The sequence below is a fragment of the Pseudomonas sp. NUPR-001 genome (genome assembly GCF_052147955.1).
In the GTDB taxonomy this organism is placed as follows: domain Bacteria; phylum Pseudomonadota; class Gammaproteobacteria; order Pseudomonadales; family Pseudomonadaceae; genus Aquipseudomonas.
The window spans coordinates 3074243-3130815 of record NZ_CP197353.1; the positions used below are offsets into that span (position 1 = coordinate 3074243).

Annotated in this window: 54 protein-coding genes and 2 riboswitches (1 of these 56 cut by a window edge); of the genes, 21 read left to right on the forward strand and 33 right to left on the reverse strand. The window is 62.1% G+C overall.

Features of this window, described 5'->3' with window-relative positions; all coding sequences use genetic code 11:
• The 7 genes from ACP6KB_RS13840 to ACP6KB_RS13870 all read left to right on the forward strand — a co-directional run.
• Positions 1-536 carry the 3' portion of an AzlC family ABC transporter permease gene (locus ACP6KB_RS13840; protein ID WP_442107309.1) on the forward strand. Its footprint begins 184 nt before the window's first position, so the window shows 536 of its 720 coding nt (coding positions 185-720); the start codon falls outside the window, past its left edge; its stop codon occupies positions 534-536.
• Positions 523-864: a hypothetical protein gene (locus ACP6KB_RS13845; RefSeq protein ID WP_442107311.1), complete on the forward strand. Its 342-nt coding sequence runs from the start codon at positions 523-525 to the stop codon at positions 862-864. The genes ACP6KB_RS13840 and ACP6KB_RS13845 overlap by 14 nt, the downstream gene beginning before the upstream one ends.
• Before the next feature lie 34 nt (positions 865-898).
• A riboswitch (cobalamin riboswitch) is annotated at positions 899-1116 on the forward strand.
• A 118-nt stretch (positions 1117-1234) separates the two neighbouring features.
• Positions 1235-1432 (forward strand): CbtB domain-containing protein, encoded by a 198-nt coding sequence (locus ACP6KB_RS13850; protein WP_442107313.1) that lies wholly within the window; start codon positions 1235-1237, stop codon positions 1430-1432.
• 10 nt (positions 1433-1442) lie between these two features.
• On the forward strand, positions 1443-2135 hold the full coding sequence (locus tag ACP6KB_RS13855) for a CbtA family protein (protein ID WP_442107315.1): 693 nt from the start codon (positions 1443-1445) through the stop codon (positions 2133-2135).
• A gap of 5 nt (positions 2136-2140) precedes the next feature.
• Positions 2141-2542, forward strand: a complete 402-nt coding sequence (locus ACP6KB_RS13860) for a cobalamin biosynthesis protein (protein ID WP_442107317.1) — start codon at positions 2141-2143, stop codon at positions 2540-2542.
• Between the two features lie 28 nt (positions 2543-2570).
• Positions 2571-3317 carry a precorrin-4 C(11)-methyltransferase gene (gene cobM / locus ACP6KB_RS13865; RefSeq protein WP_442107319.1) on the forward strand — a complete coding sequence of 249 codons (747 nt, stop codon included), beginning with the start codon at positions 2571-2573 and terminating at the stop codon, positions 3315-3317.
• A gap of 14 nt (positions 3318-3331) precedes the next feature.
• A complete protein-coding gene (locus tag ACP6KB_RS13870) occupies positions 3332-3565 on the forward strand; it encodes a DUF1272 domain-containing protein (protein WP_442107321.1) in 234 nt (77 codons plus the stop codon).
• 85 nt (positions 3566-3650) lie between these two features.
• Here ACP6KB_RS13870 and ACP6KB_RS13875 read toward each other — a convergent pair whose 3' ends face one another.
• From ACP6KB_RS13875 to ACP6KB_RS13970, 20 genes are all read right to left on the reverse strand, one after another.
• Complete coding sequence (locus ACP6KB_RS13875; RefSeq protein ID WP_442107323.1) at positions 3651-4493, reverse strand: CsgG/HfaB family protein; 843 nt, start codon at positions 4491-4493, stop codon at positions 3651-3653.
• A 27-nt stretch (positions 4494-4520) separates the two neighbouring features.
• Positions 4521-4940: a curli assembly protein CsgF gene (locus ACP6KB_RS13880; protein WP_442107325.1), complete on the reverse strand. Its 420-nt coding sequence runs from the start codon at positions 4938-4940 to the stop codon at positions 4521-4523.
• A complete protein-coding gene (csgE, locus tag ACP6KB_RS13885; RefSeq protein WP_442107327.1) occupies positions 4937-5332 on the reverse strand; it encodes a curli production assembly/transport protein CsgE in 396 nt (131 codons plus the stop codon). Before csgE ends, ACP6KB_RS13880 begins: the two co-directional genes overlap by 4 nt.
• Positions 5329-5859 carry a type II secretion system protein gene (locus tag ACP6KB_RS13890; RefSeq protein WP_442107329.1) on the reverse strand — a complete coding sequence of 177 codons (531 nt, stop codon included), beginning with the start codon at positions 5857-5859 and terminating at the stop codon, positions 5329-5331. Before ACP6KB_RS13890 ends, csgE begins: the two co-directional genes overlap by 4 nt.
• Positions 5834-6208 carry a type II secretion system protein gene (locus ACP6KB_RS13895; protein ID WP_442107331.1) on the reverse strand — a complete coding sequence of 125 codons (375 nt, stop codon included), beginning with the start codon at positions 6206-6208 and terminating at the stop codon, positions 5834-5836. The genes ACP6KB_RS13890 and ACP6KB_RS13895 overlap by 26 nt, the downstream gene beginning before the upstream one ends.
• 5 nt (positions 6209-6213) lie before the next feature.
• Positions 6214-6687 (reverse strand): prepilin-type N-terminal cleavage/methylation domain-containing protein, encoded by a 474-nt coding sequence (locus tag ACP6KB_RS13900; protein ID WP_442107333.1) that lies wholly within the window; start codon positions 6685-6687, stop codon positions 6214-6216.
• Positions 6688-6690: 3 nt separating this feature from the next.
• The gene (locus ACP6KB_RS13905; RefSeq protein ID WP_442107335.1) at positions 6691-8514 is read right to left on the reverse strand and encodes a secretin N-terminal domain-containing protein; all 1824 of its coding nucleotides are present in this window, start codon (positions 8512-8514) and stop codon (positions 6691-6693) included.
• Complete coding sequence (locus ACP6KB_RS13910; RefSeq protein ID WP_442107337.1) at positions 8511-9011, reverse strand: hypothetical protein; 501 nt, start codon at positions 9009-9011, stop codon at positions 8511-8513. The genes ACP6KB_RS13905 and ACP6KB_RS13910 overlap by 4 nt, the downstream gene beginning before the upstream one ends.
• The gene (gene pilO / locus ACP6KB_RS13915; RefSeq protein ID WP_442107339.1) at positions 9011-9559 is read right to left on the reverse strand and encodes a type 4a pilus biogenesis protein PilO; all 549 of its coding nucleotides are present in this window, start codon (positions 9557-9559) and stop codon (positions 9011-9013) included. Before pilO ends, ACP6KB_RS13910 begins: the two co-directional genes overlap by 1 nt.
• Entirely contained in the window at positions 9546-10088 is a 543-nt protein-coding gene (locus ACP6KB_RS13920) for a PilN domain-containing protein (protein WP_442107341.1), read from the reverse strand. The genes pilO and ACP6KB_RS13920 overlap by 14 nt, the downstream gene beginning before the upstream one ends.
• A 1-nt stretch (position 10089) precedes the next feature.
• On the reverse strand, positions 10090-10878 hold the full coding sequence (locus tag ACP6KB_RS13925) for a hypothetical protein (RefSeq protein WP_442107343.1): 789 nt from the start codon (positions 10876-10878) through the stop codon (positions 10090-10092).
• Positions 10859-12562: a GspE/PulE family protein gene (locus tag ACP6KB_RS13930; RefSeq protein ID WP_442107345.1), complete on the reverse strand. Its 1704-nt coding sequence runs from the start codon at positions 12560-12562 to the stop codon at positions 10859-10861. Before ACP6KB_RS13930 ends, ACP6KB_RS13925 begins: the two co-directional genes overlap by 20 nt.
• A 53-nt stretch (positions 12563-12615) precedes the next feature.
• Entirely contained in the window at positions 12616-13146 is a 531-nt protein-coding gene (locus tag ACP6KB_RS13935) for a response regulator (RefSeq protein ID WP_442107346.1), read from the reverse strand.
• Positions 13147-13375: 229 nt separating this feature from the next.
• Positions 13376-14020: a SurA N-terminal domain-containing protein gene (locus ACP6KB_RS13940; protein ID WP_442107348.1), complete on the reverse strand. Its 645-nt coding sequence runs from the start codon at positions 14018-14020 to the stop codon at positions 13376-13378.
• Positions 14017-15549 (reverse strand): ABC transporter substrate-binding protein, encoded by a 1533-nt coding sequence (locus ACP6KB_RS13945; RefSeq protein ID WP_442114308.1) that lies wholly within the window; start codon positions 15547-15549, stop codon positions 14017-14019. The genes ACP6KB_RS13940 and ACP6KB_RS13945 overlap by 4 nt, the downstream gene beginning before the upstream one ends.
• Positions 15550-15557: 8 nt before the next feature.
• Entirely contained in the window at positions 15558-16226 is a 669-nt protein-coding gene (locus ACP6KB_RS13950; RefSeq protein WP_442107350.1) for an SCO family protein, read from the reverse strand.
• Positions 16223-16888, reverse strand: coding sequence for an SCO family protein (locus ACP6KB_RS13955; RefSeq protein ID WP_442107352.1), 666 nt, complete (start codon positions 16886-16888; stop codon positions 16223-16225). The genes ACP6KB_RS13950 and ACP6KB_RS13955 overlap by 4 nt, the downstream gene beginning before the upstream one ends.
• The gene (locus tag ACP6KB_RS13960) at positions 16885-18864 is read right to left on the reverse strand and encodes a cytochrome D1 domain-containing protein (RefSeq protein ID WP_442107354.1); all 1980 of its coding nucleotides are present in this window, start codon (positions 18862-18864) and stop codon (positions 16885-16887) included. The genes ACP6KB_RS13955 and ACP6KB_RS13960 overlap by 4 nt, the downstream gene beginning before the upstream one ends.
• An 18-nt stretch (positions 18865-18882) precedes the next feature.
• A complete protein-coding gene (mnxG, locus tag ACP6KB_RS13965) occupies positions 18883-24753 on the reverse strand; it encodes a manganese-oxidizing multicopper oxidase MnxG (protein WP_442107356.1) in 5871 nt (1956 codons plus the stop codon).
• A 218-nt stretch (positions 24754-24971) separates the two neighbouring features.
• Positions 24972-25577, reverse strand: coding sequence for a lytic transglycosylase domain-containing protein (locus ACP6KB_RS13970; protein WP_442107358.1), 606 nt, complete (start codon positions 25575-25577; stop codon positions 24972-24974).
• A 177-nt stretch (positions 25578-25754) separates the two neighbouring features.
• On the opposite strand from ACP6KB_RS13970, the gene gspG reads away from it, so the two are divergent.
• The 4 genes from gspG (at position 25755) to tenA (ending at position 28946) form a co-directional block, all read left to right on the forward strand.
• A complete protein-coding gene (gene gspG, locus ACP6KB_RS13975; RefSeq protein WP_442107360.1) occupies positions 25755-26177 on the forward strand; it encodes a type II secretion system major pseudopilin GspG in 423 nt (140 codons plus the stop codon).
• A 15-nt stretch (positions 26178-26192) separates the two neighbouring features.
• Positions 26193-27380, forward strand: a complete 1188-nt coding sequence (locus ACP6KB_RS13980; RefSeq protein ID WP_442107362.1) for a type II secretion system F family protein — start codon at positions 26193-26195, stop codon at positions 27378-27380.
• Between the two features lie 61 nt (positions 27381-27441).
• Positions 27442-27556, forward strand: a riboswitch (TPP riboswitch).
• Positions 27557-27635: 79 nt separating this feature from the next.
• A complete protein-coding gene (locus ACP6KB_RS13985; protein ID WP_442107364.1) occupies positions 27636-28283 on the forward strand; it encodes a TenA family protein in 648 nt (215 codons plus the stop codon).
• 3 nt (positions 28284-28286) lie between these two features.
• On the forward strand, positions 28287-28946 hold the full coding sequence (gene tenA / locus ACP6KB_RS13990; protein ID WP_442107366.1) for a thiaminase II: 660 nt from the start codon (positions 28287-28289) through the stop codon (positions 28944-28946).
• A 93-nt stretch (positions 28947-29039) separates the two neighbouring features.
• Here the strand turns inward: tenA and ACP6KB_RS13995 are convergent, their stop codons facing one another.
• The gene (locus ACP6KB_RS13995; RefSeq protein ID WP_442107368.1) at positions 29040-30002 is read right to left on the reverse strand and encodes a site-specific integrase; all 963 of its coding nucleotides are present in this window, start codon (positions 30000-30002) and stop codon (positions 29040-29042) included.
• A gap of 175 nt (positions 30003-30177) precedes the next feature.
• Here ACP6KB_RS13995 and ACP6KB_RS14000 point away from each other — a divergent pair, with 175 nt between their 5' ends.
• Complete coding sequence (locus ACP6KB_RS14000; protein WP_442107370.1) at positions 30178-30825, forward strand: DUF1345 domain-containing protein; 648 nt, start codon at positions 30178-30180, stop codon at positions 30823-30825.
• Here the strand turns inward: ACP6KB_RS14000 and ACP6KB_RS14005 are convergent.
• Positions 30797-32008, reverse strand: a complete 1212-nt coding sequence (locus ACP6KB_RS14005; protein ID WP_442107372.1) for a pyridoxal phosphate-dependent aminotransferase — start codon at positions 32006-32008, stop codon at positions 30797-30799. The genes ACP6KB_RS14000 and ACP6KB_RS14005 overlap by 29 nt on opposite strands.
• Positions 32009-32328: 320 nt before the next feature.
• Between ACP6KB_RS14005 and ACP6KB_RS14010 the strand changes: the two genes are divergently transcribed.
• Entirely contained in the window at positions 32329-32589 is a 261-nt protein-coding gene (locus ACP6KB_RS14010; protein WP_442107374.1) for a DUF1652 domain-containing protein, read from the forward strand.
• 2 nt (positions 32590-32591) lie between these two features.
• Here the strand turns inward: ACP6KB_RS14010 and ACP6KB_RS14015 are convergent, their stop codons facing one another.
• From ACP6KB_RS14015 to ACP6KB_RS14060, 10 genes are all read right to left on the reverse strand, one after another.
• Positions 32592-34676 carry a putative bifunctional diguanylate cyclase/phosphodiesterase gene (locus ACP6KB_RS14015; protein ID WP_442107376.1) on the reverse strand — a complete coding sequence of 695 codons (2085 nt, stop codon included), beginning with the start codon at positions 34674-34676 and terminating at the stop codon, positions 32592-32594.
• A 283-nt stretch (positions 34677-34959) separates the two neighbouring features.
• A complete protein-coding gene (locus ACP6KB_RS14020; RefSeq protein WP_442107378.1) occupies positions 34960-36459 on the reverse strand; it encodes an efflux transporter outer membrane subunit in 1500 nt (499 codons plus the stop codon).
• Positions 36456-39563: an efflux RND transporter permease subunit gene (locus ACP6KB_RS14025; RefSeq protein WP_442107380.1), complete on the reverse strand. Its 3108-nt coding sequence runs from the start codon at positions 39561-39563 to the stop codon at positions 36456-36458. The genes ACP6KB_RS14020 and ACP6KB_RS14025 overlap by 4 nt, the downstream gene beginning before the upstream one ends.
• Entirely contained in the window at positions 39560-42661 is a 3102-nt protein-coding gene (locus ACP6KB_RS14030) for an MdtB/MuxB family multidrug efflux RND transporter permease subunit (RefSeq protein WP_442107382.1), read from the reverse strand. The genes ACP6KB_RS14025 and ACP6KB_RS14030 overlap by 4 nt, the downstream gene beginning before the upstream one ends.
• The gene (locus ACP6KB_RS14035) at positions 42658-43941 is read right to left on the reverse strand and encodes an MdtA/MuxA family multidrug efflux RND transporter periplasmic adaptor subunit (protein WP_442107384.1); all 1284 of its coding nucleotides are present in this window, start codon (positions 43939-43941) and stop codon (positions 42658-42660) included. Before ACP6KB_RS14035 ends, ACP6KB_RS14030 begins: the two co-directional genes overlap by 4 nt.
• A gap of 234 nt (positions 43942-44175) precedes the next feature.
• The gene (tpx, locus tag ACP6KB_RS14040; protein ID WP_442107386.1) at positions 44176-44676 is read right to left on the reverse strand and encodes a thiol peroxidase; all 501 of its coding nucleotides are present in this window, start codon (positions 44674-44676) and stop codon (positions 44176-44178) included.
• Between the two features lie 168 nt (positions 44677-44844).
• Positions 44845-46122, reverse strand: coding sequence for a serine/threonine transporter (locus tag ACP6KB_RS14045; RefSeq protein WP_442107388.1), 1278 nt, complete (start codon positions 46120-46122; stop codon positions 44845-44847).
• Between the two features lie 219 nt (positions 46123-46341).
• The gene (locus ACP6KB_RS14050; protein WP_442107390.1) at positions 46342-47535 is read right to left on the reverse strand and encodes an amino acid aminotransferase; all 1194 of its coding nucleotides are present in this window, start codon (positions 47533-47535) and stop codon (positions 46342-46344) included.
• 90 nt (positions 47536-47625) lie between these two features.
• A complete protein-coding gene (locus ACP6KB_RS14055) occupies positions 47626-47808 on the reverse strand; it encodes a LuxR C-terminal-related transcriptional regulator (protein ID WP_442107392.1) in 183 nt (60 codons plus the stop codon).
• 31 nt (positions 47809-47839) lie between these two features.
• Positions 47840-48076, reverse strand: a complete 237-nt coding sequence (locus ACP6KB_RS14060; protein WP_442107394.1) for a response regulator transcription factor — start codon at positions 48074-48076, stop codon at positions 47840-47842.
• 256 nt (positions 48077-48332) lie between these two features.
• Here ACP6KB_RS14060 and ACP6KB_RS14065 point away from each other — a divergent pair, with 256 nt between their 5' ends.
• The gene (locus ACP6KB_RS14065; protein ID WP_442107396.1) at positions 48333-49394 is read left to right on the forward strand and encodes a hypothetical protein; all 1062 of its coding nucleotides are present in this window, start codon (positions 48333-48335) and stop codon (positions 49392-49394) included.
• Between the two features lie 62 nt (positions 49395-49456).
• The gene (locus ACP6KB_RS14070; protein WP_442107398.1) at positions 49457-49942 is read left to right on the forward strand and encodes a hypothetical protein; all 486 of its coding nucleotides are present in this window, start codon (positions 49457-49459) and stop codon (positions 49940-49942) included.
• Between the two features lie 86 nt (positions 49943-50028).
• Here ACP6KB_RS14070 and ACP6KB_RS14075 read toward each other — a convergent pair whose 3' ends face one another.
• The gene (locus ACP6KB_RS14075) at positions 50029-51057 is read right to left on the reverse strand and encodes an Ldh family oxidoreductase (RefSeq protein ID WP_442107400.1); all 1029 of its coding nucleotides are present in this window, start codon (positions 51055-51057) and stop codon (positions 50029-50031) included.
• A 149-nt stretch (positions 51058-51206) separates the two neighbouring features.
• Here ACP6KB_RS14075 and ACP6KB_RS14080 point away from each other — a divergent pair, with 149 nt between their 5' ends.
• The 6 genes from ACP6KB_RS14080 (at position 51207) to ACP6KB_RS14105 (ending at position 56473) form a co-directional block, all read left to right on the forward strand.
• Entirely contained in the window at positions 51207-52076 is an 870-nt protein-coding gene (locus ACP6KB_RS14080) for a MurR/RpiR family transcriptional regulator (RefSeq protein ID WP_442107402.1), read from the forward strand.
• A gap of 31 nt (positions 52077-52107) precedes the next feature.
• Positions 52108-52866, forward strand: coding sequence for a transporter substrate-binding domain-containing protein (locus ACP6KB_RS14085; RefSeq protein WP_442107404.1), 759 nt, complete (start codon positions 52108-52110; stop codon positions 52864-52866).
• A gap of 107 nt (positions 52867-52973) precedes the next feature.
• Complete coding sequence (locus tag ACP6KB_RS14090) at positions 52974-53693, forward strand: ABC transporter permease (RefSeq protein ID WP_442107406.1); 720 nt, start codon at positions 52974-52976, stop codon at positions 53691-53693.
• Positions 53690-54400, forward strand: a complete 711-nt coding sequence (locus ACP6KB_RS14095) for an ABC transporter permease (protein ID WP_442107408.1) — start codon at positions 53690-53692, stop codon at positions 54398-54400. The genes ACP6KB_RS14090 and ACP6KB_RS14095 overlap by 4 nt, the downstream gene beginning before the upstream one ends.
• A gap of 24 nt (positions 54401-54424) precedes the next feature.
• The gene (locus ACP6KB_RS14100; protein WP_442107410.1) at positions 54425-55666 is read left to right on the forward strand and encodes an FAD-dependent oxidoreductase; all 1242 of its coding nucleotides are present in this window, start codon (positions 54425-54427) and stop codon (positions 55664-55666) included.
• An 18-nt stretch (positions 55667-55684) separates the two neighbouring features.
• Positions 55685-56473, forward strand: a complete 789-nt coding sequence (locus ACP6KB_RS14105; protein WP_442107412.1) for an amino acid ABC transporter ATP-binding protein — start codon at positions 55685-55687, stop codon at positions 56471-56473.
• Positions 56474-56573: the final 100 nt, after the last annotated feature.

A 56573-nucleotide genomic window follows, 5' to 3' on the forward strand; every position in this document is an offset into this window, starting at 1 on the left:
GCGGTCTGGTCATGGCCTCGCCGCTGCAACTGACCTTGTTGGAGACACCGGCACATCTGTTGAACAGCGCCGCTGTTGTACTGGCGGCGCTGAGCATCAATCTGCGCTTTCTGGTGTTCACCCTGAGTCTGAAGCCCAGCCTTGAAGGTCCGGTAAAAGCGTTTGTCCCGGCGTTAGCGGTGATGGCCAATGCCGCCTTCACCCTGATGTGCATCCGCAAACAGCAGCAGCCGATCAGTCGCCCCTACGCCAACACCGTGTGCTTCGTGCTGTACGCCGCCGCCCTGCTCGGGACGGTAGCGGGCTATTGCTTCGCCGGCCTGGCCGCCGAAGCGCTGATGGAACATGTCAGTGTGGTGATTGCGATCTTCATCAGCGCTTCGCTCGGCCAGATGGCACGTGAGCGCCACATTTTTCACGCCCAATGGCTCGCCGCGCTAGCCACGGTGGCAAGCCTGCTGTGGCTGGGGCAGATCAGTTTGCTGCTGGTGCTCAGCGTCACCGTACTGACGAGTTATGCCTATGACCGAGACTGATACCTTCTGGCGTTATGTGCTGATCTGCGCACTGGTCTCGGTAGTCTGCCGCCTGCTGCCACTGCTGGTGGACGTGCAGCGGCTTTCCGGTGGCGCGCAGGCGTTTATCGAGCGACTGGGCAAGTACACCTCCGTGGCGATGCTGGTCAGCTTGCTGGCGGGCGCGTTGTATCCGTTGGCCAGCCAACAGGTATTGAGTGCGGTGTGGTTCGGGCCGGTGGTCCTGGCCTGGTTGCTGAGCCTGACCCGTCTGCCGTCCTACTATACCTTTCTCATCGCACTGGGGGCCTATGCGCTGGGCACCTATGCACTGGCAGTGCTGTATTAATCGTCAATTGACGCGGAACCAGCCCCCATGCTCTCCTACACACCTTGTTACGGGTGCCCTTCACAGGGTGAAACGGGAAACCGGTGCCCATGTGCTTGTTGTTCAAGCCATGTCAGTCCGGTGCTGCCCCCGCAACGGTAAGCGAGCGAAGCGTCAGATCCACTGTGCAGTTGCATGGGAAGGTGATGCTTGCCGGGAGGCCAACGCCACCCCCTCGCGAGCCCGGAGACCGGCCCGCAACAGTGTGCACACAAGCACCACAGAACATAACAAACCCGCGGTGGGCGGGCGCTGTTCGAACCTCTGCGTGCCCGGCCCGCAGGGGTTTCATGCGCTCTATCCACCCGCTGACACTTCAGAGGGAAGCGCCATGTCGATCATCAGCAGCACCGGCAGCAACACAGACAACATTTCCGTCAGCACCACCCTGGCCCAACGCCTGACGGCTGCGGTCTGCGCCTCGATCCTGGGCCTGTGCCTGGTCTACTTCGCCGGTTTCTCGCGCATCGAAGCGGTACACAACGCCGCCCACGATACCCGCCACAGCGCCGCTTTCCCCTGCCACTGAGTAGCCAGCAATGATCAAGCGTATTGCCCGTACCGCCGGGTTTACCGGACTGTTGGCCGCCCTGCTGCTGACCCTGCTGCAAAGTTTGTGGGTGACGCCGCTGATTCTCAAGGCGGAAACCTATGAAAGCGCCGCGCCCGCCGTTGAGGCGCATGAGCATGCCCCGCGCGTGGCTGCCGATCACCACCACGACAGTGAAGCCTGGGCGCCGGAAGACGGCTGGCAGCGTGTGCTGTCGACCACCGGCGGCAATCTGGTGGTTGCAGTGGGCTTTGCCCTGATCCTTGCCGCGCTGTACACCCTGCGCGCACCGAAAAGCGTGATCAGCGGTGCACTCTGGGGCCTGGGCGGCTTTGCCGTGTTCTGCCTGGCGCCGACCCTGGGCCTGCCAGCGGAGCTGCCGGGAACCGCCGCCGCTGACCTGGCCCTGCGCCAGGCCTGGTGGGTGGGTACCGCCGCTGCAACTGCAGTGGGGCTGGCGTTGATCGTGTTTGCCCGGCACTGGCTGTTCAAGGCACTGGGGGTTGTGCTGCTGGTGGTGCCGCATGTGATTGGCGCGCCACAGCCTGAGGTGCATGAAATGTTGGCACCCGAAGCGCTGGAAGCCGAGTTCAAGGTCGCTTCGCTGTTGACCAACGCCGCGTTCTGGTTGGCCCTGGGCCTGATCAGCGCCTGGTTGTTCCGTCGCCCACGCCAGGCCTGAACGACATGCAGGTGTTCGTCGGCCTGGGTTGCCGACGCGGTTGCTCGGTCAAGACCCTGAGCAACCTGTTGCATCACACCCTCAAGGCTCACGACCTGCCACTGGCCAGCGTCGTGGGCCTTGCCAGTATCGACCTCAAGCACAACGAGCCAGGGCTGCTGCAGTTGGCCCAACAGCTCAAGCTCCCCCTGGTGTTCTTCAGCGCCGCGCAACTTGCCGCCTATGAGCCCTGGCTGAGCCATCGTTCAGCGGTTGCCTACCAGCACAGCGGTTGCTACGGCGTTGCCGAAAGCGCCGCCCTGGCCCTGGCCGAGCAGCTCGCCGGCCCGGCGCAGTTGCGGGTGCCTCGCACTTTGAGCAGCGACGCCAGCCTGGCATTGGCCACGGCCCCAGGCTTTAGCGGATAATCCGCCCTTTGTTTCCCAAGGATTGTGCATGACTGTCTATTTCATCGGTGCCGGCCCGGGCGATCCCGAGCTGATTACCGTCAAGGCTCAGCGCTTGATCCATCGCTGCCCGGTGATCATCTATGCAGGCTCGCTGGTCCCCGCTGCCGTGCTGGAAGGGCATCGCGCGCACACCGTGATCAACAGCGCTGAATTGCATTTGGCGCAGATCATTGAAGCCATCAAGCAAGCGCACGACCAGGGGCAGGATGTCGCGCGGGTTCACAGCGGTGACCCGAGTCTGTACGGCGCCATTGGCGAGCAGATCCGCTACCTGCGCGAGCTGGGCATTCCTTACGAAATCGTGCCCGGGGTTACCGCCGTGGCGGCCAGCGCCGCCCTGCTCGGCTGCGAACTGACCCTGCCCGACATCGCCCAGACCGTGATCCTCACCCGCTACGGCGACAAATCGCCGATGCCGCCTGGCGAGCAACTGGCCGACCTGGCCCGCCACCGCAGCACCCTGGCGATTCATTTGGGGGTCAAGCACCTTGAGAAAATCGTCGTAGAACTGCGCCCGCACTATGGCGGTGATTGCCCGATCGCGGTGGTGCATCGTGCGACCTGGCCTGACCAGGACTGGGTGCTCGACACCCTGGATGGTATTGTCCAGCAGGTACAGGCCAAAGGCTTTCGGCGCACAGCACTGATTCTGGTTGGCCACGTACTGGCCAGCGACAGTTTTGCCGAATCGGCGCTGTACCGTGCCAGCCATGCTCATTTGTATCGTCCCTGACGGAGAACTGGATCATGCTTGAACTGCGCCCGTGCTGCGAATGCTGTGGCCGTGACTTACCCGGTGACAGTCCGGAGGCGTTGATTTGCTCGTTCGAATGCACCTTCTGCACCGACTGCAATGCGCGCACGCTCCAAGGCCAGTGCCCCAACTGTGGCGGTGAGCTGGTTAAACGGCCTGCCCGGGCGGCGGAGAAGCTGGTCAAGTACCCGGCCTCGACTACACGCATCGTCAAACCACACTGCTAAAGGCACTGTGTAGGAGCGGGCTTGCCCCGCGATAGCGATAGGTCAGTCACATCGCATCGCGGGGCAAGCCCGCTCCTACACGGGGTCATGGGGTTTGGTATTGGCTCAGGTATTTGTCCAGGGTCGCTTTGTCACCGCTGCCATCGTCGGCCACTTGCCACAAGCGCCGCTCGATGCCTTGTGCCAGCAGGTGCCCCACGGCCGCTTCGATGGCCGACAGCACGCACAGCTGGGCCGGTTCGTTGGTGGTGTAGCCCACTTCCGCTTCCAGCAGCTTCTTGAACTCGATGAATTTGAACACCCCGGCGCTGCGCCCAACCGAGTAGATGGTTTTGCTGGTCATGACGTTGGCCAGCACCTGCCCACTGCGCACGTCCACCGCCCGCAAGTTGACCGAGACCTGGTCGACCCGGTACTCACGGGAGATGTCGATCCCCAGGTAACGCGCGCCCTCACCCCCACTGCGTACGTTGGTGTCATAGGCAATGATGCCGCCCTCGAGCATCAGGTTGGCCGCCTGCAACGGTGGCAGTTCGCCTTGAATGTTCAGCGGCGCATCCGGTTTTTTCTGCGAGGCGCGGATGATTTTGCGTTCGGTCAGCAGGTTCTGCAGCCCTTCACGCTCCAGCACCACGAACCAGCCGCTGGCCTGCAAGGCATCCATCAGCATGCTCGCCGCGCCTTGGGTGACGCTGGTCGAGAATGAGCTGGCCGGGGTCGGTTTGTACTGCCCGGTCTGGTCACGGAAACCGTAAACCACCGCCATCAACCGGCCTTTAGGGCGCGGCATGTTAAGCAGGTCGTAGTAGGTCGAGGCCCGCGGGGTCAGCGTCGGACTTTCGCTGTCTTGCTCAGCCGGCATTGGCTCGCGCAGGCTGCAGCCTTGCAAGGTGGCCAGGATCAGCAGTGTGGTCAGAAATCGTTTCATGATTGTCACTCCCCATTTCCTGGCCTTTCAAGGGTTCAGGCCATTGACCAGAACTTCTGATATTTCACCGGTTGCGCGGTCGGTAATCTGGATGGTCAACGCGCCGGAATCATCCAGTACGTTGATGATGAAGGCATCAGTCTGCAGGCTGCCGGTGGTGCCGTTGTTGATGTTATTGAGCAGCTGCGACAGCAAACGCGACTCCAACTGGCTGGTGAAGCGCTCCAGGGCTGAAGTGCCGGCGAGTGCCGAAGCACGGTCCTTGATGGCCGGGTCTTCGTGGTCGTTCTGCGCCTGGGCGTTATTGAGCAGCCAGGTACCGTTGAGCGGGTTGCCGCCAAAGGCCGGGTTGACCGGGGTGTACACCAGTTCAGTGGCGTTGGCCTGGCTGCACAGGGCAGTGAGCAAGACCAGAGAGGCCAGGCGGGAGGTTTTGTTGTTGTTCATAGCTCGTCCCTCTCAAGATCGGTGGTGTCCTGCAGCAGCATCTGCAGCTTGCGCTGGATGATCTGCTCCTTGACCAGGTCAGCCGCCTCGTATGCGGCGTCCTTCAGTTCTGTGGTGTTGGGTGGCAGAAAGCGCCGGTAGATCACGCGTTGTTCAAACTCGACCGTTACCAGGCTGCCCCAGCGTGCATCCGGCCGCTCCCGTACCACCAGGTTGAAGTCCAGACGGCTGGTGGCACGCAGCCGCTCGGCGAAGCTGTAATAGAAGTCATGGCCGATGTGCGAGATGGTGTTGTCGACGATAAAGCCCATCATCTCGTCCTCGGCGCCGCCTCGCGCGGTGCCGGTCAACAGCACCAGGGCCAGGGCGCAGGTGGCCAGGCGGCGGTTCATTGCCCTGCTCCTTGTGCCGGGCTTTTAGTGCCACTGGCGGCAGATTCGGAAAAGGCTTTTTCCGCCACGAACTGCCAATCGGAGTAATGCTCCAGGCCATCAAAGTCCGACCACTGCGCGGCGAAACCGGTCTGCTTCATCGGTGTCAGGTCAGATTGGCTGTAGACCCCAGTGATACGGCCATCAATCGAGCGCAACAGCCCCCATTCATCGCTGCCGGTAATCGGGTCGGGGTACAGGCGCCGCAGATGACGCTTGATCCCGGGGTAGCGTGGGTCTTCGAGCAGCTCGTCGAGGGTCTGCGGGTATTGCGCCAGGCCCGGCGACTCGCGGTAATAGCTGCGCAGTGCCTGGGCATACTGGGTACCGACCCAGAGCAGGTCACGCTCACGATCGCGCAGGCCCTGGGTTGACCACAGGGTAACGGTCGAGCTCAGGGCGATGCCGGTCACGGCGATCAGCAACAGTACCCCCAGGTAGGTGAAACCTGCCTGATCGGCGCTACCACTCGGCATAGAGGCTGCCATCGCGCGCCCTCCCGGTTGCACCGCTCTTGATATCCGCCACCGCGCCACTCACGCCTTCTGGCGGTGCCACCACTTGCCAGCTGTCACGGCGCTCGGTGATCGGGTCCAATGGCGGATTGCGCAGGTAACGTTGCTCGACCAGTTGCTCCAACGACTCGGGATAATGCCCGGTGTCACCGTAGTAGTGGTCGAGCGCTTCGCGCATCACCGCCAGGCTCTGGCGCAACGTAGCCTCACGCGACGTTTCCAGGCTCTGGAAGTAGCGCGGCATGGCGATGGTCATTAAGGTGGCAATGATCGCCATCACCACCAGCAACTCGATCAGGGTAAAGCCTTGGTTGCGTCGCATGCTGATCACCACTGCCCGTAGGCGATGCCGTTGAGGCCCTTGCCCGGCGCTTTGGAGTAGACATCGAAGACGTCCTCCCCTTCGCGCGGGTTTTGCCCCGAACTGTCATAGGAACGCAGCCCCCAGCCCCCCTCGTCGTCGGCCTTGCGGCTAAGCAGCGGGTCGTGGGGAATGCGCCGCAGGAAGTAGAACTTGGCACCTTTGGCGCTGCGCACGTCACGCACACCGTCGACCAGCACCTTCAGGCTGGGCGGATAGCCAGTGGCGTTGAGCGACTTTTCGATGTAACCGGCGTCAAACGCCCGTTTGTACGCGTCGATAGCATCGCGGATCTGGTACAGCGCGGTTTTCAGCTCCTGCTCCTTGCCGCGGCGCACCAGGGTTTCGGTGAGCGGCGCAGCAATCGAGGCCAGCAACCCAAGCAGCGCCAGGGTCAGCATCACTTCGATCAGGCTGAAACCTGCTATCGCGCGTTTCATGGCTCAGGGCCTCACTGCAGTCGGTACGGCGGCCAGCGGCTGCTCATCGTCAACCTCGATCGGGCCTCGCTGGTTGCGAATCTGCATGCTGGTTTCGGTGCCCGACGGGAACTCCATGTCCGAAGGGCTCTGGTACGGCAGGTTGCGCACGATGCGTGGGGTGATCGACAACACCAGTTCCGACTGGCTACGGTCGTTGCGGTTGCTGCCGAACAGACGGCCCAGGCCGGGGATGTCGCCGAGAAACGGAATCTTGTTGCCGCTGGCGCCATCGTCATTGCGCACCAGACCCGCCAGCACCTGGGTTTCGCCGTCGTGCAGGCGCAGGCTGGTCTGCGCGTTGCGGGTGTCGACCTGTACCGGGATGGTGCCCTGGCGGGTGGGTTCCAGCGGCTTGGCGTTGCTGACCTCCAGCGAAACCTTGATCGCCACTTCGTTGTTCAGGTGCACCACCGGGGTGACTTCAAGTTTAAGACCGACATCCAGGTAAGTGATGCTTTCGGTGATCACCGGCCCTTGGGTCGAGGGCACCGACGTGGCACTGACGATCGGTACCCGCTGACCGATATGGATGCGCGCCTGCTCGCGGTTACTGACACGGATCACCGGGCTGGCCAGGGTATTGATGTCGTTGTCCTGGGCGTTGATCTTGGCTTGTGGCGAAGGCGAGATGGAAATGCGTGAGGAGTCGATGCCACGCAATTGATCGAGGGTCGTCACGCCCTTGCCGTCTTCGTTGAGTACCCCGAAGGTGTTGGGCCACTGCAGGCCGAGTTCGAGGATGCGCGAACGCGCCACTTCCATCACCTCTACTTCCAGTACCACTTCCGGGTTGGACTGGTCCTGCGACTGCAGCAGCTTCTCGGCCATGCGCACCGCGTCAGGGGTGTCACGCATGGTCAGGGTGTTGAGGCGTTCATCGACAAACACGTCACGGGTTTTGAGCATGGTCTTGACCATGTTCAGCGCGGTGTTCGAATCGATGCTGGTCAGGTAGAAGGTGCGCATGACCAGTTCCTGATAGTCCTTGGTCTTCTGCGGCGAGTCCGGGTAGATCAGCAAGGTGTTGTCGTTCACCACTTTCTGGTGCAACTGGTTCTGTTCCAGCAACAGCGCAACGGCGTCTTCGATGCGCACGTCGCGTACGAAGATGGTGGCCTTCATGTCCGGGCGCAGGTCTTTGTCGAAGATGAAGTTGAGCCCGGCGACCTGCGACAACACTTCAAAGATGGTTTTCAGGTTGGCATCGCGAAACTCCAGAGTGACCGGGCGTTCCATCTTGGTCCGCAGTTGCGGGTTAGGCTGAGCGGTGCGGCTCTGCACCAGCTCGATGTCTTTGCGCAGGGCCAGGCCATCCTGGTTCTGCGGGTCGAGCATCAGCACTTCGCGCATGTGCCGCTCGGCGCCGAACAGATCGCCCTGGCGCAACGCCGCCTGACCGAGGGCAACACGTTCGCCGATGTTGTCGATCTGCTCGATCTGACGCACCGCTTCCTGAGCCCGGCGGTTGTTCGGTTCCAGGGTCAGCACCCGGCCGTAACCCATGCGAGCCCCGGCAAAGTCGTGGCGGCTGCGGTCGCTGTCGGCCTGGGTCAGCAGCGCTTCAACGGACTGACGGCGGCCCTGGATCACGGCGATGTTCAGTTCGGTGTCGCGTGGGTTCTCCTTCAGCGCGTCTTCCAGCATGGTGATACCGGCTTCGTATTGCCCTTCGGCGATCAGCGCCTGGCCGTCCTTGCGTACGCCGCTGGTTCCACAACCAGCCAGCGCGACACAGAGTGCGAGCATCACAAAGGGCGCCTTGTTGCAGTGCCTGGACGAAATCATGGTGCGCTCCCTACAGACAAAGTCTGGGACAAGTGCAACGGCAGGTAGACCACGCTCAGCTCCGTGGCGGAGATGTGCTCGATCCGGTAGAGGTCATCAATCACGTCGCCGCGACGTACGACGTAGAGTTTTTCGCCGCTTTGCAGGAACACTTGTTGATCGTCACGGTCATCCAGACGGCCAACAAACTGAAACGGCAAGGCCGGGGCCGCGGGCGCCACGGCGACAGGCGCTACGGCTACCGGTTGTTCGGTCACCGTGGCCATCTGCACTGCCGGTTTCCAGCTTTTGCTGGGGAACAGGTCGCGCAGGGTCAGCGGTGCAACCTTGCCGGTCTGTTCAGCAGCGGCGCTGCTGGCCAGCGCTGCCTGCTTGGCAACGGTCACGCCAGCGTCGCTGTCCGCAGGCTGCGTATCGAAGAAGTAGCCTGGAGCCAGCGCCAGTGCGGCAGCAGATCCGAGGAAGGCCAGCCAGGCCAGGCGGCGTTGAGTGTTCATCATGACCTCGACAGGTAGAGGGTCATACGCAGGCGGCCGGTGAGTTCGCTGTCACCGATCTTCTTGCGCTGCAGGTCAACGTCTTCGAGCACCAGGGCCGGCAACTGGCCGAGCAGCGCGTGCACGAAGCGGCGGATCTGCGGGTAGCTGCCACGCACCGGCAACAGAATCTGGTAGCGCGCCAGCTGGGTCTTGGGATCAACCCCCAAGGCATATTCGCCACGGGCCAGGCTGATGCGCTCGGCCTTGGCCAGGGTGTAGATACGGTCGATGGCAACGGTCGCCTGGGGCTGGGCCGGCAGTTGTTTGTGGAAGTCCTCCAGCTCACGTTGCGGCACTTGCGGCAGCTTCAGGTCGCCCTTTTTCAGTTGCTGCACCTGCGCTTGTGCCTGTTCGCTGTGCAACTGTTGCTGTTGTACGTGCTGCCATTGCGGCAGTACCACGGCGACGCCGTACAGCACCGCCACCAGTACCAGAGCAGTCCCCGCGAGGCCCGCGATTCCCAGCTGCCGGGCGCGTTCATGCAGTATCAGGCTATGGATGCGCATTGCCGATCTCCCAGGTCGCGGACAGGTTGAACTGCACCGGGTGTTCAGGCTGCTTGGCCATGATTTCGTGGTTGAGCAGTGATACGTCGCGCAGTTCGCCGCTGGCCTCCAGACGCTTGTGAAAGCTGAGCATGGCTTCCAGGTCGCGGGCTTCGGCACTGATGCGCACCTGACCTTTGCGGGCATCGGGGGTCAGGGTCAGCAGCGCCACGTCGTCTTGTGGCAAGGCCTCGAGCATGTCGAACAAGCGCTCCCACGGGCGTTGCAATTGCTGCGACACGCTGCGCATCTGCGCCAGTTTCTCGGTTTGCTCGCGGCTCTGTGCCGGGGTCAGCGCCGCCGTGTGCTCAGGGCGCTTACCCAGTTGCCGTTCGAGTGTTTCGAGTTGCTGTTCAAGCGCCGCCTGTTGCTGGTTGAAATGCTGGCCAAGGACAACGGCACCGGCCAGCAGGCTGGCGCCGACCGCCAACAGCACCCAGGCCGACAGGGCCGTGCGCCGTGGCTGAAAATCCAGTTCCAGGCGGCGCATGTCAGGCCACCGCTCGGGTCATGTGGCACAACACATCGCCCGCATCGCCGTCCAGTTCGCACAGCTGCACGCCCGCCAGCGACGGCGGTTGCTCGTGACGGCCTGGCGCATGGAGGAACACCGGCAGCTCACCTTCATGGGCGTTGAGTTCGCACTGGCGGGCGATCAGCGCCTGCAGGGCGGCGTCGCTGTCAGTACCGCCCTGGGCGCTGATTTGCTGCCACACCCCGTTCTGCGCCAGCAGGCACACCGTGCGCTGCGGTTCGGCGAGTACGAAGAGAAAATCACGTTGCCCCAGTTGCTCGGCAAAGCGGTTGTAGGCAGCCATCAGGTACGGGCGCACCGAACGCAGGCGCAAGCCCAGGTCGCGGCAGTGGTCGTGCAGGCGTTGCAGCAAGGCTTCCGGCACCGCCGTAGCAATCCGCGCGGCACCGGCGGCCTCGGGTGACACCACCAGGCGCCAGCCCTCCAGGCTTTGCCCGTAGTGGGCCTCGAAGCAGGCCCGGGCATAGTGGTGCAGTTCATCGGGGCGGTTGATTGCCGCGCTCCAGGGCACCAGGCAGAAGCGGCAATACTGCGCCGACAGCAGCAACTGCAGTTCGGCGCCTTTGCAGCGCTGTTCCGCCAGCAGGCTGTGCAGGGTGTCCAGGGCCAGGTTGGCGGCCTGGCTGCGCTCGGCGATAAAGCCCAGGCTGCCCAGCCAGTGTTGATCTTTACCCTGGCGTTGGCACAGGCCTACACCCTGGGCGCCGAGCACGGCGATAAAGCGATCAGGCGACAAATGTGACACGATTGATCTCCTCCAGCGTGGTCCGGCCATCGCGCACCAGTTCCAGTGCCGAACTGCGTAGCAGACGCAGGCCGCGTTGACAGGCCAAAGCGCGGATCTGCGCCAGCGGCCGGCGTTCAACAATCATTTGCCGCAGTTCGTCGTCCAGGTGCAGCAACTCGGCGATGGCGGTACGCCCGCGATAGCCGCTGCCCCGGCACTGACCGCACCCACTGCCGTGCACAAAGCGGTAATCACCGACCTGCCAGGGTTCCAGCCCGGACAGGCTCAGTTCTTCATCAGTGGGCTGTTTGGGGCTGGCGCAGGACGGGCAGACCAGGCGGATCAAGCGCTGGGCCAGCACCGCGTTGAGCGCCGAGACAAAGCTGTAGGGGTCGACCTGCATCTGGCTGAAACGGCCGATCACATCGAAGACGTTGTTGGCGTGGATGGTGGTGAACACCAGGTGGCCGGTCAGCGCCGATTGCACGGCAATCTGGGCGGTGTCCGGATCACGGATTTCACCGACCATGATTTTGTCCGGGTCGTGGCGCAGGATCGAACGCAGGCCGCGGGCGAAGGTCAGGCCTTTCTTCTCGTTGACCGGGATCTGCAGCACCCCGGGCAGTTGGTATTCCACGGGGTCTTCAATGGTGATGATCTTGTCTACGCCATGGTTGATCTCGCTGATCATGGCGTAGAGGGTGGTGGTTTTACCGCTGCCGGTCGGGCCGGTCACCAGGATCATGCCGTAAGGTTCGTTGGCCAGGCGCCGCAGGCTGCGCAAGGTCTGCTCTTCAAAGCCCAGGGCTTGCAACTGCACGCCACTGACGCGGTCGGCCAGGTCTTGTTTGTCGAGCACCCGCAGCACCGCGTCTTCACCGAAAATGCTTGGCATGATCGACACCCGAAAGTCGATCTGGCGGGCGCTGATGCCGATTTTGAAGCGGCCATCCTGAGGCACGCGCTTCTCGCCGATGTCCAGCTCGGCCATCACCTTGATCCGCGAGATGACCTGGTCGGCAAACTCGCTACCGCTGACCTTGCTGATGCTGTTGAGCACGCCATCGATGCGGTATTTGATGACCAGGCCGTTGCCGGTCACCCCCAGGTGGATGTCACTGGCGTGCATTTTCAGCGCGTCGTACAGGGTCGAGTTGACCAGTTTCACCACCCGGCTCTGGTCTTCGCTGATGCTGGCCAGCGACAGGCTTTGCAGGGTGTCGAGTTCATTGACCGCTTCGCTTTCGGTCTCCAGCGAATCGACGGCATGAAAGTTTTCTTCGTGGCGGGCGAGAAAACCGGCCAGGTCCGCAGCGTCGACCAGGTACAGCGGCGCGCCTTGCAGGCAGTCGTCGATCCAGGCCAGGCGTGCGTGATCGAAGGGGTCGGCGAACACGCCCAGGGTCTGGCCATTGTGTTCGAGGAAGAGGAACTCGCGTTTCAGGCACTGCGCCAGGCTGACCCGCTCAAACAGCGGTGTGGCGGCAAACAGCGCGTGGCTGTCCAGGACCGGGTAATGCAGGGTGGCGCCCAAGCGTGCGACAAACTCGGCGGGGCTCAGGTTGCTGGCACGTTGCAGGGTATCGAGGAGGCGTTCGCCGCTTTGCTCAGCGCTGGCACGTGCTTGAGCAAGGAGATCACGGCCGAGGGGTACCGGGGCACTGATCGGGGTGGAGACTACAGCGAGCGACACGATTTCCATGACTTGCTCTCCAGCGCGGAGCGCGGCAAGCCATGTTCAGCTGTGCTCGCGCATTACTCCCCGGTGAGCAGTTGGTCTTCGTCTGGTTCTGGCTTGCGGACGCCTCGTCGGCGATCTGCCAAAACCCAACTACCGTCGAACAACTGCAGGGGGAAACTGTCATTCCTGCTCTGGCGCCGCTCGACAAACCCTGTGTCCGTGTTGCCCTCACTGCCGTCTTCGCGCTTGATGCCCATCAGGTCGTTGACTGCACGGGCCAGTTCCGCCAGCGGAAAAGGCTTGAACAGGATATGACTGACACCGAGCTGGGTGGCACGCTCACGGACCTCGGCGGTCGGGTGGGCGGTGATCAGCACGAAATGACAGTTCCTGCTCTTGCGTACGGTCTCCAGTACCTGAAACCCCTCCATGTCGGGCAAGCGGAAGTCGAGCACTATCACGTCAGGTTGGGTGCGTTCGGCTTCACCGATGGCACTGGCCCCGTCGTGGGCAACATGGACGTTCAGGCCTTGCGCTTCCAGGTAAGCCTGGATATTGCCCGCAAGGGTCTGTTCGTCATCGACTACCAATATTGTGTTAACCAAGGTCGACTCCTTGAAACATCACAGGTCCGGTTTCCCGGTCTGCCGAAGTGCGACCTTGTATAGGCTTACGCATGCTTCGTGCCAGACCGGTAACGGCGCTCATCAATGTGCTATGTCGTTGATTCTTTAAGCGTAGACGCAAATAGGCCATATCCTCTCCCCCAATCCTGGGGGCCGGATGGCGTTTTGCCTCTACTGGTATCCCCAACATTGGGGGTCAGAATAGTCGTCAGTCAAGTCGCTGCACCTGCCCGGCGTCACGTAGACGCTGCAGCAAGGCTAAACGCGCCTGCGACTGTTGTTGATCGACCAGCAAACGTTTGGCCAGTTCCATGCCCTGTTCATTTTCGACCGAGCCAGCAGCGGATTGGTTCTGCACCTGCGCTAACGCATCGGCATTGGCCAGATAGAACGCCCGCACCTCGGCCACGGCCGGCTCTGGTACCTGGGAGGCTTGCATGAACACCTGCTGGGCTGCCAGTTCATGACGGATGTAATCGGCAAAGCTGTCGCGGTCAAACCCGGCATCGGCCAGGCGCTGCTCGAACGGCTTGGCATTGCCCAGGGCCTGGCGCAGTTGCTCGATCTGCGCCTGAACCTGGTCGTCACCGACGCTGATGCCCTGACGCTGCGCTTCCTGCCACAACAGTTCCTTGTCGATCAGGTCGCTGAGTGCCTGCTCACGCAAACGCTTGTACACGCTGGGGTTGCGAATGCTGGTCAGCGCCCTGCCCTGTGCTTGCAGGTAGTCGGCAAAGTAGCGCTCCAGGCGCAGTTGGCTGATCGCCACGCCGTTGACTTGCGCGGCCGCCGGGCCGTCCTGAGCCTGCACGTGCAACGCCAGCAGGCACAGCAACAATGTCAGTAGTTTCATGGTGTACCCCCTTCACTGACAGGACGATAGGCCGCCACCGGATAAAACACCGGGCCAGGCATTTCCAGGGTCACGACATGCGCCCCGGCCAACCCCTGACGCCGCCCCGGGCCGAAATTCAACGGCGGGGTGAGCCCGGTGTGCACGTCGTGCAGGCTTTCCAGGGCCTGCATGAGCTTTTCCCGGCTGGCATCACGGCCCGCCTGTTTAAGCGCGTCCCCAAGCAACTGCACCGCGCACCAGGTGCTGACTTGCAACACGCCTTGGCGGCCGTCCAGGCCCTGGCGCGCGCGCATCTGGCTCAACGCCTCGCTACCGGCTGCGGTCCAGTCACCGGGCACAAAGGGATAGGCCAGAAACACCCGTCGCGACCAGGCCTCAGGTACCCGCGGCAACTGGCTGGAGACCTGATTGGCGGCGGCGAACAGATACGGTGTGCGCTGGCTCTGCTGCAGTTGATCGGTCAGACGGCTGAAATCGTCGGCCTGCCCCAGGAAGAACACCGCCTGCGCGTCTGGCGCCTGCTCACCCAGCGGCTGCGCTTTGACATTGCCCCAGCCCCGCTGCAGTAGCTGCTGCTCCAGGTGTTGCGCCAGGCCGGTCTGTGCCGGGTCGGCGTAAACAATCCGGGTAGCGGCCTGCTGCAGCGTCAGCGTGCGCTGGGCATAGTCCGCCAGGCTCAGCAATTGGTCATCCAGCCCCGGTAATGGGTCAAAAATCTGCGCGCTGCGCGAAAGCACCGGTGCCGCGCCAATCAAGGGCACCCGCGCCTGCTCCAGGCGCTGCGCCAACACTGGGTCAAGCGCTGGCGCCAAAGGTGAAATCAAGGCAAACACCTGTTCCTGTTCGAGCAGTTGCGTCAGCGCCTGTTCGGCGCTAACCAGGTCAGGCCCCGGATCGAGGTTAATCAGTTGCAATTGGCGGCCATGGATACCGCCCTGCTGATTGAGTTGTGCGATACGGTCTTCAAGCACCGCCGCCACTATGCGTGCCGAAGACGCCAGGCTGCCTTCAGCAGGCAGCAAGGTGCCCAGGCGCAAGGTACGCTCCTCCACGCCGGGGTCACGGTCATCGGCCAGACGCTTGAGGTAGGCATTGAGGTTGCGCTGGTCGGCCATGCTCAGCACGAAGCGCGGCATGGCAGGGTCCAACTGATTGCCTGCCGGGTCGCGGCCTTCTTGAATGGCTCGCGCCAGGCTGGACTCGGTGTAGGCCGGGTAGCTGCGGCCATTGACCTGACGCAGCCCCTGCCCGACCACCAGGCGTTGCCAACTGAGTACCGGCGGGCGCACACCGCCTTCGGCACGCCCCAAGCCATCGGCACCATGGCAACTGCCGCACGGCACCACACTGGCGGGTACCAGCATGTCGGCAGCGCCGACCCGCGCCGACACCTGCGCATCACTGCTCGACAATCCCTCGCGATACAAACGTTTGCCCGCCAGTTCCGCCGGTGTCAGCTCCAGGCCCAGCGCGAGACTGCTGATGGCCAGCATCAGCAGCAGGCAGGCGGCGCGCAGTGAACTCATCATGATAATCAACGCCCAGCCAGGGGTTGCGAGAGCAACTGCAGGCGTTGAGCGATGGCTACGGGCGGTGCATCCGGGCGAATCTTGCTCCAGCGCTTGTTGGCCACATCACCGGCGATCAACTGGGTTGAGTGTTGCTCAGGACTGGGAATCAAATGACCAAGGCGCATCAGTACCAGGTCCATTTGCGCCTTGTCGCCGGTCAGGAACAGCCAGTTGGGGCCATCCACGCCCTGCTTTTGCGCAAATTCCTTGAGCACTTGCGGGGTATCGTTGGTGGGGTCGCTGCTCAACGAAACGAAAGTAACCTTGCTGGCGGCCTCCTCGCCCAGCGCCTCGCGCACCTCGCGCAATTTGCGGGTGATCAGCGGGCAAGCGTCATTGCAGTGGGTAAAGATGACATTGAGCAGCACCACCCGGTCTTTGAGCACATCGCTGTAAAAACGCAGCGAGCGACCGTTCTGGTCCTGTACCAGGCTGTCGGTGAAGTACGTCTGGGCGTCATGGGTTCCCGTGGTCGGCGTGACCGCACCAGCGCCGGGATCGGCAGCAGGCTTGGCCTCCGGCGCGTGGCCTTCATGGGCGAACGCCACGGAACTGAGGATCCACAGGCAGGCAGCCAGCGCCACCCAGTCGACACCGCGCATCACCGTACGGTGTGCAGTTGTAGTGCTCATGGTTGCACCTCCTGGGCGATGGCCGTGTGCTTGGCGTGCACCCGGCGCGCGCTGAGCCGGTCGATTTCAGTGACCAGCAGGGCCGGGTCGGTGAAGCCGTAGAAGCGTGTCCATTTGCCGGTGCGGCCATCGCCGACGAGGATCAGCGGCGGGTGCTCACTGAGGTTGGCGCTGAAACTGCCCAGGCCCTTAAGGGTTTCCGTCACGGCATAGGGTGAGCCGGTCAGCCAGCTCCAGCCCGGGCCGACCTGAAAGGCCTTGGCATAATCCTGCAGGCGCTTGGCGTCATCACGTTGCGGGTCAACGCTGATCGACACCAGTTGCACTTCATCACCGACCCGTCCACCGAGTTGCTTCTGCACCTTGCCCATGATCGACGAGACCACCGGGCATACCGTGGTGCAGCTGGTGTAGATAAAGCCCATGACCACCAGGCGGTCGGCGACCAGGTCCTTCTCCAGGCGTACCGGCATGCCGTTCTGATCCAGCAGTTGCACGTCGGCAAAGCGTACCGAGGTTTTCTCCTGATGCGCCGCGGGTGGTGTGTGACCACTGTGATCGTTGTGGCCGCTATGATCGACACCGCCATGGGCCTGGGCGAGCCCACAACTGGCGGCCAACAGGCAGAGGCTGAACAGTCTGCAGCGATCGAGCATTTTCATCGCACACTCCTTGAACCCGAGTCGGACGCTTGTTGAGCCGCAGCGGGGAGCACCCGCAGGCTGGTGTAGTTTTTCTCGGCAAACGCACTGCCCAGCGACGGTGCTTGCACATGCAGGTACCAGGCGCCGGCCTCGGCCAGCTCCAGCGGTGCTTCGTACACCCCGTCGCCAACTTCATGCACACGGCTGTCGCGCGGCAGTGACGACGGTGCGAGGAAGTAGCGCACGCTCAGGTCCTTGATGCCATTGCGCGGTTTGCCATCGCCTTCAACGATGCGAAAACGCGCGGTGAACGGAGTGCCCTGCACCACCACCTTGGGTTCGAGCAAGAACTCCACCTGCGGTAGCTTGCGGTGCGGTGCGCTGGCGGAGGCAGCCACTTCGGTGCTGAAGCAATGAATGATCTGCGGCTGATTCAACATGAACGCCACATCGAAGGTACCGGCAGCGGGCAGCTTGATCGTCGAGCTGTACACCCCCGGCGACACTTCACGCAGGCTGCGGTCGATAACCAGCGCAGCACGGGCGTTGTGGCCACGGTTGGCGTAACCCGACATCGGCGCGTTCATGCCTTCGGCATAGAAGTAGGTGGTGTTGTCTGCCGGGTTGACCACAAACACCGAGTTCTCGTCGCGGGCCACGGTCAGGCCCTGGGCCAATGGCAGGTCACCGGCCTGGCGCGGTGCTGCGGCGCCAGCGTCAAAGCCCTGGACGATAGGCTGGCGGCCCTGGCCAAGGCTGCTGAGGTTGATCATGGTGACCTTCGAAGACGCCAGGCCACGGATATAGGCGTAGGCCTTGGTGAAGGTCAGTTGGTAGGGTTCGGCCGCCACCGGCAGGCTATGGATCAATTGGTCGGTACTGGCGTCGATCACCAGCGCCTGGCTCTCCAGGGTGTTGAGGACGATGCCGAAGCGTCCGTCGCTACTAAAGCGCATTGGCCCCAGGCCCTGTTTGCCTTCGATGCGATGGCGCAGTTCATGGCTGCGGGCGTCGATCACGCTGATGCTGCCGTCGCGCCCATCGGCCACATAGACGGCCTGGGACAGCGGCGAATAGGCCACTGACAGCGGATGCGAGCCGACTTTAAGGGTTTTCACCAGACGCATCTCGCTGGCATCGATCACGCTCAAGGTGCCACTGTCACGGTTACTGACAAAGGCATAGCGTGAGTCGGCGCTGAAGGCGATTTCGTGATGACCGCTGCCGGTGGCAAAGAACTTCATGGTTTTGCGGCTGCTCACATCAATGACCGTGACGCCGCTGTGCGCCGCATCGCTGGCGTTGTTACCGACCCACAACAAACGCTGGTCGGGCTGCAAGGCCACCCGCAGCGGCTGCTTGCCGGCGTCGATGCTGCCTACGCGCTGGAAGGTCGCAGCGTCGATCAAGGCGACTTCACCGCGCTCGGGCATCGACACGAAGACTTGCTTGTCGTCGCTGCTCGCCACCCAGTCCATGGGCACACCCGGCAGTTCGATGCGCGCCAGGGTGCTGGTCACCCCGCCGACTGAAACCGACGGATCGATCACGGTCAGGCTGGCATCCTTGTTCAGCACCAGCAGGAAGTAGCTGTTGAGGTCGAGCAACGGTCGGGCGCCGATGCTGCTTTTGAGAAACAGCGCCACCCGCGCTTTGCAGCTTTTATTGCGGTCCTTGGCCGCGTCACCGGTGAGTGCTGGGTCCAGCCAGGCGCCGGGCGAAACGCCCGACAGTGGCTGGCCGCTGTTCTGGTCTGTGACTTTGAAGCGCACATTGGCAAATGCGCCCTCGGTCAGCACCCCATCACTGCCCAACGGCTTTGCCTCGAACTCAACCGTGACCCCATCACGGCTGAGCCGGTGCAGCGCCTGCGGATCGCTCTCGGACAACTCGCTACGCGGGTCGCACCACAGGCTCTCGTAGCTGATACCCAGGCCCATCAGGGTCAAACCTGCCATCAGGCCCAGGTACAACGGTCGATTTTTTTTATTCATGACCTCTCCCCCTCACCCTTACTGCGCTGGCGGTGTAGTCGGTGGTGCTTCTTCAGTGACCCGCAGCAGCCCCCACAGTCCCGAGGCATTGCCATAGGCAGCATAGTCACGGAACAGGTAGTCGCCCGGTACAGCATTGCCGCCCCCGGCACTGGGCACCATGAAGCTGAAGTGCGCCGCCGGCAGCACGCTTTCCTGCGCGCCGATGAACATCGCCTGCGGGTTGAAGCCGAAGCGCACCGAACCGATCCCCGGCAGGTTGCTTGGGTAGCCGCTGACATCCTGCTTCTCGGCCTGGTAGTTATGCAGTGGCCACAGGTGACCATCGAGCTGGTAGGTGATGCCGCGGCTCCCCCCGGTCGGCATCAGCACGTGGTTGCGGAACGGTTGACCCGGCTTGGCCCACAGCACTGGCGTTTGTGGATCGCCACCGACCAGGGCGTTGCTGTAGGCCATGTGGGCGTTGGGTACATCGGCCCAGCCGTTGCCGTCGGCGTGCCCGAATGGCGCATCCGGAGCCAGGCCGAAGCGGAACCACAGCGGCTCGGTCTTGTAGTTGATGGCCATGTTCGAGTTGTCTTTCGGATCGCCCGGCACACCATTACCTTCCGTGGCGATACCTTCGACCGGCCGACCATCCGCCCAGCGCATGTTCAGTGAACGCTGCCAGAGGGTGGCGAAGTCGCGGTAGGCCGGCTGCCCGGGCACCTGCACGGTGGCCGAGGCACGGCTGGCACTGTCTTCGGTCCAGGTAGCGGTTTGCGGCACGATACTCATGCCACCGATCAGGCCCTTCTGCCCCTGCTTGATGACGTCGGCCGGGGTGATGTTGAGGCCGCCGAACTCGATGGCGGTGGTGTTGATGTTGTCCACCGCACGCCCGGTCTGCGTTACCGGTTTGCCTTCACGCTCCAGGTGCCCGGCATAGTACTGGTACACCTTGCTTGGGTAGGCACCGCTGCTACCGGCCCGTGGCGGTACGGTTTGCACCGGGTTCTGGCCGACGTTGACACCGTCAGACTTGGTGATGTCATAGGCCAGCAGTTGCGCATGCAGGCCAACGTGGCTGGATGGGCGCATCAGGTTGTTGTTGAACGCCGTGGAGCCCTCGCTGCCCTGACGATCACGCTTGACCACGTTCTGCATCACGGCGGTGCTTGGCAGGTCTGGCATCACCAACGGCAGGCGGTTCTCCAGGGTCACTTTCAAGCAATCGCCTGCTGCCGCACGCAGTACCAGCGGTTCGATCGGTACGCCGGGTTTGAGCTTGCCGGTAACCGGGTCGAGATCGGCTTTGCGCACGTACATGATCGCGGTCGGATCATGCAACGGACCGCTGTGACCACCGATGGTGAAGGTTTCACCGTCTTCAGGGTCGGTCACCGTCACCTGCGGGATGCTGGTGCGACGGCTGTTGTACACCAGGGTACCGCCATTGGCCTTGAGCGGCCCACCGACGTGCTGACCGACACCGCTTGGGTCGTTGATGCTGACCCCCAGTGGATTGCCCAGGATGTCGTTGGCCAGTGCTGCCACTATTTCATAGCTGCGTTGCACCGTTGCCCGGGTACCGATGCCGTTGGGGTTGGCGGTGAAGCGTGGGCAGATACCGTCGAACGCCACGGTGTTGCGCGCAGCCATCGGTTGCGGGTTGTTCGGCAAGGCGAACAGGTCGTTGCGTTGCGTGGTGTAGTTGCGCATTACCCCCCAGATCCCGTTCCAGTAACCTTCGTGGGCGGCATCGAGCGAGTACAGGTAGTCACCGTTAGGCGACGACGAGCTGGAGATCATCGACACCGGCGCCATAAAGCCCAGCTGTTCGGAGATACCCACCATCTGCGAGGATTTCCACCCCGAGTTGGAGCTGTTACCGAAGCCCGAGCCGTTCTGCAGCCACTTCACACCGTGCAGGGTTACGTTGTGCTCCTCTTCGTGGCCACCGGCGTGCATCCGCAGACGCACGTTGTCACCCGAGTAGGTACGCAGCATCGGCGTGAACGGGTCCCCTGCTTCGGCACCGCCCTTGTTGATGTGCGGTGGGAACTGGGTGGTGCCACCGGTCGGGCCAACCGCCGAGGTGATCAGCGCTGGCGACAGGTTCATCGCCGGGATTGCACGGTCAGTGCGGCTTTGCATGGCGAACGCCAGGTCGCCGCCCATGCCATCGGCCTGCATGCCGCGCTTGCCATCCGGGCCCACTTTGTTCGGGTCATAGACCCGCAGCGCCAGCGGCTCGTTGCGGTAGTTGACGACAAACATGCCAGGGTCATCCACCGATATGGCTTGCGGGCAAGGCCGCGATGGGCAGCCGGGGAACAAGCCACCACGCGATTCGACCACCGACTCCAGCAGGTTCGAGGCAGCCTGGCGTACAGGCGGGTTGATGGCGAAACGGAAGGTGTCGGCAGTGGCCGGGAACGCCTGGCCATTGGGGATACCATCAGGGCCTGCACCCACATACACCCCAGCTTCATAGGCATGCTGGAAGTCGCTGTACTCCAGGAAGAACTCACGGTAGCTGTCGTTACGACCGTCGCCATCGAGGTCGCCCGTTTTCACCACCGCTTGCCAGGAGGTCGGACCACCGTCCTGACGCAGCGCCGGGTTGTACAGCTGTTCGCCGGTTTCCGCGTGATACCAGGTCGACCCTGCAGGCTCGGCCAAGACAGTGGCATACAGCCCCAATTGTTGGTGAGTCGATGGGCCAAGGTGGTCGTGGGTAAAGATGGTGCCCAGGCCACGGTCGACGTTGTGCACGTTGACCACAGGGTCAGCGAACCAGCGCTGCATCGCCGTACGCGCGCCCAGCCAGTCGGCCCGGCCATAGCGACCGAAGAACGGGTGCGACTTGGCCACCGGGCACTCGGCACTGCCTTCGCGTGGATCACCGGTTGTGCATTCGTTGAATTCACGAATGGCCTCGATGCGTTCCACCACGGTACCGGGTGACAGAATGCCGTCTTCGTAGTTCCAGCCGTTGGCCGAACCATCGGCGGCCGTCAGGTCCCATTTTGGCAGGTGAATGTGCTGGCCGATCACGTCGGTCGGCGTGCGCACTTGATAGTCATCCATCTCGTAGAACGATGGAATCAGGTTGGTGTGCTGGTACATCGTGCAGTCGAAGGTGTTCATGCGCATCACCAGCGGCTCTGGTGGACGCTGTTTGTTGATCACCGGCCAAGCGTCTTCCCAGAGGGCGATGATGCGTGCCTGCGGGAAGTGGTAGCCGACTTTGTTGTACACCGCATCGAACTGGATGTTGGCGCCCTTGTAGATCCGTGGGTGGTCGGCAGTGAAGGTCGAGGAGCCGGTGAAGCTCATGCCATCCAGGCGCTCGCCACTGGCAAACTCGCCGAGGCCGGCGGCCACGGTCAGGCGCTTGGCGCGGTCGTCCATGCACGGTTCAAAGTACGGAGCGCCGGCCGTCGGCAATGCACCGTTGGTGCGGAAGTTGCGGGGCACGGTCTGATTGCCCGGCAACACGGCATAGCTGGGGTGTTCGAGTTTGGAGTGGAACTGCATCGCCGCTTGCTCGACGTCAGTACCCTCCTCCGGCAGGAACACGGCCTTGGCCTTGGTGATCTGCTTGGTGAAATCCAGCGCCGTGGTAGTGACATCGGCCGCACCACCGGCGGAGATACCATCCAGGGCATGGCGTGGCAAACCACCATCCCAGCCATCGACCTGGCCCGGATCAAGGTTGGCCCACAAGGCATTACCCGAGCTTTTCAGTGCTTGCGCCTTGGCCGGGTCAAGCATGTCCAACGGCGGAGTTGGCGGGCGCTGACCGACAGTGCTTTCAATACCACCGATCCAGAATGGGTAACCAGGGTTTTTCAGGCTGCCGTCGCCGTTGCGGTTGGCATCGGTACGGTCCACCAGGGCCACCGAGCCCACAGCGCGCGGAGCAGCGTCGTGATGACCGGAGTCGTCGTCGCCCTCTTCTTCGTCATCATCGTTTTCAGCCACCAGGGTTTGCGCCAGTTTTGGTATTACCGCAACTTTGCCAGGCATCGGTGCCATGGCTTTGCCAGGCAGCGGCACGATCGCGGGAATGGGAGTACCGGCGATGATTTCGCCGTCTGGCAAGGCGCGCGCACCGGTAGCGGGTTTGCCGCTGCGCAGGGCATACGGTTCACTGTGATAGCCATCGGCACCCTGGCTGGAGACTTCCAGGCGGGTACCCTCTTCGAACACGTCATGCACCCGCCACATGCTCCACATACCTTGGGCAAAGTGCGGATAGAAGTGGCAGTGATAGATGGCATCACCGGCTACGCGGTTGCGGTTGCCCGAGCCACCGTTGGCGATTTCGTAGGTGTAGCCCACACCCGGGCCAATGCCCTGGGCATCGACGTAGTCAGAATTGTCGTCGTTGGGGTTGAACAACCACTGATGGCCGTGCAAGTGAAAGATGTGCTGTTCGTGGCCATTGTGCGTGTTGCGGAATTTGACGAAGTCGCCGATGTAGCTGTGGTTGACGTTGGCCGGTTCTGACGGGAACAGTGCCATGGTGGCCTTGACCCCGACCTGGTCGGCGCTGGGAGTTTGCCCCGGGCGAATGTTTTCCAGGCCGACGTTGGCCGGTACATCCACCAGCATCGCCACGTCACCCACGGTGTGCGAGCTGAGGAAGAACTCTTCATAGGCACACGACAGGCAGTCGTGCATCGGCCCGACACCGAGGCGGTTGGCCACCACTTCGGCGCCCATGCCACCCGAACCGTAGTTGATCATGAACGAGTCGCGGGTCGGCTCCAGCACATGGCCCATTACTGGGTCTGCCCAATAACCGGGGAACGCTTGGGTGGCGGCGGCTTCATCGGTGAATTGCGCGGCAAAGTCGCGGAACGGCTCCAGGCGGTTGGGTATCGCCGGGTTACGCTTGCCGATACTTTCCAGCGGGTAGGTCGAGGCCGGAAAACTGCCATCGCTGTTAGGGCCCATGACCACCGCATCGGTTTCACTGGAGATGATCTCGCTGCCATCGACCATGGCGATGATCGGCGAGCCGGCCTTGCCTTCGCGGATCCACGGCTCGCGCTGTGGATAGCGGGCCTGATAGTCAACGATCGGCTGGCCGGTAGGGGCGCGGCCCGTGGTGGCCAGGCGCATTTCTTCTTCAGTCAGGGTGTTGCGGTAGGTACGCGCATTCTTCGGCAGCACCACCACCTGGCCAAACAGGCCGTTGGCGACGTTACCGGCACCGCCCTGGCCGCCAAAGGTAGCGCCCTGGCTGGTGGCGGCAAATGCACCTTCGCGCTCGGCGTACAGGGTGTAGCTGCGGCTACCGCCCGGGGCAATCAGGAAGTTGCCATTGCGCCCGCTATTGGCAGCAATATCACCAATGTTGTTGACCGCCTGCAGGCCGTTGACCTGAAAGCCGACATGACGGTCGGTCACCTGGTCATCGACGACAAAGCCATGCTCACCACCCTGTTCATTACCTTCGGCGCCTTCGTTCTCTTCGGCCTCGTTCTCTTCGCCTTCGTTTTCTTCTTCGTGGTCAATGCCGTGCTTGTTCGGGTTGGCCTGGTAGGCCAACAGGTTTTGCAGGTTCACCGTCAGGCAGTCGCCTGCCGCAACCCGCAGCACGATCGGCCGCGGACGCTTGTCCGGGCGCAACGTGACCTTGCCCGGTACCGCGGCACCGCCGTGGTCCAGCGACACTTGCTTGTCATCCACCACGTCGCGGCGCAGGGCGAACATCATGCCGTTGGCATTCTGAGCGCCGAGGCGGTTGAACATCAGTGGCTGATCCAGCGCCACCACGTTGGCTACCAGATTGCGCTCGCAGCGCACGGCAGCTTCGCTGTCTGATTGCCAGCCAAAGGTGGCGGCAGTGAACAGCAATGAAGTCAGGACTGAGCCTTTGATCGGAGTCTTCATGGCGTGCCTCAGGTGGTGCAAGTGGACTCTGAAGAGGCTTCAGCAAGCCTCATGCCATTCTTTTTTGTTCTTGTTTATCAACAACATCCCGCAGCGAATGAATCTCAATTGGGGCTTATTCCCCGTTATTCCCCACTATTCGGGGGTTGCCTGTAGGAGCGGGCTTGCCCCGCGATGCTGCGTCACTGACACACAGCAATCGCGGGGCAAGCCCGCTCCTACAGGGGGGCATCCATGGCCAGGCCCTGCAGGCGCCGGTATTGGCGCAGCACTTTCGGCACATAGCGTTGCGTTTCGGCGTACGGCGGCACGACCCGCCCACGGCGCATCACCGCATCGGGGCCTGCGTTATAAGCGGCCACCGCCAGGGTGATGTCGTTGTCGAACAGCGTGAGCATGCGTTTGAGGTAGCGCGCACCACCCTGCAGGTTGGACGCTGGGTCCAGTGAGTTCTTGACCCCCAATTCGCGTGCCGTGTCGGGCATCAGTTGCATCAAGCCGACCGCGCCGCTGGGTGACCGGGCATTGGGGTTGTAGCGCGACTCGGCCTGAATCACCGCATGCAGCAGCGCCGCCGGCAAGTCGTTGGCTTCGGCCGCCTCAGCCACCAGCTCGGCATACGGCATGCCGGTGATCAACTGCGCCTGGTCGCTACTGGCCACGCTGGTGGTCGCTTCGCTGATCACCCGTTGATAGGTGCGGCCGGGACGGTGGACGTTGGACAGCACGTAGCTGCCGTCGGCCTTGATAGAGATGAACACATCGGCCTGAACCGGATGCGTCCAGGCGAACCAGATAAACATTCCTGCAGTGAGCCAGTGCATGTTGCCACCCTCCCCGTTGCATTCCCCGAAAAGTGGGGCATATGCCCCGATTGCCGAGGCTTTTATCCACTGACGCAAGCACTGTGCCGCCTTGCCGGGCCCGTGGCGCAAAGGCTTGCCACAGACGCGCACGGCAATTGCATAAGCCCTTGCAGGCGTACGATGGAGGGCCTGGTCATGAATAAAAAAAAACTCGCGCAACAGGGATTCACCCTGCTCGAACTGCTGGTGGTGTTGGTGGTACTGGGGCTGCTCGCCGGTATCGTCGCCCCCAAGTACTTCAGCCAGCTGGGGCGCTCGGAGGCGAAAGTGGCCCGAGCGCAGATTGAAGGCCTGAGCAAGGCCCTGGACCTGTACCGCCTGGAGGTGGGGCATTACCCCAGTTCCGAGCAAGGCCTGCAGGCGCTGGTGAGCGCCCCCAGTGACGAGTCACGCTGGTCGGGCCCGTATCTGCAGAAGAAGGTTCCGCAAGACCCGTGGGGGCGCAATTACATCTACCGCCAACCGGGTGAAAACGGCGAGTACGACCTGCTCTCCATGGGCAAAGACGGTCAACCTGGCGGCGAAGGTGAAAACGCCGAGGTCACCAGCTGGCAGTAAGCAGAGGATCAGCACATGCGCTACGAGCTCAAGGCATTGGGGAAATCCGGGGTGGTGTTGCTGACGCTCGACGCCCAGGACGCCGGGCAAGCCCGCCTGCAAGCCGAGCAACAAGGCTTGCGGGTGGTCAGCGTGCGTAACTGCGAGCGCTTTACCCGCCTGCGCTGGCGGCGGGCGGAAACCTTTGACCTGGTGCTGTTCAGCCAGGAACTGACCACCCTGCTCAATGCCGGCCTGCCGCTGATCGACGCACTGGAAAGCCTGGCTGAGAAAGAAGCCGCGCCGCAGGCTCGCAAGACCCTGAGCGAACTGGTGCGCCTGCTCTATGAAGGCAAATCGTTCTCCCAGGCCTTGGGCCAGTTACCCAGTGTGTTCCCGGCGTTGTATATCGCCCTGGTGCAATCGAGCGAGAAAACCGGCGCCCTGGGCGATGCCCTGGGGCGCTATGTGGCTTACCGCCAGCGCATGGACGAAGTCCGGCAGAAGATCGTCAGCGCCTCGATCTACCCCTTGCTGCTGTTACTGGTCGGGGGTGGCGTGGTGCTGTTTTTGCTCGGCTATGTGGTGCCGCGTTTCAGCCTGGTGTTCGAAGGCCTGGGCACCGAACTGCCGTGGTTGTCGCGCTGGCTGATGCAGGCCGGGATGTTCTTGCATGCCAACCAGGCACCCATGGGGCTGGGCTTTCTTGGCTTGATCTGCAGCCTGTTCGTGCTGCGCCGCGACCCTCGGGTACGCCGCTGGCTGAACCGCCAGCTGGAGCGTCTGCCCGCTCTGCACCGGCGACTGGTGATGTATGAACTGGCGCGCTTCTACCGCTCGCTGGGGATTCTGCTGCAAGGCGGCATTCCGATTCTGACCGCCATGGAAATGGCCCGCGGGCTGCTCGGCGCCGCCGCCAAACAGCGCCTGGAATGCGCTTGCGAGCGGGTCCGCGAAGGGCTTTCGTTGTCTGCCGCGCTGGAAGCCGGGCAGTTAGTGACGCCAGTGTCACTGCGCCTGCTGCGCGCCGGTGAACAGTCGGGCAACCTCGGGCAGATGATGGAGCGCAGCGCCGACTTCTATGACGAAGAAATCAGCCGCTGGATCGAGTGGTTCGTGCGTTTGTTCGAGCCTTTGCTAATGACCTTTATCGGCCTGCTGATCGGCCTGATCGTGATCCTGATGTACATGCCGATTTTCGAACTGGCCTCCAGTATTCACTAGCGCTTTGAATACCCGCCTTGCGCTGTGCAACGTGACAATCCTGCGCGCTTGCTGTATAGATTCGGCCACCAAGGGGAGCCCGGCAACGGGCTGAGAAACCGCTGACAGCTGCAGCGCGGTGACCCTTCGAACCTGATCCGGATCATGCCGGCGAAGGGATGGGGATTGCCAACCTGCCTTTTTGCCGGTCTCACTGCGAGGCCGCCGATGTCTGATTTGCCTGGTCTCGCTGTCGCCCACTTCAAGGACAGCACCATGACCGAACGTTTCACCGAAGCCCTCCGCCGCCAGAGCGAACCGCGCTGGACGCAATCGATCGAGCACCGTTTCGTCAACGAACTGCTCGACGGCACCCTCGACGATGCCGTGCTGGTCAACTACCTGATTCAGGACCACCGCTTCATCGACGCCTTCCTGGCCTTGCTGGGGGCGGCGATTGCCAGTGCCGACAGCTTCGACGCTCGTATTCGTCTGGGGCGTTTCACCGGAGCGATCTCGGGTGAAGAAAATACCTATTTCCTGCGCGCGTTCGAGGCCCTGGGGGTTAGTGAAGCGCAGCGTCTGGAAGCACCCGACTCGGTACCGACCGCGGGTTTCAAGGCACTCATGCGCGAAGCTGCCGCAACCCGCTCTTATGCTGCCGCCCTGGCGGTGCTCAACGTTGCCGAAGGGCTGTACCTGGACTGGGCGCTGCGGGCGACAAAACCACTGCCGCCACGTTTCGAACATGCCGAGTGGATCACCCTGCACGACAACCCGGACTTTCAGGACTTCGTCGCCTTCCTGCGCGCCGAGCTCGATCGAGTCGGCCCGGCGCACGCGCAGATCAGCAGCGACTTCTTCCTGCGTGCCGTGGCGTTGGAGCAGGACTTTTTCGACGCGGCCTACGACATCAAGGGGTAACTCATGGACATCTTCGAACGCCTGAAACAGGCCGCCAGCAGCGACTGGAACAGCTACGTCGATCACGCCTTCGTTCGCCAGATGGGCGCAGGCACCCTCGCCCAACCGGCGTTTCGCAACTACCTGGTACAGGATTATCTATTCCTGATTCAGTTCGCCCGCTCCTGGGCACTGGCGGCGTACAAGAGCCGCACCCTCGACGACATCCGCGCTGCCCAGGCCGGGTTGGCGGCGATTCTCGATGAAACCGAGCTGCATGTGCGTCTGTGTCAGCGCTGGGGCTTGTCGCGCGAGGAACTGGCGGCAACGCCGGAGCACCAGGCCACCGTGGCCTACACCCGCTTTGTGCTGGATTGCGGCGCGGCCGGTGATCTGCTTGATCTGCACGTAGCCTTGGCGCCATGTGTCATTGGTTACGCCGAGATTGGTCGCAACCTGACCCCCGATGGCGTCGAAGCGCTGGCGGATCATCCGTACCGTGACTGGATTGCCGAATACGCCGGTGCCGGCTACCAGGGTGTGGCGACGGCGGCCCGTGCGCATCTGGATGACCTGGCGGCACGGACCATGACCGAGCGGCGCTTCGAAGAACTGGTGAAAGTGTTCGCCCAAGCCTCGCGCCTGGAAGCGGATTTCTGGCAGATGGGCCTGGATGCGGCCTGACGCTTAGCGATGGTGGGAGCGGGCTTGCCCCGCGATTGCGGTGTGTCAGTTACATCGTATCGCGGGGCAAGCCCGCTCCTACAGGCGTTTGATTCAATAGTCGTAGCGATCCACCGCCCGGCGCCGCTCGTTGTCGTCACGCCGGTCGTAGTTGGCGGTGGTCTGGATGTTGGAGTGGTGCGCCAGCTTCTGCGCAATCGACAGGTCGTGCTCTTCAATAACTCGGGTGATGAACGAGCGGCGAAAATCGTGGGGCATGATTTTTACCCCCACCTGGGTGCCACGCTGGCGGGCAATGTAGTAGATCGCATGTTTGGTGATGCGCTCGCGGGTAATGTGGCTGCCACGGCGGATGCGATTGAACAGGAAGTCATCATCAGCCTGCCCTTCGGGCAGTTGCTCACGGCGAAACGCTAACCAGGCGTTGAGTTTTTCGAAGGCCCAGGTCGGTGCGTACTTGATCAGCTGTTTGTTGCCTTTGCCCAGCACCTGCAGGCTGCGCTCATTGAAATCAACCTGGTTGAGGTCAAGGTTGACCGACTCTGATTTACGCATGCCGGTACCGTACAGCAAGGCAATTACCGCCGCGTCGCGCAGCCCTTGCGGCCGCGGGTCTGCCGCACAGGCATCCATCAGTTCACGGATCAAGCTGCGCTTGAGGTTGCGCCCGGCAGGCAAGCGCGTGCCCTGCGCCGGCTTGACGCTACGGATGCGCAGCAGTTGATCCTGGCTGATCAACCCCAGGCGCCAGGCTTCGTTCATCACTCCCCGCACCGCGTTGACATACAACGAAGACGTATTGGGGGCATAACCATCGGTGCGCAAGGCAGCCACCAGCGCCGTGACATGGCCGGGTTCGAGCTGGTGCCACGGCACCTCGGCAATGTCGCAATCCTCGAAGCCCAGGCGATCAGCGGCGTCCTGGAGGATGTACTTCATGGTCAGCTGACTGGACGGCGCCAGACGCGCGAGGTATTGCAACAAGGGGTTGTGCAGTGAATCGGACAAACCGGAAATCCTGTAAAGCGGAGCTTGGGCCGATAAAGCCCGTTTCATCACCAGGCCATTGATTGGCAAGCCACTCAGACCTGATACGCCCGCGCATAATACCTCATCCCCCACGTTGGAATCGATTGAGGGCAGGATGATGGCCATGCCAGTGGCAGCTTAAAGATGCCCTGGCAGCAGTCAGCGACTACAGTTGCTCAATACCTTTGCACCCCGAGCGCGTATGGCTTTTCATCGATTGACCCGTAGTCACCCACGCCTGACCGTCGCCACCCTGCTCGGCGCCCTCAGCGCCTGGCTGCTGCCGGCCAACGGCTGGGTCGAGCATGTACTGATCGGCTGGAACACCGGTGTCTGGCTTTATCTGCTATTGATTTTGTGGCTGACACTCGGTGCCAATGCAGACAAGGTTCGCAAAGTCGCCAGCATCGAAGACGAAAACGCCGGGCTGGTGTTGTTCACGGTCAGCATCGCTGCCATCGCCAGCCTGGTGGCAGTGATTCTACAGTTGGCCGCCGGCGCCCAGCTGGCGCAAGGCCCTACCGCCCTGCAATATGCCTTCACCGGCTTTACCGTGGCCGGCTCCTGGCTGCTGATCGGGGCCATTTTCAGCCTGCACTACGCCCACCTGTTCTACACCGCCGAGGCGGATAAGCCGCTGCTGCGCTTCAGCGACGGCGAGCGGCACCCGGACTACTGGGACTTTCACTACTTCTCGTTCACCCTCAGCGTGGCGGTACAAACCTCCGATGTCGGCGTGGCCGGGCGGGAAATGCGCCGTGTGGTGCTCGCCCACTCGCTGGTCGGTTTTGTCTTCAACACGGCGATTCTGGGCTTCACCATCAATATGGCGGCTGCCCTGATCCACTGAAATCATGGCCATCGAGCACCTGCGCCGCACAACGGGCAATGCGTTCGCAAGCCCGTTGCAAACGCTCGCTGTCGAGCACCAGGCCCAAACGCAAGTGCCCTGCCGCACTGGGACCGAAGGCGTCGCCAGCCAGTACCGACACGCCATGCTCTTCCAGCAGGCGCTCGGCAAAGGCCTGGGCGCCCAGGCCGGTTGCGCGGATATCAACCATCACGAACATCCCGCCGTCAGGCCGGTGCACGCTGATGCCGGGGCAACCGGCCAGGCTTGCGCACACGCGGTCACGCCGTTCGCGGTAGGTTTCACGCATGTGCCGAACCTGCGGCAAGTCGTGCTCCAGCGCCACCTGCGCGGCATCGAGGATGAAGTCCGGAAGACCGTAGAGCATGCAAAGCGCCAGGTTGCTCAGGTGTTCGCACAAGGCTGGCGGGCCAATCACCCAGCCGACGCGCCAACCCGACATGGCGTGGGACTTGGACAGACTATTGATGGTCGCGCAGCGCGCGGCCATACCCGGCAAGCTCGCCGGGCTGAAGTGCTCGCCTTCGTACAGCAGTTCGCTGTACACCTCATCAGAAATCAGCCACAGGTCATGCGCGATACACAGCTGCGCCAGGCGTTCCCAGGTGTCCCGGGAAAGACTGGCGCCGGAAGGGTTATGCGGGCTGTTGATCAACAGTGCGCGAGTCCTTGGTGTCAGGCGCGCGGCGACGTCTGCCGGGTCGACACGAAAACCGTTTTCCGGGCGTACCGGCACCGGCACCAGCCTGGCGGCGCAGGCGCCGAACACCGCTTCGTAGGTGACGTACATCGGCTCGGCGACAAGCACCTCGTCGCCCGCATCGAACAGGCACTGCGCCACGCCATACAGCGCGCATTGCGCCCCGGCCAGTACCACCACCTCGTGCGGGTCGACCACCTGGCCGCTGTGTCGCCTATGCCAGCGGGCGATCGCCTGACGCAAACCCAGGCTGCCACGCACATCGGAATAATGCGTGTTGCCCGCGCGCAGGCTGTCTATCGCGGCCTGGACAATGGGTGCCGGGGTATCGAAATCCGGGTCGCCGATCGACAACAAAAACACCTCACGCCCCTGCGCCTGCAATTCGAGCGCGCGGTAGTGAATGTTCCAGGCCGCAGCACCGTCACCGGCAATACGTTGGGTGAGCGTGGAATATCGCATGGCAGTCTCCTTGACTGATCCTGGGGCGCCATTGGTCTGAAAGTCCCAGGCGAGCATCCGGGCCGACTGCCGGTAAAAATAGCAGACCGGCGATGCCCCTATCGAGCAAACGTCGCGGGCAAACGTTTGCCGATTTCAGTTGTGCTGATCAGGCCCGACACCGGCAGACAGCACGGAGGAAAATGCATCAAAAAACTGTCATCACACGGGCAGACACTGGCGATTGCGGTGCTATGTTTAGGACTCCCGCCAGGTCAACCGGACCTGAAAGTACAGCTCTATCCGCTCACCCTGTTGTTCATCGCTACAAGGAGGCCGGAATGAACACACTGACGTTTCCCAACGCCTGCCAGGTGATGCGCTGGTATTTTCATCCATTGGGCTTTGAAGCCAGCATGGATGCTCCGCGCACAATGGTTGCCCGCTTGTTTGACCGGGCCACGGGTGAAACCCTGCTGGCCATCGCCGGGATTCCCTGTGCCACGCTGATGGCCGCTGCCGATGTCGAACGGATCATCGAAGCCGTCGAAGCCAGACTCGACAGCTTCGAGCCCTCCTGTAACCTGCGCGCTGCAGGCTGACCTCAGCTGACCTCTGCAGCCTGGCGTGCGCGCTCGATATCGGCGATGAAGCGCTCGGCCGGCATGGGCTGGCCGAGCAGGTAGCCTTGCAACGAATCACACCCCAGGCGGGTGAGGAAGTTCTGTTGCCGGTCGGTTTCCACCCCTTCGGCAACGATGCGCAAACCCAAGGCCTGGCCTAGCGCGACGATGGCCGAAACGATGGCGGCATCGTCGCTGTCCTGCTCCAGTTCGCGAACAAAGCCACGGTCGATTTTCAACTCATTGGCGGGCAGACGCTTGAGGTACATCAGGCTCGAATAACCGGTGCCGAAGTCGTCAATCGACAGGTCCACGCCCATGTCCGAAAGCTGCTGCAATACCGCCATGCTGGCGTCGGCATCATGCATGGCGGTGGTTTCAGTGATTTCCAGGGTCAGGCTGTTAGGCGGCAACTGATGACGCGCCAGCACCTTGGCGACGCTGTCGACCAGCCCGCTGTGGCAGAACTGGATCGCCGACAGATTCACGGCTATGCGCCAATTGCTGTAGCCCTGATCAATCCACACGCGCATCTGCCGACAGGCTTCGTCCAGCACCCATTCGCCGATTGGAATGATCAGCCCGGTTTTTTCCGCCAGGGCGATGAAACGGTCAGGCAGCAGCAAGCCATGCTGCGGGTGCTGCCAGCGCAGCAGTGCCTCGGCGCCGATCGGCTGGATATCCTGGGCGTCGAACTTGGGTTGATAGAACAGGCAGAACTGGTTGTCTTCCAGGGCGATGCGCAGGTCTTGCAGCAGCTGCAACTGCAAACGCGCGTTGCTGTTCATCGACACGTCGAAGAAGCTGTAGCCGTTCTTGCCGGCGCTCTTGGCGTGGTACATCGCCGCATCGGCATTACGCAGCAGTTCGTGTTGGTCGCTGCCATTACCCGGGTACAGGACGATGCCGATACTGGCCGAGATCTGCAGGTTTTGCTCGGCAACGCGGAACGCACGTGAGATCAGGTTGACCTGTTTGGCAGCCACCCCCAGGGCATCGGCCGCGTCTTGCATGTCCACCAGCAAGACAAATTCATCGCCACCGATGCGCGCCAGGGTGTCCTGGCTGTGCAAGTGGCCACGCAGGCGGGCCGCCACTTCCTTGAGCAACATGTCGCCCATGTGATGACCAAAGGCGTCGTTGACTGGCTTGAAGCCGTCGAGGTCGATGAACATCAGCGCAAAGCAACCGCCCTGCTCGGTGACCTTGTTGATCGCCTGGTCGATGCGGTCAGCCAGCAAGGTGCGGTTCGGCAGGCCGGTCAGGGTGTCGTGCAAGGCCAGTTGGGTCAGTTCCTGGTTGGCCCGGGTCAATGAATTGGCCAGTTCAGCAGTGCGCGCTTCCAGGCGCGCATCCAGCACCGAGGTCAGCAACGCCACGGCCAGTACCGCCAGGGTAGTGATCAACACCAGGTAATCGAGGTTATTGCCACTGAGGCCATTGCCCATCGCCCCGCAGAAACTGCCTTCCGGGAAGTTTGCCGCCGCCATGCCGGTGTAGTGCATGCCAACGATTGCCACCCCCATGACAATCGCCGCCAGCCCGCGGATCTGCCGGACGTAAAGCGTTTGCTGGCGCAGTCGGAAGGCAATCCACAAGGCCGCCGCCGAAGCACCCACAGCAATCAGCAATGACAAACTGAACAGCCAGGGGTCGTATTCGATACCCGGTTGCATCAGCAGCGCGGCCATGCCGGTGTAATGCATGCTGCTGATCCCTGCCCCCATGATCAGCGCGCCCAGACCCAGCTGCGTCCACGGCAGGCTTGGCTGGCTGACCAGCCACAGGGCAAAGCCTGAAGACAGGCCGGCAATCAGCAGCGAAAGCAAGGTCAGGGTCAGGTCGTAACCCAGCGGGATCGGCAAGCTGAAGGCGAGCATGCCGATAAAGTGCATCGACCAGATGCCAAAGCCCATCGCCAGTGCCCCGCCACACATCCACAGGTACACCGCCCGGCCCTTGGCAGTGGCAATACGCCCGGTCAAGTCGAGTGCGGTGTACGAGGCGAGGATGGCCACGCACAGCGAGATCAATACCAGCGAGGAGGAATAACTACCGATCAGCATTTGGCGTTCCACAAGCTTGAAACCGGGCACCGAAGCGGCCCGGGGAAAAGCCGATGATTGTACTCAACCTTTGGCGAAACGCACGGAGTTTTACAGTGGCACTTGGCAATGACGCCACGCGCATTTTGCCACCCATCTAAACCAGATAAATAACATTACAAATCAGCTAGTTAGATACGATTTCTAATGCTTATTCACATATTTCATTGCGCAATGCAATGAATGCCAACCATGTCTACACCCGACATTAAGAAAGCATCCTATCTCGTTGAAATTGCTGAATTTATTTTTCTAGCTTAGCCGCTTCTGCATAGGCAGCCTTTGCATCCCATCCGCCCCCCAGCGCTGCTATCAGCTGCACGCTGGCGACCAGCCGCCCTTGCAGCAAGGTCAGCACACTGCGTTCGTTGCTCAGCGCGGTGGTCTGCACGTTGACCACATCCAGGTAGGCGATCAGCCCGGCCTTGTACTGGTTGCTGGTCAGGCGCAACGACTCGCGCGCTGCATCCAGCGCTTCGCTGCGGACCTGGGCTTCGTCCTCGTAGACGTCGAGCTGCACCAGGTAGTTCTCCACTTCCTTGAAGCCATCGAGCACCGTCTGCCGGTACTGGGCGACCGTCTGATCGTAGACCGCCACGCTGCGGTCGACTTCGGCCGAGCGCTGGCCACCGTCGAACAGGGTCATGGCCAATTGCGGACCGACCGACCAGAAGCGGTTGGGCAGGCTGATCCAGTCGTTGAAACTGCTACTGCTGTAGCCGCCACTCATGCTCAGGGTCAGGTCCGGGAAATACGCGGCACGCGCCACGCCGATGCTGGCGTTGGCCGACATCACCTTGCGCTCGGCCGAGGCGATATCCGGGCGGCGCTCCAGCAGTTGCGAGGGCAATGCCACGGGTACTTGTGGCAGCGCGGGAATGGCCTGGCTGTCGGCCAGGGCAAAGTCCGCTGGCGCCTTGCCGAGCAGCACGGCGATGGCGTTTTCCAGCTGCGCACGCTGCCACACCAGGTCGATCAGGTCGGCCTGGGTACTTTTCAGCTGAGTTTGCGCCTGGGCCACCGCATCCTTACCGGAAACCCCGGCGCGGTATTGGTTCTGGGTCATGGCCAGCGAGCGCTGGTAAGCCTCGACCGTGGCTTCAAGCAGGCGCTTTTGCTCATCCATCACCCGCAGTTGCAGGTAGTTCTGCACCAGCTCCGACTGCAGGCTCAGGCGAATCGCGGCCATATCGGCAAAGCTGGCCTCGGCGCTGGCCTGATTGGCTGCCAGGCCGTCGCGCAGTTTGCCCCACAAGTCCGCCTCCCAGCTCACCCCCAAGGTGGTGCTGTAGGTATCACGGATACCGCTGCTGTTGTTGCTCAGGCTTGAGCTGGAGCTACCGGTGCCTTGACTGGAGCGGGTTTTGCCCGCCTTCAGGTCAACACTGGGGAACAGCGCACCCCGTGCACTGCGCACCAACGCCTGGGCCTGACGGTACTGGGCTTCGTATTGCGCAACCGTCTGGTTACCGGCATTGAGCTGCTCGACCAGCGCGTTGAGCTGCGCATCGCCGTACAGCTCCCACCAGGCACCACGGGCCAGGGCATCGGAAGGATTGGCCTGGGTCCAGCCGGCAGCGTGCTTGAACGCCACCGGCTCAGGCGCTTGTGGGCGCTGGTAATCCGGGCTCAGCGTACAGGCACTGAGCATCGCCAGGCACAAGCTGCTGGCCAGCAGGCGCGAGCCACGGGCGCCCAGCAGTTGCTGCGCGGTGCGATCGGAGAAAAACGGGCGTCGTGTCATAGCGGAGTTTCCAAAGCAGCGTCGGTGCGCACGCCACGCCAATGGTTGAAGCGATGGCGCAAGCGGTCCAGATAGAGGTAAACCACCGGGGTGGTGTAAAGCGTGAGGACCTGACTGAAGAGCAGACCGCCGATGATGGTCAGGCCCAGAGGCTGACGCATTTCCGAACCTTCGGCATGGCTGAGCAACAGCGGTAAGGCACCGAGAATGGCCGCCAGAGTGGTCATCAGGATCGGGCGCAAGCGCAGCAGGCAGGCGCGACGGATCGATTGCTCCGGGCTCAGCTGCTCCTGGCGTTCCAGTTGCAGCGCCAGGTCGATCATCATGATCGCGTTCTTCTTCACCACACCGATCAACAAGAACAGACCGAGCAGGGAAATCAGACTGAATTCGCTGCCCACCACATACAAGGTCAGCAGCGCCCCTACCCCGGCCGACGGCAAGGTCGAGAGGATGGTCAGCGGATGGATGTAGCTCTCATAGAGAATACCCAGCACCAGGTACACCGCCAGCAGCGCCCCGAGAATCATGAACGGCTGGCCTTTCTGGCTTTCGGCAAAGGCATCGCCGGTGCCACCCAGCTTGGCGATCACCGATTCAGGCAGCCCCACCGTGGCCACCGCCCGCTCCACTGCGGCCAGGGCTTGATCCTGGCTGTAGCCTTCGGCGATATCGAAATTGATACTGTCCGCGGCGAACTGGCCTTCGTGACTGACCCGGTCATCCGCCAGGCTGTTTTCGTAGTGGGCAAAGGTCGACAGTGGCACCCGTGCGCCGTCGGCGGTAATCACCTGAATCTGCTCCAGGCTACGCGGGTCCTGGGCGTATTTGGGGTTGATCTCCATCACCACCTGATACTGGTTCAGGCTGTCGTAAATGGTCGAGATCTGCCGCTGGCTATAGGCGTTGTTGAGCACCGAGGTGACCATGCTCATGTCGATGCCCAGGCGCTTGGCCTGCTCGCGATCGACCACCAGGGTGATCTGCTGCGTCCCCCCGCCTTCGCGGGCGTCGATGGCGGTAAGCTCTGGCAAGGCCTTGAACGCCGCCACCACCTTCGGGTACCACTCGCGCAGCGCCGACAGCTCGCTGCTCTGCAAGGTATACAGGAACTGCGAGGTGCTCTGGTCGCGACCGCCACCAAACTGCAGGTCTTGGTCGGCCATGAGGAACAACCGGCCGCCGGGCACCTTGGGCATCTCTTTGCGCAAACGCTCGATCACCTTCTGCGCCGACACCTTGCGTTCACTGATCGGTTTCAGGCGCACCAGCACCATGGCGTTGTTGGTGCCGCTGTTGCCACCGATGAAACCGGCGACACTTTCCACCGCCGGGTCCTTGAGCAGCGCCTGGCGGTAGATTTCCATTTTCGGCTGCATCACCTGGAACGACAGACCGTCGTCACCCCGGACAAAGCCCATCAACTGACCGGTGTCCTGCTGCGGCAAAAAGGTCTTGGGCACCACCACATACAAGGCAATGTTGACGGCAATCGTCACCAGCAGGCTGGCCAGGGTCAGGCGCCGATGCTGCAACACCCAGTCCAGGCTACGGGCATAGCCGGCCATCATGCGTTGGTTGAGCTGTTCGCTCCAGCGCTGCAGGCGCGTCGGCTCACCCTGCGCGTGCGGCTTCAGCCAGCGCGCACAGAGCATCGGCGTCAGCGTCAGCGACACTACCAGCGAGACAATGATCGCCACGGCCAGGGTGATGGAGAATTCGCGGAACAAGGAGCCGACAATACCGCCCATGAACAGGATCGAGACAAACACCACCACCAGCGACAGGTTCATCGACAACAGGGTAAAGCCGACTTCTTTCGAGCCCAGGTACGCCGCACGCATCGGCGGCACACCTTCGTCGATATGGCGGGAGATGTTTTCCAGCACGACGATGGCATCGTCCACCACCAGGCCGGTGGCCAGGATCAGCGCCATCAGTGACAGGTTATTCAGCGAGAAGCCACACAGGTACATGGCCGCGAAGGTGCCCACCAGCGACACCGGTACTGCCAGGGTCGGGATCAGCGAGGCGCGCAGGTTGCCGAGGAACAGGAACACCACCAGGATTACCAGGACTACGGCGATGATCAGGGTGTGCTCGGCTTCCTTGAGGGTGGCCTTGATCACCGGCGAGCGGTCCATCGCTACCTGCAACTGGACACTGGCCGGCATCAACGATTCCAGGGCTGGCAGCTGCTCCTTGATCTTGTTCACCGTCTCGATGATGTTGGCCCCGGTCTGGCGGTTGATCACCAGCAGTACCGCGTCCTGATCATTGAAAAAGCCGCTGTTGTAGCGGTTTTCCACGGCATCGGTGACCTTCGCCACGTGGCTCAGGCGCAACACCGCACCGTCCTGGTAGCGGATCACCAGTGGCTCGTAGTCCTTGGCTTTTTCCAGTTGATCGTTGGCCTGCACCTGCCAGTTGCGCTGTGCGTCTTCGATAAAGCCCTTGGGGCGGCGCTGGTTGGCGTTAGCAATGGTCGCGCGGACATCGTCCAGGGCCACGCCGTACTGGTTGAGCAAATACGGTTCCAGCTCGATACGCACGGCCGGCAACGAACTGCCGCCAATCTGCACCTCCCCTACCCCCGGCACCTGCGACAGGCTTTGCGAGAGGATGGTCGAGGCCAGGTCATAGAGCTGCCCCTTCTGCAGCACACTGGAGGTCAAGGCCAGGACCATGATCGGTGCCTGCGCCGGGTTGAACTTCTTGTAAGTCGGCATGCTGCGCATACCGCTGGGCAACAGGTTGCGCGAAGCGTTGATCGCCGCCTGCACTTCCCGCGCGGCGGCGTCGATGTCACGCCCTTGGTCAAAGCCGAGAATCACCCGCGTCGAGCCCTGACTGGAGTTACTGGTCAGGGTGGTAACCCCGGAAATCGCGCCCATCGAGCGCTCCAGCGGCGTGGCCACCGTGGCCGCCATCACCTCGGGGCTGGCACCGGGCAGGTTGGCCTGAACGACAATCACCGGGAACTCGATCTGCGGCAGTGGCGCCACCGGCAGAAGGCCGAAGCTGACGCCACCGAGCAGCATGATCGCCAGGCTCAGCAGCATGGTCGCTACCGGGCGGCGGATAAACGGCGCTGAGAGGTTCATGGCAGGTCCTGCACCACGGTTTCAGGCTGTGGCCGCATGCGCCGCGCGAGCCGATCGAAGTACAAGTAGATCACCGGCGTAGTGAACAAGGTCAGTACCTGACTGACCAGCAACCCGCCGACCATCACCAGGCCCAGCGGTTGACGCAACTCGGCGCCGGAGCCGCTGGCGAGCATCAGTGGAATCGCGCCGAACAAGGCCGCCAGGGTAGTCATCAGAATCGGCCGGAAGCGCAACAACGCCGCCTGATAGATCGCCGCTTCCGGGCTCATGCCCTGATTACGTTCGGCCTCCAGGGCGAAGTCGATCATCATGATGGCGTTTTTCTTGACGATGCCGATCAGCAGAATGATGCCGATGATGGCGATCATCCCCAGGTCGTTGCCGGACAGGATCAACGCCAGCAACGCCCCCACCGCTGCCGATGGCAGCGTCGAGAGGATGGTCACCGGGTGGATGTAGCTCTCGTACAGCACCCCCAGCACGATGTACATGGTCACCACCGCCGCCAGAATCAGCAGCAAGGTGCTCGACAACGAGGCCTGGAAGGCTTCGGCCGCGCCCTGGAAGCGGGTCTGCACGCCGACCGGCATGCCGATCTCCTGCTGCACCTGCTCGATGGCCTTGACCGCTTCGCCCAGGGACGCGCCTGGGGCGAGGTTGAACGACATCATTACCGCCGGGAACTGGCCGATATGGGCAATCGCCAGTTGCGCCTGACGCTGCTCGATCCGCGCCAGGCTCGACAGCCGTACCTGGCCGCCGTCGGTGGCTTTGACATGGATCTGCTCTAGCACCTGCGGCCCCAGGTTCGACGCCGCTTCTGCTTGCAGCACCACGCGGTACTGGCTGGCCTGGGTGTAGATGGTCGAAATCTGCCGCTGGCCAAAGGCGTCGTACAGGGCGTTGGTGATGTCGGCGACATTGATGCCCAGGCGGCTGGCAGCATCACGGTCGATCACCAGGAACACCTGCAGGCCCTTGTCCTGCAGGTCGCTGGCAACATCGGTGAGTTCCGGGCGCTGTTGCAAAGCGTCTACCAGCTTGCTGCTCCATTGCGCCAGCAATTCGGCGTCCGGTGACGACAGGCTGAACTGGTACTGGGTGCGGCTGACCCGGTCTTCGATACTCAGGTCCTGCACCGGCTGCATGAACAGTCGGATGCCGACCAGCTTGTCGACCTGAGGCTGCAGGCGCGCGATGACTTCGGCAGCGGTCTGGTCACGCTCGCCATGGGGCTTGAGGTTGATCAACAGACGGCCGCTGTTGAGCGTGGCATTGTCGCCGTCAACGCCAATGTAGGACGACAGGCTCTGCACCGCCGGGTCCTGCAGGATCACCGCGCTGAGCTGTTGCTGGCGTTCACTCATGGCGGCGAACGACACTGACTGCGGCGCTTCGGAAATCCCCTGGATCACCCCGGTATCCTGCGCCGGAAAGAAACCCTTGGGCACCGCCAGGTACAGCAGCACCGTCAGGCCCAGGGTCGCCACCGCCACCAACAGGGTCAGCGGCTGGTGCTTGAGCACCCACTGCAGGCCGCGACCGTACCAGGCGATCATGCCGTCGATCCAGGCGCCACTGGCGCGGTAGAAGCGCCCCTGCTCCTGTTCGGTCGGCTCACGCTTGAGCAGGCGCGCGCACATCATCGGCGTCAGGGTCAGCGACACCACCAGGGAAATCAGGATCGCCACCGCCAGGGTGATGGCGAACTCACGGAACAGCCGCCCGACCACATCGGCCATGAACAGCAGCGGGATCAGCACCGCAATCAACGAGAAGGTCAGGGAGATCAGGGTGAAACCGATTTGCCGGGCGCCCTTGAGCGCCGCTTGCATCGGCGTCTCGCCCTCCTCGATGTGCCGGGAAATGTTCTCGAGCATGACGATGGCGTCGTCCACCACAAACCCGGTGGCGATGGTCAGGGCCATCAAGGTCAGGTTGTTGATCGAGAACCCGGCCAGGTGCATCACGGCAAAAGTACCGATCAACGACAGCGGTACGGCCACCGAGGGGATGATGGTCGCGCTCAGGCGGCGCAGGAACACAAAGGTCACCATCACCACCAGGACAATGGCCAGCAGCAGCTCGTGCTGCACATCCTTGACCGAGGCGCGGATGGTTTGCGTGCGGTCGGTCAGCACGCTGACATCGAGGCCGGCCGGCAGGTTGTCGGTAATCGACGGCAGCAACGCCTTGATGCGGTCAACCACTTCAATGACGTTGGCACCTGGCTGACGCTGAATGTTCAGCAACACCGCCTGATTCTGATTGGCCCAGGCCGCCAGGCGTTCGTTCTCGGCGCCATCGACGATTTCGGCAACATCCTTCAGGCGCAGCGGCGCGCCGTTGTTGTAGGCCAGAATCAGGTTGGCGTATTCCTCCGGGGAGCGCAGCTGGTCGTTGGCATCAAGCATCGACACGCGGATTGGGCCGTCAAAGTTGCCCTTGGGCTGGTTGACGTTGGAAGCACCGATCAGGCTGCGTACATCGGCCAGATTCAGCCCGGCTGCGGCCAGGGCATCGGGGTTGACCTTGATCCGCACCGCCTGGCGCTGGCCGCCGGCAATACTGACCATGCCCACGCCGCTGATCTGGGCGATCTTCTGTGCCACCCGGGTGTCGACCAGGTCGTTGAGCTTGGGCAACGGCATGGTTTTCGAGGAAATCGCCAGGGTCAGCACCGGGGTGTCCGCCGGGTTGACCTTGTTGTACACCGGCGGTGCCGGCAGGTCGCTCGGCAACAGATTGCTGGCAGCGTTGATCGCCGCCTGCACCTGCTGCTCGGCAACGTCCATGTTCATGTCCAGGCTGAAACGCAGGGTCAGCACCGAAGCACCGCCAGAACTGGTCGAGGCCATCTGGGTCAGGCCGGGCATCTGCCCGAACTGGCGTTCCAGTGGCGCGGTGACGGCACTGGTCATCACTTGCGGGCTGGCGCCCGGGTACAGGGTCATGACCCGGATGGTCGGGTAATCCACCTGCGGCAACGCCGCTACCGGCAGCAAGGTGTAGGCAATCAAACCGGCCAGAACAATGGCCAGCATGCTCAGTGTGGTCGCCACCGGGCGCAGGATGAACAGCCGCGAGAGGTTCATGCGCCGACCTTGTCCTTGCGCTGCGGGGCGGCGGAAGCATCCTTGGCATCCTGGCCTTGCAGGTGCTGGCCCGGGGTTGCCGGTACCTGCGAGCTGTCGTTGACCACCTCCACGTCACTGCCATCACGCAGACGGTCGGTACCTTCGAGCACCACCCGCTCACCCTTGGCCAAACCCGCAGTAACCACCGTCAGGTCACCGTCGCTGGCACCCAGGGTCAGTTTGCGAATGCGCACCTTATTCTCACCTTCCAGCACGTAGACAAAGGAGCCATCGGTGCCGAACTGAATCGCTGCCGATGGCGCCAGCACCACGTTCTTCAGGGTATCGGCCAGCAGGCGGACGTTGACGAACTGGTTGGGGAACAGCGCTTCGTCCTGGTTCTCGAAGAACGCCTTGAACTTCAGGGTGCCGGTGGTGGTGTCGATCTGGTTATCGAGGCTGCGCAACACACCCGTGGCCTGTTGCTTGACGTCGCCCCGGTCCCAGGCCTCGACGGGCAACTGGGCACCGCTGCGGTAGCGCGCCAGCACGGTGTTGAGCTGCGACTCGGGCAAGGTAAAGGCTACGGTGATCGGTTGGGTCTGGGTAATGACCACCAGCGCCGTGGTGTCGTTGGCCGCCACCAGGTTGCCGACATCCAGTTGACGCAGGCCCAGGCGCCCGGTGATCGGCGCACGGATGCGGGTGAAATCCAGGTTCAGCTTGGCATCGCCGACGGCGGCCTGATTGGTCTTGATCGTGCCTTGGAACTGACCGACCAGTGCTTCCTGGGTGTCGAGGGTTTGCTTGGCGATACTGTCTTCGGCGTACAGGCCTTTATAGCGTTGCAGGTCGATCTGCGCGTTTTTCAGTTGCGCCAGGTTCTGCGCCAGGGTGCCTTCGGCCTGCTGCAGGGCGATCTGGTAGCTGCGTGGGTCGATCTCGGCGAGCAGGTCACCGGCTTTGACCTTTTGCCCTTCCTGGAAATTGACCTTGACCAGCTCACCGCCTACCCGGCTGCGAACGTTAACGGTGTTGGTTGCCGTTACCGTGCCCAGCGCCTTGAGGTACACCGGGAAGTCGCCCACGGTTGCCGGCTCGACGCGCACCGGCACCGGCCCGGCGAAAGCGCCGAAGCCGGGTCGCCCGCCCTTGCCTGCCGCTGGGCCACCCGCCTTGTGCGCCGCTGGCGACGGCCACAGCCACCAGCATAAGGCGGCGACCAGCAGCAGGATCAGCAGGCCGACAAGCCAGCGACGAGGGGAACGGGAACGAGAAAGCATCGGTTGATCGACCATGGGACTGGAAAGAATTCTTTTGAGGAGGCTGAACGATAAGCACTGGCGACGGATAAGCAAAGCGCCTTTACCGGCAATTTACCTTGAGCTTACGTTGCTAAGACAATGAACTATAAATAAAAACGGCCTGGACAAGGCCAGGCCGTAATATTTGCAAACAGCATGTGGGAGCGGGCTTGCCCCGCGATAGCGTTCTTTCAGCTACATCGCCTCGCGGGGCAAGCCCGCTCCTACTTACTTCAGTACCGCCAATGCTGCGTCGTAGTTCGGTTCGTCAGCGATTTCGCCAACCAGCTCGGCGTGCAGCACGTTGTCGTTTTCATCCAGTACCACCACAGCACGCGCGGTCAGGCCGGCCAGCGGGCCGTCGGCGATGGCAACGCCATAGTTCTCGATGAATTCACGACCACGCAGGGTCGACAGGTTCTGGACGTTTTCCAGGCCTTCAGCGCCGCAGAAACGCGCTTGTGCAAACGGCAGGTCGGCAGAGATGCACAGCACCACGGTGTTGCTCACTTCACCGGCCTTCTTGTTGAAGGTACGAACCGAAGTAGCGCAGGTCGGGGTGTCGACGCTCGGGAAGATGTTCAGCACTTTGCGCTTGCCGGCCAGGCTGGCCAGGGTCACGTCGGCCAGGCCGGCACCAACCAGGGAAAATGCAGGCGCCTTGGAGCCGACCTTCGGCAGTTCGCCGTTGACCTGAACCGGATTGCCTTTGAGAGTCACTTGAGCCATGAGCTGAGTCCTTTTGCGGGGTGAGTGAGTAAAGGACCAGAGTTAATCATGAAAGTGCCAATGCACCTATGGGGGGAGCGATAAATTGTTGTATTGCCAGACAATTATTGTGGACAATTTGACCACCCGAAAGCAGACAATCCTGCTTTCGGGTGCTCACTGAGGCAATCAACTGAGCAGCGAATAGACCAGCGCCGAGATCGCCACCAAGCCCACAGCCACCACGAACACGTTAGACATCTGCCCGCTGTACTTGCGCATGGCCGGGACCTTGCGAATGGCATACATCGGCATCAGGAACAGAATCGCCGCGATTACCGGGCCGCCGAGGGTTTCGATCATGCCAAGGATGCTTGGGTTGATGGTGGCGATGGCCCAGCAGACCAGCAGCATGAAGCCTGCGGTGATGCGATCCAGGGTTTTCGCGCCAGGACGCATGCCGGCTTGCACAATCAAGCCCTTGAGGCCTTCACTGGCACCGATGTAGTGGCCCAGGAACGACTTGGCAATGGCGATGAAGGCAATCACCGGGGCGGCAAAGGCAATGGTCGGGTTGCTGAAATGGTTGGCCAGGTACGACAGGATCGACAGGTTCTGATCCTTGGCTTCCTGCAGCTGTGCCGGGGTCAGGGTCAGCACGCAACTGAACACGAAGAACATCACCATCGCCACCATCAGCAGGTGGGCGCGGCTCAGGATCTGCCCGCTGCGCTCGTCGGCATGCACGCCATAGCGGCGCTTCTGGTCGACGGCAAAGGCGGAAATGATCGGCGAATGGTTGAACGAGAACACCATCACCGGAATTGCCAGCCACAGGGTGTGCAGGAAGGCCGAAGGCGGCGGCACTTGCGTGGCGGTGCTGAGGATACCGCCACTCCAGTGCGGAACCAGGAACACCGCGAGGAACGCCAGGGCGATGATGAACGGATACACCAGCAGGCTCATAACCTTGACGGTCGCCTGCTCGCCGCAACGCACAATGGCCAGCAGGCCGAGAATCAGCAGGAACGACAACAGCGCGCGTGGTGGCGGCTCAATATGCAGCTGGTGCTGCATGAAGCTGTCGACGGTGTTGGTCAGGGCCACACTGTAGATCAGCAGAATCGGGAAGATGGCAAAGAAGTACAACAGGGTGATCATCGAGCCGGCACTGATGCCGAAATGCTCCTCAACGACCTTGGTAATGTCGCCGCCATCGCGCCCGGACAGCACGAAACGGGTGAGCCCGCGGTGGGCATAATAGGTCATCGGGAAGGCCAGCAAGGCCAGGATCAGCAACGGCCAGAAACCACCTAAACCGGCATTGATCGGCAAGAACAGGGTACCGGCGCCGATGGCTGTGCCAAACAGGCCAAGCATCCAGGTGGTGTCCTGACGGGACCAGCTACCGAGGGCGGCTGGGGTCGATTCGAAGCGTTGTTCAACGCTCGGGGCCTGCTCATTCATCCGGGTGCAACTCCACTCGCAAGACTGCAACAGGGCTGAGAGCAGCGAAACAGAGATCTCGCTGCAACTCAACCGTACAAAGAGGGTCGCGATTGTGCGCCCATTGGTTGCACTTGCAAAGTCTTGACCGACAGAGGGGTTGCACCTTTTGAAAATATCGCGGGGCAAGCCCGCACCTAAAGGGTTGCGCCTGTGGGAACGGGCTTGCCCCGCGATCAATCATTGCACCGCAGCAATCGCCTCAGCCACCTGCTGCAGATTGTCCGGACGCAGGCCCGACATGCACACCCGGCCACTGTCGATCAGGTAAACGCCAAACTCGTCACGCAGACGGCGCACTTGCTCGACACTCAACCCGGTGTAGCTGAACATGCCACGCTGGCTCAGGAAGAACTGGAAGTCCTGACCTGGCAACAGCACAGCCAGCGCATCTACCAGACCCTGGCGCATTTCGAGGATACGCAGGCGCATTTGCTCGACTTCCGCCGCCCACTGGGCATTGAGCGCTGCATCGCCAAGCACCGCCGCGACCAGTTGGGCCCCGAAATTCGGTGGGCTGGAGTAGTTGCGACGGACGGTGGCCTTGAGCTGGCCGAGCACGCTTTGCGCGGTGTCGGCATCGTCGCAAACCACCGACAACCCACCAACGCGCTCGCCATACAGCGAGAAAATCTTCGAGAACGAGTTGCTCACCAGGCACGGCACACCGGCGCACGCCACTTCACGAATGGCGTAGGCGTCTTCGACCAGCCCCTCACCAAAGCCTTGGTAGGCGATGTCGAGGAACGGGATCAGGTTGCGTGCCTTGACCACCTCGATCACCTGCTGCCATTGCGCCTGGCTCAGGTCAACGCCAGTGGGGTTATGGCAGCATGGGTGCAACAGCACGATGCTGTTGGCCGGCAGGCCCTGCAGGGCTGTGAGCATGCCGTCAAAGTCCAGGCCGCGCGTGCCCTGGTCGAAGTACGGGTAGGTATTGACCTTGAACCCTGCGCCTTCAAAGATCGCCCGATGGTTGTCCCAGGTCGGATTGCTCACCCACACCTGCGAATCGGGGAAGTAGCGCTTGAGGAAGTCGGCACCGACTTTCAGCGCGCCCGAACCGCCCACCGTCTGCACGGTCGCCACACGACCGCCCTGCACCGCCGGATGCTCAGCACCGAACAGCAGCGCCTGAATCGCCTGGCGGTAGCTGCTCAGGCCTTCCATCGGCAGGTACAGAGAGGCCTCATGGGGTTGGTCGGCCATGCGTTTTTCGGCCTCACCCACCGCTGCCAGCTGCGGCACTACACCGGCGGCATCGTAATACAGACCGATACTCAGGTTGACCTTGTTGGCGCGCGGATCGGCCTTGAAGGTCTCCATCAGGGAGAGAATCGGGTCGCCGGCGTAGGCATCGACATGTTTGAACACAGCGTGCAGCTCCTTGGGTCAGGGCATTGGGTAAAATTCTGTGTCGAGGATACCTGTAGCCGCGCCGAAGCAACATGCCCTTTGGCGCAACTAGTCTGTGCATCCATGCATGCCTTGCGCAGGTTCGGGCCATGCCAGCCACCCTTGGCTGAACGCCAGGAACAGCAGCGCACAGATATTGGTACTGGCCGTTTTGCTGAGCATATTGCGCCGGTGGGTACGTGCGGTCTGGTCGCTGATGCCCAGCGCTCGCGCCGCTTGCTTGTCGCTCAAGCCGCGGGCCAGGTAACCGAGCAGTTGCAGTTCACGCGCAGAAAGCAGCGATGGCGACCTTGCCTGCCCTCCAGGTCGGGGCCGCAACCAGGCTCAGGTAAATCGCCACCAGCGCGCTGGCGCGCTCGACCTTGAGCTTGGCGAGCAGGTTCTCGCGGTGCTTGCGTGCAGTAGAAAAGGCGATGGCCAGTTGCTCAGCGATGTGCCGATCCGTCCATCCACGGGCAATCAACGACAGCACCACGGTTTCCCGATCACTCAATCGCATGTTCGTTCCCTGAACTGTCCGCTGTTACGCCGAGGCGTGCCCGCACCTGATGAGCAAGCCTAGGCGCTGACCTCCCCCTGTCAAACCGGGGCATAGAGCGCTACCGGCATACCGCATTTGCCGAATGTTCCTGCACCTGCGACAGGCAGACGATTCAGCTGCCGACGTTTTTCAACCCGGTGGTCGGCGGCACGGAATGTCGCTGCGAGTCGCTGTTCGGCCTCATCGAACGCTCAATGGAAAAGGAATGCTCATCATGAACTGGAACCGCTCGTTTACCGATCTGATTCGCAACGGTCGTGCCGCTTACTGGGGCAACTGGACCCTCGATCAGAAGCTCAAAGTCGGCAGTGTCGGCTTTGTTTCTCCGGACAACGGCGACTTCACCCTGGTGCAGGAGCAAGCGCCTGGGCTGATCGTCAGCACGCGCAACGCCCCCAACCAGTGGAAGCTGTCGTCCAGCAACGTCAAACGCAGCCAGAGCAACGTGGCCCTCGACGGCTCGGCCACCGACCCGGAAACCGGTACCAAGATCACCGCAGGCACTGAGGTAAAGTGGGATTTTGCCTCGACCGGCTCAATCGCTTCGGAGTTCGGTATCTCCTCGGAGACTTACCTGGCCGATTTGACGGTACTGACCCAGCCACAAACCTTGCAGTGGCTCAAAGACCAGGCCAACCGGGTCAGCATGGCTTCTAGCAAAGGCATTGCCCAGGGCTTTGGCGTGGTCACCAGCGTGATCTACGCCACCAGCGGCCTGAACGTCGGCTCGCAGGACAATAGCTCGTCGTTCTCGGTCACAGGCTCGGTAAAAGGCGTTCAGGATCTGCTCGCCAGCGCCGAAGCCAAGGGCTCGTATGTATCGACCAACCAGACCAAAAGCGTCGACCAGCACCTGTGGCCGGACAAGGCTGGCACCCTGCCCGCTCAGCCGATCCCCATCGCCTACACCTTCGCCTCGTTTGACGGTGAGCTGCTGATCCCCAACTGGATCAACCGCCTGGGTGGGCTGGAAATCCTCTTCAACAACAAGCCCGGCTGCACCTACATCACCAGCGTCACCCTGGAGTACGACACCCCCTCAGGCAAACAGCATCAAGCCTTCAGCCTCAGCGGCGGGTTGTCGAAAACCGTCGGCAACATCCCGCTCAATGCCACCAACATCACCGCCCAAGTGACCTTCAAAGGCGTGATGAACAACGACAACTACAGCTTCAGCTGGCCGAGCCCGCTGGGCCAGTGGCTGACCGGGCGGCGTGAAGTTCGCATGGACGGGGTATGGCCAGGCAAGACCTCGGCCCAAGACCTTGCACGTTGAAATTCGCCTGATCACTCAACCAACACCGCGCAGCCGGCAACGGCTGCCACGAGGACACCATTATGTGTAAGTGCACATCGGACTTTCTGGTCAAACATGTACGGATTCTTGGCCCGCGCCAAGCCAACGATCTCTACAACCGGTTGATTCAGCGCGATCTTGTGATACCTGGGGACGCCCTGCTGATCCTCAACCAGACGATCGACAACACCCGCGAAGCGGTCACCCACCGCGCAGGCATTACCCTGCAGGCACGGGTCGAGGAGTTCGAGCATAAGTACCCCAATACCGTGATGTTCATGGACCTGGCGACGCTGCAAACGGTCTGCGATACGCTCGAGCAGTTGCAGGCCGGCAAGTACGACTTCGAGTGCCCGGTACGCATTCCGTGGATCGTCACCTGGACCGGGGTCAACCAGTATGAAGTGGTGAAAAACGCTAGTGGTTTCGGTGCTTCCACCGACGACGCTGGCCACTGCAATCACTACCGCCTGCCGCTGACCGATGGCAACAGCGAAACCAGCCAATGGAGGGCCACAGGCTTGTAAGCTCCTGGTGGGAGCGGGCTTGCCCCGCGATTTGTTGCAGGGTGCCAGATCGCGGGGCTAGCCCGCTCCCACCGCGACTTAGCCCTTCAGCCCTGCGCCAGTGCCTGCAGTTGCTCAAGTTCCTGCGCCGTCAGGCTCACGCCCTGACGCGCCGACGCTTCGCGTTCACGGAAGCGTCGTTCACCCGGCATCCGGGTCACGCCGACCGCTTGCATCTGCTCCACCAGTTGACGGCTACGCTCGGCAAACTGATTGCCTTGTGCCTTGCTTGGGTCAATGACGATGATCAGCTGCCCGGTCCACGGGGTTTTCGCCCCCGGGTGCTGCGACCAGTCGAACTCCCAGGAGAAATGCCCGCCGGTCAGCGCTGCCGCCAGCAACTCGACCATCATCGACAAGGCCGAGCCCTTATGCCCGCCAAACGGCAACAGCGCACCGCCCTCGAGGATCTTTTGCGGATCACGGGTCGGCTGACCCTGGCTATCGACGCCGATACCGTCCGGCAGTTGTTCGCCTTTGCGCGCAGCGATCTGTACGTCGCCATGAGCCATGGCACTGGTGGCCATGTCGAACACCACCGGATCACCCCTGGCGCAGGGCGCCGCAAAGGCAATCGGGTTGGTGCCATACAAGGGTTTAACAGCACCATGCGGCACCACACAGGTCATGCTATTGACCACACTAAGGGCCACCAAGCCCTCATCGGCGAACGGTTCGACATCCGGCCACAGGGCAGCGAAATGGTGTGAATTATGAATGGCCAACACCGCAATCCCGGCACTGCGGGCCTTTTCCACCAGCAGCTCACGCGCCGCCGCCAATGCCGGCTGGGCAAAACCACCCTTGGCATCCACGCGCAGGTAGCCACTGGCAACATCCTCGACCTGCGGCACGGCGTTTCCGTCGACCCAGCCACTGGCCAGGGTCGACACGTAACCAGGAATCCGGAACACCCCATGGCTGTGGGCACCGTCGCGCTGGGCGCTGGCACAGTTGAAAGCCAGTGCGCGGGCAACCGCTTCACTGGTGCCATGACGAACGAAAATACGCTGCAACAAGGCCTGCAGGTCGGCAAAGGCAATCTGCACGACAGCAGTGTCGGGACGTGCGGACATCTGAAGCTCCCTTATTGGATTTGGTATGGGCGACAGCGGTGAGCAATAGCCGAACTGTCCTCTTATGACAGCAAACTGTCAAACCTTGACTTGATGACAGAAAACATTCATTTTCTGTTTCCAAGTGCAACCGCCTATGAGAATTGCCTGTGAGCCAATCGATCAAACAACGCCTGGAAAGCAGCCTGCACAACGCAGCGGCGTCAGGGCGCAAGATCGCTACCTATATGCTCGCCAATCTCACCGACCTGCCCTTCGAAACCTCGGCCAGCCTGGCCGCCAAGATTGGCGTCAGCGAATCCAGCGTAGGCCGTTTCTGCCGGGCGCTGGGCTACGAACACCTCAAGGCCCTCAAACACGACCTTAAAGATGACCTGGGTGACGGCCCGTGGCTGGTCGGTGATCGTCTGCAAGAATTCCGCCAACAGCACGGCAAAGATGCGGCAGGTGTCGCACGCAGCCTGGAGCAGGAAGTCGGCGCGCTGGTGCGGGTGTATGAATACAGCCGCACCCCGGCCTGGGAAGCCGTCAGCCAGCGCCTGGCGCAACGGCGCAAGGTGTTTATCGCCGGTTTTCAAACCGAGCGCGGTATCGCCCAATGCATGGCCCACCTGCTGCAATACCTGCGCGACGGCGTGCAGGTGGTCGATGGCAGTGCCGGGCATTTTGGTGACGTGTTACTCAGCAACCCGGCCGATTGTGCGCTGGTGGTGTTTGAGGCACGCCGCTACTCACGCCACGCCCTGACCCTGTGCCACAAGGCGCATGAGGCGGGCATTCCGGTCACGCTGGTGACCGATACCTTCTGTGACTGGGCCGATGCCAACGCCAGCGAGGTGTTCCGCATCCCCACTGAATTCAATCTGTTCTGGGAGTCGACCGCGACGATGCTGTCGTGGGCTCACCTGATGGTCAACGAGGTCTGCAAGAAGCTAGGACCGGATGTTGAAAAACGCTTGGAAGCAACTGCCGCTCTACACAATGAATTCGTTGGCTACACGTCAGCGAGCAAACAATAGCAAGAGTGCAAACAACAGATCGAGGTGCAACATGAAACCCGTTATCCGCTTTGCAGGCGCGTGCGCCCTGCTGCTTGCCGGGGCAACCATGGCTCAGGCCGAAACCCTGAAAATTGCCACCGAAGGCGCTTACCCGCCGTTCAACTATGTCGATTCGGATAACCAGCTGCACGGCTTCGATGTCGATATCAGCAAAGCCCTGTGCGAACAGATGAAGGTTGAATGCACCTTGGTCGCACAGGACTGGGAAGGCATCATCCCGGCCTTGATGGCGAAGAAATACGACGCGGTTGTCGCCTCGATGATCAACACCGAAGAGCGCCGCAAGAAAATCGCCTTCACCAACCACTACTACAAAACGCCGCTGTCGGTCGCCGTTGCCAAAGACAGCGAGATCACCGACGCCCAGACCGACTTCAAAGGCTACACCGTCGGCGCCCAGGCCTCCTCGACCCAGGCAATTTACGCTGAAGACGTTTACGGCAAGGCCGGTGCTGATGTGCGCCTCTACCCAACCCTTGATGAAGCCAACGCCGACCTCGCCGCCGGGCGCCTGGACGGTGTGATCGCCGACAAATTCCCGCTGACCGAATGGTTGGGCAAGGCTGGCAAGGAATGCTGCAAGATCCTTGGTGACGTCAACGGCACCAAGGCCGACGCCTCGATTGCCGTGCGCAAGGAAGACGAAGCCCTGCGCGAGCGCCTGAACAAAGCGCTGGACGAAATCGTCGCCAACGGCACCTACCAGAAAATCGCCAGTCGCTATTTCGAGTTCGACATTTATCAGTGACTGATCGCGGCACACGCCCGCTCCCACACGCCCCTGTGGGAGCGGGCTTGCCCCGCGACAAAGCCCTCCCAAGCACCCCACACTCTTAACACCGAGAGGGTTCGCCCATGCTCGACCAACTGTCCCTGTTATCGTTTGCCAGCGGCGGCTGGGGCCAGGCCCTGCTGGCCGGCGCCCTGGTGACCATTTCGCTGGCCCTGGCCTGCCTGCCGATCGGTTTGCCCCTGGGCCTGGGCGTGGCCTTGATGGCGCGTTCGCGCAAGCGCTTGCCGCGCGCCGTCGCCACGGTATTTTCCACCGTATTCCGCGGCCTGCCTGAACTGCTGACGCTGCTGATCATCTACTACGGCTGCCAGATCGCCGCGCAGAAAATCCTCCTGGCCATGGGCTACGAGGGCGAAGTGATGATCAACACCTTCCTCGCCGCGATGATTGCCTTCAGCCTGGTATTTGCCGCGTTCTCCAGCGAAATCTGGCTGGGCGCCTTCAAAACCGTTGCCAAAGGCCAGTACGAAGCCTCCCAGGCGTTGGGCTTGAGCAAAGCCACGACCTTTCGCAAAGTGATTTTCCCGCAGCTGGTGCGCATTGCCATGCCGGGGCTGTCGAACAACTGGCTGTCGCTGCTCAAGGACACCTCGCTGGTATCGACCATTTCCCTGGTTGACCTGATGCGCCAAACCAACCTGGCGGTCAGCGTGACCAAAGAGCCGATGTTCTTCTATGGCGTGGCCTGCCTGGGCTATCTGCTGTTCTCGGCGCTGTCGGGACGGGTGTTTGTCTACATCGAACAGTACTTCAGCCGTCACCTGCGGAGTGCCCGGACATGAGTTTCGATCAACTGCTGGCTCTAGTCGTCGATCCTGACCTGCTGGAACGTTACGGCCCACGTTTTATTGATGGCCTGCTGGTCACTGGCAAGCTGGTGGCAATTTCCTTCACCCTCGGTGCTCTGCTCGGCATGCTGCTGGCCCTGGCGCGGCTGTCCAACAACCTGGTGTTGCAGCGTTTGAGCGCGGCTTACATTTATTTCTTCCGTGGCTCGCCGCTGCTGGCCCAGCTGTTTTTGCTGTATTACGGGCTCGGTTCGCTGAAAAGCTTCTGGCAAGACGTCGGGCTGTGGTGGTTCTTCCGAGATGCCTGGTACTGCACCTTGCTGGCCTTTGTCCTCAATACCGCGGCCTATCAGGCGGAAATCTTCCGTGGTGCCCTGCTGGCGGTCGCCCCCGGCCAGTACGAAGCGGCCAAGGCCCTGAGCCTGAAACGCTCGACCACCTTTTTCAAAGTCATCCTGCCGCAGTCGATGATTGTTGCCATCGGCCCGCTGGGCAATGAGCTGATCCTGATGATCAAAGCCAGCGCCATTGCCTCGCTGGTGACCATCTACGACCTGATGGGCGTGACCAAGCTGGCCTTCTCGCGCAGTTTCGACTTCCAGATCTACCTGTGGGCCGCCGTGCTCTACCTACTGATCGTGGAAATTGTCCGCCGTAGCCTGAAACACATCGAAGCCCGCCTGGGCCGCCACCTGCACTGATTGCCCGTTGTGAGGACTGTTCCAATGCATTGTCAAACCATCGTTCTGGGCGCCGGTATCGTCGGGGTCAGCACGGCCCTTCACCTGCAGGCACGCGGCCGCAAGGTCATCCTGATCGACCGTAACGAACCTGGAAGCGGCACCAGCCATGGCAACGCCGGGCTGATCGAGCGCTCCAGCGTCATCCCCTATGCCTTTCCGCGCGAGCTGTCGAGCCTGCTGCGCTATGGCCTCAATCGCCAATCCGATGTGCGCTACAGCCTCACCCATGTGCCGAAGATCGCCCCCTGGCTGTACAGCTATTGGCAGAATTCCTCTGCCGCGGGCCTGAAGGTCGCGACCGACGCCATGCTGCCGCTGGTGGAGCGCTGCGTTGAAGAACACGACGCGCTGATCGAAGCCGCCGGGCTTAACGAGCTGGTCAAGGCCAGTGGCTGGATCGAGGTGTTTCGCAACGAGGCCGCATTCAGCAAAGCCAAGGCCGATGCCCAGTCGTTGAGCGCATATGGCCTGCGTTACGAGGTGCTGGATCAGCGCCAGTTGCATGAGCGCGAGGCGAGCCTGAGCGACAACGCCGTTGGCGGCATCCACTGGCTCGACCCGAAAACCGTGAGCAACCCCGGCGGCCTGACCCGCGGCTACACCGCGTTGTTCGTCAAGCGTGGCGGCCAGTTCATTCACGGCGATGCGCGCACCCTGCGCCAGATCGGCAGCGAATGGCAGGTCGATAGCCGCCAGGGCCCAATCACCGCACCCGAGGTAGTGATTGCCCTTGGCCCACAGTCGGCGGACCTGTTCAAGCCACTGGGCTATCGCATTCCGCTGGAGATCAAGCGCGGCTATCACATGCATTACCAAGCCCGCGACGGTGCTGAGTTGAAGCATTCGATCTGTGATGCCCAGGGCGGTTATGTACTGGCGCCAATGGCCCAGGGCATCCGCCTGACCACCGGTATCGAATTCGCCGCCAGCAGCGATGCGGCCAACGAGATCCAACTCAAGCGATGCGAAGCCCTGGCGCGCAAGATCTTCCCCCTCGGCCAACGGCTTGATGAACAACCCTGGCTCGGGCGCCGCCCCTGCCTGCCGGACATGCGCCCTGTGATCGGCCCGGCGGCGCGGCACAAAGGCCTGTGGTTCAACTTCGGCCACGCCCACCATGGCCTGACCTTGGGCCCGGTCAGCGGCCGTTTGCTGGCTGAACTGATGACCGGCGAGCCCACCTTTACCGACCCTGCGCCGTACAGCGCGGCACGCTTCAACTGATCGCGGGAGAATAACAATATGACCGCTTCACTGAGCCTTGCAGCAAGCCACGTAGCCCCCATAACCGACCCACGTAAAATCGTGATCGGCATCGAAGGCCTGAACAAGCACTACGGTGCCTACCATGTACTACGCGACATCAACCTCAGCGTGCGCGAAGGCGAACGCATCGTGCTGTGCGGACCGTCCGGCTCCGGCAAATCCACCTTGATTCGCTGCATCAACCGCTTGGAAATCGCTGAAAAAGGCCAGATCCGCGTTCACGACACCGACCTGGCACTGACCACCCGCCAGGCCGCCGAGGTGCGCAGCGAAATTGGCATGGTGTTCCAGCACTTCAATTTGTTCCCGCACATGAGCGTGCTCGACAACTGCACCCTGGCGCCGATGACCGTGCGCGGCCTTAGCCGCAAGGACGCCGAAGAACGTGCGCGCTTCTACCTGAACAAAGTGGGCATCGAGAGCCAGGCCAACAAGTACCCCAGCCAATTGTCCGGGGGCCAGCAACAGCGCGTGGCCATCGCCAGGGCACTGTGCATGAAGCCGAAAATCATGCTGTTCGATGAACCCACCTCGGCACTTGATCCGGAGATGGTGGCTGAGGTGCTGGACGTGCTGGTGAAGCTGGCCGATACCGGCATGACCATGCTCTGCGTCACCCATGAGATGGGCTTTGCCCGTCAGGTGGCGGAGCGCGTGCTGTTTCTCGACGGTGGGCAGATTATCGAAGATGCCAGCCCTGAGGCGTTTTTCAATAATCCGCAGAGTGCACGGGCCAAGGGCTTCCTTGCGCAGATTTTGCATTGATGCAATCGCAGTGTAGGAGCGGGCTTGCCCCGCGATTGTGATGTGTCAGCAACATCGCTTCGCGGGGCAAGCCCGCTCCTACCGGCTTGCCGTCAACTAT

Bases quoted from the DNA above. Each gene is read 5' to 3' on its own strand.
- ACP6KB_RS13845 (WP_442107311.1), top strand. From the start codon at position 523: ATGACCGAGACTGATACCTTCTGGCGTTATGTGCTGATCTGCGCACTG.
- ACP6KB_RS13850 (WP_442107313.1), top strand. From the start codon at position 1,235: ATGTCGATCATCAGCAGCACCGGCAGCAACACAGACAACATTTCCGTC.
- ACP6KB_RS13855 (WP_442107315.1), top strand. From the start codon at position 1,443: ATGATCAAGCGTATTGCCCGTACCGCCGGGTTTACCGGACTGTTGGCC.
- ACP6KB_RS13860 (WP_442107317.1), top strand. From the start codon at position 2,141: ATGCAGGTGTTCGTCGGCCTGGGTTGCCGACGCGGTTGCTCGGTCAAG.
- cobM (WP_442107319.1), top strand. From the start codon at position 2,571: ATGACTGTCTATTTCATCGGTGCCGGCCCGGGCGATCCCGAGCTGATT.
- ACP6KB_RS13870 (WP_442107321.1), top strand. From the start codon at position 3,332: ATGCTTGAACTGCGCCCGTGCTGCGAATGCTGTGGCCGTGACTTACCC.
- ACP6KB_RS13875 (WP_442107323.1), bottom strand. From the start codon at position 4,493: ATGAAACGATTTCTGACCACACTGCTGATCCTGGCCACCTTGCAAGGC.
- ACP6KB_RS13880 (WP_442107325.1), bottom strand. From the start codon at position 4,940: ATGAACAACAACAAAACCTCCCGCCTGGCCTCTCTGGTCTTGCTCACT.
- csgE (WP_442107327.1), bottom strand. From the start codon at position 5,332: ATGAACCGCCGCCTGGCCACCTGCGCCCTGGCCCTGGTGCTGTTGACC.
- ACP6KB_RS13890 (WP_442107329.1), bottom strand. From the start codon at position 5,859: ATGGCAGCCTCTATGCCGAGTGGTAGCGCCGATCAGGCAGGTTTCACC.
- ACP6KB_RS13895 (WP_442107331.1), bottom strand. From the start codon at position 6,208: ATGCGACGCAACCAAGGCTTTACCCTGATCGAGTTGCTGGTGGTGATG.
- ACP6KB_RS13900 (WP_442107333.1), bottom strand. From the start codon at position 6,687: ATGAAACGCGCGATAGCAGGTTTCAGCCTGATCGAAGTGATGCTGACC.
- ACP6KB_RS13905 (WP_442107335.1), bottom strand. From the start codon at position 8,514: ATGATTTCGTCCAGGCACTGCAACAAGGCGCCCTTTGTGATGCTCGCA.
- ACP6KB_RS13910 (WP_442107337.1), bottom strand. From the start codon at position 9,011: ATGAACACTCAACGCCGCCTGGCCTGGCTGGCCTTCCTCGGATCTGCT.
- pilO (WP_442107339.1), bottom strand. From the start codon at position 9,559: ATGCGCATCCATAGCCTGATACTGCATGAACGCGCCCGGCAGCTGGGA.
- ACP6KB_RS13920 (WP_442107341.1), bottom strand. From the start codon at position 10,088: ATGCGCCGCCTGGAACTGGATTTTCAGCCACGGCGCACGGCCCTGTCG.
- ACP6KB_RS13930 (WP_442107345.1), bottom strand. From the start codon at position 12,562: ATGGAAATCGTGTCGCTCGCTGTAGTCTCCACCCCGATCAGTGCCCCG.
- ACP6KB_RS13940 (WP_442107348.1), bottom strand. From the start codon at position 14,020: ATGAAACTACTGACATTGTTGCTGTGCCTGCTGGCGTTGCACGTGCAG.
- ACP6KB_RS13945 (WP_442114308.1), bottom strand. From the start codon at position 15,549: ATGAGTTCACTGCGCGCCGCCTGCCTGCTGCTGATGCTGGCCATCAGC.
- ACP6KB_RS13950 (WP_442107350.1), bottom strand. From the start codon at position 16,226: ATGAGCACTACAACTGCACACCGTACGGTGATGCGCGGTGTCGACTGG.
- ACP6KB_RS13955 (WP_442107352.1), bottom strand. From the start codon at position 16,888: ATGAAAATGCTCGATCGCTGCAGACTGTTCAGCCTCTGCCTGTTGGCC.
- ACP6KB_RS13960 (WP_442107354.1), bottom strand. From the start codon at position 18,864: ATGAATAAAAAAAATCGACCGTTGTACCTGGGCCTGATGGCAGGTTTG.
- mnxG (WP_442107356.1), bottom strand. From the start codon at position 24,753: ATGAAGACTCCGATCAAAGGCTCAGTCCTGACTTCATTGCTGTTCACT.
- ACP6KB_RS13970 (WP_442107358.1), bottom strand. From the start codon at position 25,577: ATGCACTGGCTCACTGCAGGAATGTTTATCTGGTTCGCCTGGACGCAT.
- gspG (WP_442107360.1), top strand. From the start codon at position 25,755: ATGAATAAAAAAAAACTCGCGCAACAGGGATTCACCCTGCTCGAACTG.
- ACP6KB_RS13980 (WP_442107362.1), top strand. From the start codon at position 26,193: ATGCGCTACGAGCTCAAGGCATTGGGGAAATCCGGGGTGGTGTTGCTG.
- ACP6KB_RS13985 (WP_442107364.1), top strand. From the start codon at position 27,636: ATGACCGAACGTTTCACCGAAGCCCTCCGCCGCCAGAGCGAACCGCGC.
- tenA (WP_442107366.1), top strand. From the start codon at position 28,287: ATGGACATCTTCGAACGCCTGAAACAGGCCGCCAGCAGCGACTGGAAC.
- ACP6KB_RS13995 (WP_442107368.1), bottom strand. From the start codon at position 30,002: ATGAAACGGGCTTTATCGGCCCAAGCTCCGCTTTACAGGATTTCCGGT.
- ACP6KB_RS14000 (WP_442107370.1), top strand. From the start codon at position 30,178: ATGGCTTTTCATCGATTGACCCGTAGTCACCCACGCCTGACCGTCGCC.
- ACP6KB_RS14005 (WP_442107372.1), bottom strand. From the start codon at position 32,008: ATGCGATATTCCACGCTCACCCAACGTATTGCCGGTGACGGTGCTGCG.
- ACP6KB_RS14010 (WP_442107374.1), top strand. From the start codon at position 32,329: ATGAACACACTGACGTTTCCCAACGCCTGCCAGGTGATGCGCTGGTAT.
- ACP6KB_RS14015 (WP_442107376.1), bottom strand. From the start codon at position 34,676: ATGCTGATCGGTAGTTATTCCTCCTCGCTGGTATTGATCTCGCTGTGC.
- ACP6KB_RS14020 (WP_442107378.1), bottom strand. From the start codon at position 36,459: ATGACACGACGCCCGTTTTTCTCCGATCGCACCGCGCAGCAACTGCTG.
- ACP6KB_RS14025 (WP_442107380.1), bottom strand. From the start codon at position 39,563: ATGAACCTCTCAGCGCCGTTTATCCGCCGCCCGGTAGCGACCATGCTG.
- ACP6KB_RS14030 (WP_442107382.1), bottom strand. From the start codon at position 42,661: ATGAACCTCTCGCGGCTGTTCATCCTGCGCCCGGTGGCGACCACACTG.
- ACP6KB_RS14035 (WP_442107384.1), bottom strand. From the start codon at position 43,941: ATGGTCGATCAACCGATGCTTTCTCGTTCCCGTTCCCCTCGTCGCTGG.
- tpx (WP_442107386.1), bottom strand. From the start codon at position 44,676: ATGGCTCAAGTGACTCTCAAAGGCAATCCGGTTCAGGTCAACGGCGAA.
- ACP6KB_RS14045 (WP_442107388.1), bottom strand. From the start codon at position 46,122: ATGAATGAGCAGGCCCCGAGCGTTGAACAACGCTTCGAATCGACCCCA.
- ACP6KB_RS14060 (WP_442107394.1), bottom strand. From the start codon at position 48,076: ATGCGATTGAGTGATCGGGAAACCGTGGTGCTGTCGTTGATTGCCCGT.
- ACP6KB_RS14065 (WP_442107396.1), top strand. From the start codon at position 48,333: ATGAACTGGAACCGCTCGTTTACCGATCTGATTCGCAACGGTCGTGCC.
- ACP6KB_RS14070 (WP_442107398.1), top strand. From the start codon at position 49,457: ATGTGTAAGTGCACATCGGACTTTCTGGTCAAACATGTACGGATTCTT.
- ACP6KB_RS14075 (WP_442107400.1), bottom strand. From the start codon at position 51,057: ATGTCCGCACGTCCCGACACTGCTGTCGTGCAGATTGCCTTTGCCGAC.
- ACP6KB_RS14085 (WP_442107404.1), top strand. From the start codon at position 52,108: ATGAAACCCGTTATCCGCTTTGCAGGCGCGTGCGCCCTGCTGCTTGCC.
- ACP6KB_RS14090 (WP_442107406.1), top strand. From the start codon at position 52,974: ATGCTCGACCAACTGTCCCTGTTATCGTTTGCCAGCGGCGGCTGGGGC.
- ACP6KB_RS14095 (WP_442107408.1), top strand. From the start codon at position 53,690: ATGAGTTTCGATCAACTGCTGGCTCTAGTCGTCGATCCTGACCTGCTG.
- ACP6KB_RS14100 (WP_442107410.1), top strand. From the start codon at position 54,425: ATGCATTGTCAAACCATCGTTCTGGGCGCCGGTATCGTCGGGGTCAGC.
- ACP6KB_RS14105 (WP_442107412.1), top strand. From the start codon at position 55,685: ATGACCGCTTCACTGAGCCTTGCAGCAAGCCACGTAGCCCCCATAACC.